54 protein-coding genes and 4 tRNA genes (2 of these 58 cut by a window edge) are annotated in these 55,765 nt (G+C 59.6%); 25 read left to right on the plus strand and 33 right to left on the minus strand.

All coding sequences use genetic code 11. The annotated features are described in order from the left end of the window. Both ACTG2G_RS08610 and ACTG2G_RS08615 read left to right on the plus strand, forming a co-directional pair. Positions 1-1,103 carry the 3' portion of a benzoate/H(+) symporter BenE family transporter gene (locus tag ACTG2G_RS08610; RefSeq protein ID WP_421388216.1) on the plus strand. It extends 73 nt beyond the left edge of the window, so only the last 1,103 of its 1,176 coding nucleotides appear in the window; its start codon lies off the left edge, out of view; its stop codon occupies positions 1,101-1,103. A 122-nt stretch (positions 1,104-1,225) separates the two neighbouring features. Then, positions 1,226-2,290, plus strand: a complete 1,065-nt coding sequence (locus tag ACTG2G_RS08615; RefSeq protein WP_120416018.1) for a DUF3103 family protein — start codon at positions 1,226-1,228, stop codon at positions 2,288-2,290. Between the two features lie 69 nt (positions 2,291-2,359). On the opposite strand, the gene metF is transcribed toward ACTG2G_RS08615, so the two are convergent. Next, positions 2,360-3,250, minus strand: a complete 891-nt coding sequence (gene metF, locus ACTG2G_RS08620; RefSeq protein WP_005340191.1) for a methylenetetrahydrofolate reductase — start codon at positions 3,248-3,250, stop codon at positions 2,360-2,362. Between the two features lie 329 nt (positions 3,251-3,579). Here metF and ACTG2G_RS08625 point away from each other — a divergent pair, with 329 nt between their 5' ends. Then, a complete protein-coding gene (locus ACTG2G_RS08625) occupies positions 3,580-4,380 on the plus strand; it encodes a GNAT family N-acetyltransferase (protein WP_421388215.1) in 801 nt (266 codons plus the stop codon). Between the two features lie 72 nt (positions 4,381-4,452). On the opposite strand, the gene ACTG2G_RS08630 is transcribed toward ACTG2G_RS08625, so the two are convergent. The 3 genes from ACTG2G_RS08630 to ACTG2G_RS08640 form a co-directional block, all read right to left on the minus strand. Continuing rightward, the gene (locus tag ACTG2G_RS08630; RefSeq protein WP_139732649.1) at positions 4,453-5,922 is read right to left on the minus strand and encodes an ABC transporter substrate-binding protein; all 1,470 of its coding nucleotides are present in this window, start codon (positions 5,920-5,922) and stop codon (positions 4,453-4,455) included. Positions 5,923-5,930: 8 nt separating this feature from the next. Continuing rightward, positions 5,931-7,910, minus strand: a complete 1,980-nt coding sequence (locus ACTG2G_RS08635) for a HAMP domain-containing methyl-accepting chemotaxis protein (RefSeq protein ID WP_005341553.1) — start codon at positions 7,908-7,910, stop codon at positions 5,931-5,933. Between the two features lie 223 nt (positions 7,911-8,133). Then, positions 8,134-8,727, minus strand: a complete 594-nt coding sequence (locus tag ACTG2G_RS08640; RefSeq protein ID WP_439985366.1) for an OmpW family outer membrane protein — start codon at positions 8,725-8,727, stop codon at positions 8,134-8,136. Between the two features lie 331 nt (positions 8,728-9,058). Here ACTG2G_RS08640 and ACTG2G_RS08645 point away from each other — a divergent pair, with 331 nt between their 5' ends. Further along, entirely contained in the window at positions 9,059-9,190 is a 132-nt protein-coding gene (locus ACTG2G_RS08645; protein ID WP_019445201.1) for a hypothetical protein, read from the plus strand. Here ACTG2G_RS08645 and ACTG2G_RS08650 read toward each other — a convergent pair. From ACTG2G_RS08650 to ACTG2G_RS08670, 5 genes are all read right to left on the minus strand, one after another. Continuing rightward, a complete protein-coding gene (locus tag ACTG2G_RS08650; RefSeq protein ID WP_421388211.1) occupies positions 9,187-10,860 on the minus strand; it encodes a diguanylate cyclase in 1,674 nt (557 codons plus the stop codon). The two genes, ACTG2G_RS08645 and ACTG2G_RS08650, sit on opposite strands and share 4 nt — an antisense overlap. A 121-nt stretch (positions 10,861-10,981) precedes the next feature. Beyond that, a complete protein-coding gene (gene uvrA / locus ACTG2G_RS08655) occupies positions 10,982-13,810 on the minus strand; it encodes an excinuclease ABC subunit UvrA (RefSeq protein WP_421388210.1) in 2,829 nt (942 codons plus the stop codon). Between the two features lie 89 nt (positions 13,811-13,899). After that, positions 13,900-14,202: a curli-like amyloid fiber formation chaperone CsgH gene (gene csgH / locus ACTG2G_RS08660; protein WP_421388208.1), complete on the minus strand. Its 303-nt coding sequence runs from the start codon at positions 14,200-14,202 to the stop codon at positions 13,900-13,902. Between the two features lie 98 nt (positions 14,203-14,300). Next, positions 14,301-15,578, minus strand: coding sequence for a curlin (locus tag ACTG2G_RS08665; RefSeq protein ID WP_421388207.1), 1,278 nt, complete (start codon positions 15,576-15,578; stop codon positions 14,301-14,303). A 34-nt stretch (positions 15,579-15,612) separates the two neighbouring features. After that, positions 15,613-16,134, minus strand: coding sequence for a curlin (locus ACTG2G_RS08670; protein ID WP_335831848.1), 522 nt, complete (start codon positions 16,132-16,134; stop codon positions 15,613-15,615). A gap of 216 nt (positions 16,135-16,350) precedes the next feature. Between ACTG2G_RS08670 and ACTG2G_RS08675 the strand changes: the two genes are divergently transcribed. Next, on the plus strand, positions 16,351-17,313 hold the full coding sequence (locus ACTG2G_RS08675; RefSeq protein WP_439985367.1) for an IS1595 family transposase: 963 nt from the start codon (positions 16,351-16,353) through the stop codon (positions 17,311-17,313). 48 nt (positions 17,314-17,361) lie between these two features. Here the strand turns inward: ACTG2G_RS08675 and ACTG2G_RS08680 are convergent, their stop codons facing one another. The 4 genes from ACTG2G_RS08680 to ACTG2G_RS08695 are packed head-to-tail and all read right to left on the minus strand — an operon-like array spanning position 17,362 to position 19,712. Then, the gene (locus ACTG2G_RS08680; protein ID WP_005355003.1) at positions 17,362-18,201 is read right to left on the minus strand and encodes a CsgG/HfaB family protein; all 840 of its coding nucleotides are present in this window, start codon (positions 18,199-18,201) and stop codon (positions 17,362-17,364) included. A 7-nt stretch (positions 18,202-18,208) separates the two neighbouring features. After that, a complete protein-coding gene (locus ACTG2G_RS08685) occupies positions 18,209-18,610 on the minus strand; it encodes a curli assembly protein CsgF (protein WP_019445195.1) in 402 nt (133 codons plus the stop codon). 11 nt (positions 18,611-18,621) lie between these two features. Continuing rightward, a complete protein-coding gene (locus ACTG2G_RS08690) occupies positions 18,622-19,065 on the minus strand; it encodes a curli production assembly/transport protein CsgE (RefSeq protein WP_100652617.1) in 444 nt (147 codons plus the stop codon). After that, entirely contained in the window at positions 19,065-19,712 is a 648-nt protein-coding gene (locus tag ACTG2G_RS08695) for a LuxR C-terminal-related transcriptional regulator (protein WP_042080923.1), read from the minus strand. The genes ACTG2G_RS08690 and ACTG2G_RS08695 overlap by 1 nt, the downstream gene beginning before the upstream one ends. A gap of 426 nt (positions 19,713-20,138) precedes the next feature. On the opposite strand from ACTG2G_RS08695, the gene ACTG2G_RS08700 reads away from it, so the two are divergent. Both ACTG2G_RS08700 and ACTG2G_RS08705 read left to right on the plus strand, forming a co-directional pair. Then, positions 20,139-20,726 (plus strand): single-stranded DNA-binding protein, encoded by a 588-nt coding sequence (locus tag ACTG2G_RS08700; RefSeq protein ID WP_421388036.1) that lies wholly within the window; start codon positions 20,139-20,141, stop codon positions 20,724-20,726. Between the two features lie 148 nt (positions 20,727-20,874). Continuing rightward, entirely contained in the window at positions 20,875-21,618 is a 744-nt protein-coding gene (locus ACTG2G_RS08705) for a substrate-binding periplasmic protein (RefSeq protein WP_421388041.1), read from the plus strand. A 72-nt stretch (positions 21,619-21,690) separates the two neighbouring features. Here the strand turns inward: ACTG2G_RS08705 and ACTG2G_RS08710 are convergent, their stop codons facing one another. Beyond that, on the minus strand, positions 21,691-21,816 hold the full coding sequence (locus ACTG2G_RS08710; protein WP_019445191.1) for a hypothetical protein: 126 nt from the start codon (positions 21,814-21,816) through the stop codon (positions 21,691-21,693). 461 nt (positions 21,817-22,277) lie between these two features. On the opposite strand from ACTG2G_RS08710, the gene ACTG2G_RS08715 reads away from it, so the two are divergent. The 8 genes from ACTG2G_RS08715 to ACTG2G_RS08750 all read left to right on the plus strand — a co-directional run bounded on the left by ACTG2G_RS08715 (position 22,278) and on the right by ACTG2G_RS08750 (position 29,971). Next, positions 22,278-23,180 (plus strand): cation diffusion facilitator family transporter, encoded by a 903-nt coding sequence (locus ACTG2G_RS08715; protein ID WP_439985368.1) that lies wholly within the window; start codon positions 22,278-22,280, stop codon positions 23,178-23,180. Between the two features lie 146 nt (positions 23,181-23,326). Further along, the gene (yjbD, locus tag ACTG2G_RS08720; protein WP_005340165.1) at positions 23,327-23,611 is read left to right on the plus strand and encodes a DUF3811 domain-containing protein; all 285 of its coding nucleotides are present in this window, start codon (positions 23,327-23,329) and stop codon (positions 23,609-23,611) included. Between the two features lie 597 nt (positions 23,612-24,208). After that, on the plus strand, positions 24,209-24,421 hold the full coding sequence (gene cspE / locus ACTG2G_RS08725) for a transcription antiterminator/RNA stability regulator CspE (RefSeq protein WP_005316548.1): 213 nt from the start codon (positions 24,209-24,211) through the stop codon (positions 24,419-24,421). Positions 24,422-24,726: 305 nt separating this feature from the next. Then, positions 24,727-26,085 (plus strand): NCS2 family permease, encoded by a 1,359-nt coding sequence (locus ACTG2G_RS08730; protein ID WP_042032197.1) that lies wholly within the window; start codon positions 24,727-24,729, stop codon positions 26,083-26,085. A gap of 238 nt (positions 26,086-26,323) precedes the next feature. Then, on the plus strand, positions 26,324-27,394 hold the full coding sequence (dhaK, locus tag ACTG2G_RS08735; RefSeq protein ID WP_005340163.1) for a dihydroxyacetone kinase subunit DhaK: 1,071 nt from the start codon (positions 26,324-26,326) through the stop codon (positions 27,392-27,394). Positions 27,395-27,409: 15 nt separating this feature from the next. Beyond that, complete coding sequence (gene dhaL / locus ACTG2G_RS08740; protein ID WP_128815089.1) at positions 27,410-28,039, plus strand: dihydroxyacetone kinase subunit DhaL; 630 nt, start codon at positions 27,410-27,412, stop codon at positions 28,037-28,039. Between the two features lies 1 nt (position 28,040). Next, positions 28,041-28,757, plus strand: a complete 717-nt coding sequence (gene dhaM, locus ACTG2G_RS08745) for a dihydroxyacetone kinase phosphoryl donor subunit DhaM (protein ID WP_439985369.1) — start codon at positions 28,041-28,043, stop codon at positions 28,755-28,757. Positions 28,758-28,888: 131 nt separating this feature from the next. Beyond that, a complete protein-coding gene (locus tag ACTG2G_RS08750) occupies positions 28,889-29,971 on the plus strand; it encodes a glycerol dehydrogenase (protein WP_439985370.1) in 1,083 nt (360 codons plus the stop codon). 89 nt (positions 29,972-30,060) lie between these two features. Here ACTG2G_RS08750 and dhaR read toward each other — a convergent pair whose 3' ends face one another. From dhaR to ACTG2G_RS08775, 5 genes are all read right to left on the minus strand, one after another. Continuing rightward, a complete protein-coding gene (dhaR, locus tag ACTG2G_RS08755) occupies positions 30,061-31,962 on the minus strand; it encodes a dihydroxyacetone kinase operon transcriptional regulator DhaR (protein ID WP_439985371.1) in 1,902 nt (633 codons plus the stop codon). Between the two features lie 110 nt (positions 31,963-32,072). Next, positions 32,073-32,933, minus strand: a complete 861-nt coding sequence (locus ACTG2G_RS08760; protein ID WP_216952179.1) for a patatin-like phospholipase family protein — start codon at positions 32,931-32,933, stop codon at positions 32,073-32,075. 277 nt (positions 32,934-33,210) lie between these two features. Further along, entirely contained in the window at positions 33,211-34,110 is a 900-nt protein-coding gene (locus tag ACTG2G_RS08765) for a hypothetical protein (RefSeq protein ID WP_227341848.1), read from the minus strand. A gap of 74 nt (positions 34,111-34,184) precedes the next feature. Further along, on the minus strand, positions 34,185-34,874 hold the full coding sequence (locus tag ACTG2G_RS08770) for an LrgB family protein (protein WP_005341581.1): 690 nt from the start codon (positions 34,872-34,874) through the stop codon (positions 34,185-34,187). Then, a complete protein-coding gene (locus ACTG2G_RS08775; protein ID WP_040069042.1) occupies positions 34,867-35,268 on the minus strand; it encodes a CidA/LrgA family protein in 402 nt (133 codons plus the stop codon). Before ACTG2G_RS08775 ends, ACTG2G_RS08770 begins: the two co-directional genes overlap by 8 nt. A gap of 134 nt (positions 35,269-35,402) precedes the next feature. Between ACTG2G_RS08775 and ACTG2G_RS08780 the strand changes: the two genes are divergently transcribed. Continuing rightward, entirely contained in the window at positions 35,403-36,287 is an 885-nt protein-coding gene (locus ACTG2G_RS08780) for a LysR family transcriptional regulator (protein ID WP_047434749.1), read from the plus strand. On the opposite strand, the gene ACTG2G_RS08785 is transcribed toward ACTG2G_RS08780, so the two are convergent. The 6 genes from ACTG2G_RS08785 to argE form a co-directional block, all read right to left on the minus strand. After that, positions 36,281-37,165 (minus strand): hypothetical protein, encoded by an 885-nt coding sequence (locus ACTG2G_RS08785; protein ID WP_439985372.1) that lies wholly within the window; start codon positions 37,163-37,165, stop codon positions 36,281-36,283. The genes ACTG2G_RS08780 and ACTG2G_RS08785 overlap by 7 nt on opposite strands. A gap of 111 nt (positions 37,166-37,276) precedes the next feature. Continuing rightward, positions 37,277-38,068: a substrate-binding periplasmic protein gene (locus tag ACTG2G_RS08790; RefSeq protein WP_439985373.1), complete on the minus strand. Its 792-nt coding sequence runs from the start codon at positions 38,066-38,068 to the stop codon at positions 37,277-37,279. Between the two features lie 68 nt (positions 38,069-38,136). After that, positions 38,137-39,030: a hypothetical protein gene (locus ACTG2G_RS08795; protein ID WP_439985374.1), complete on the minus strand. Its 894-nt coding sequence runs from the start codon at positions 39,028-39,030 to the stop codon at positions 38,137-38,139. Between the two features lie 147 nt (positions 39,031-39,177). Next, on the minus strand, positions 39,178-39,642 hold the full coding sequence (gene ybaK / locus ACTG2G_RS08800) for a Cys-tRNA(Pro) deacylase (protein WP_021231249.1): 465 nt from the start codon (positions 39,640-39,642) through the stop codon (positions 39,178-39,180). 351 nt (positions 39,643-39,993) lie between these two features. Next, complete coding sequence (gene ppc, locus ACTG2G_RS08805; RefSeq protein WP_005341594.1) at positions 39,994-42,627, minus strand: phosphoenolpyruvate carboxylase; 2,634 nt, start codon at positions 42,625-42,627, stop codon at positions 39,994-39,996. Positions 42,628-42,858: 231 nt separating this feature from the next. Next, a complete protein-coding gene (argE, locus tag ACTG2G_RS08810) occupies positions 42,859-44,004 on the minus strand; it encodes an acetylornithine deacetylase (protein WP_421223151.1) in 1,146 nt (381 codons plus the stop codon). 271 nt (positions 44,005-44,275) lie between these two features. On the opposite strand from argE, the gene argC reads away from it, so the two are divergent. From argC to argH, 5 genes are all read left to right on the plus strand, one after another. Beyond that, entirely contained in the window at positions 44,276-45,283 is a 1,008-nt protein-coding gene (gene argC / locus ACTG2G_RS08815) for an N-acetyl-gamma-glutamyl-phosphate reductase (protein WP_227341842.1), read from the plus strand. 23 nt (positions 45,284-45,306) lie between these two features. Then, positions 45,307-46,086 carry an acetylglutamate kinase gene (gene argB / locus ACTG2G_RS08820; protein ID WP_421388008.1) on the plus strand — a complete coding sequence of 260 codons (780 nt, stop codon included), beginning with the start codon at positions 45,307-45,309 and terminating at the stop codon, positions 46,084-46,086. Positions 46,087-46,111: 25 nt separating this feature from the next. Next, positions 46,112-47,023, plus strand: coding sequence for an ornithine carbamoyltransferase (locus ACTG2G_RS08825; RefSeq protein WP_421388006.1), 912 nt, complete (start codon positions 46,112-46,114; stop codon positions 47,021-47,023). Between the two features lie 68 nt (positions 47,024-47,091). After that, positions 47,092-48,327 (plus strand): argininosuccinate synthase, encoded by a 1,236-nt coding sequence (locus tag ACTG2G_RS08830; RefSeq protein ID WP_421388003.1) that lies wholly within the window; start codon positions 47,092-47,094, stop codon positions 48,325-48,327. 210 nt (positions 48,328-48,537) lie between these two features. Beyond that, entirely contained in the window at positions 48,538-49,923 is a 1,386-nt protein-coding gene (argH, locus tag ACTG2G_RS08835) for an argininosuccinate lyase (protein WP_421388001.1), read from the plus strand. A gap of 74 nt (positions 49,924-49,997) precedes the next feature. Here argH and ACTG2G_RS08840 read toward each other — a convergent pair whose 3' ends face one another. After that, positions 49,998-50,453, minus strand: coding sequence for a hypothetical protein (locus ACTG2G_RS08840; RefSeq protein WP_421387998.1), 456 nt, complete (start codon positions 50,451-50,453; stop codon positions 49,998-50,000). Between the two features lie 431 nt (positions 50,454-50,884). Between ACTG2G_RS08840 and ACTG2G_RS08845 the strand changes: the two genes are divergently transcribed. Further along, on the plus strand, positions 50,885-51,577 hold the full coding sequence (locus tag ACTG2G_RS08845; protein ID WP_421387996.1) for a B3/B4 domain-containing protein: 693 nt from the start codon (positions 50,885-50,887) through the stop codon (positions 51,575-51,577). Between the two features lie 63 nt (positions 51,578-51,640). Here ACTG2G_RS08845 and ACTG2G_RS08850 read toward each other — a convergent pair whose 3' ends face one another. The 6 genes from ACTG2G_RS08850 to plsY form a co-directional block, all read right to left on the minus strand. Then, complete coding sequence (locus ACTG2G_RS08850) at positions 51,641-52,813, minus strand: CD0519/CD1768 family membrane protein (RefSeq protein WP_005355060.1); 1,173 nt, start codon at positions 52,811-52,813, stop codon at positions 51,641-51,643. Between the two features lie 105 nt (positions 52,814-52,918). After that, positions 52,919-52,994 (minus strand) — tRNA-Asn (locus ACTG2G_RS08855). 8 nt (positions 52,995-53,002) lie between these two features. Beyond that, positions 53,003-53,078: transfer RNA gene (locus ACTG2G_RS08860), tRNA-Phe, on the minus strand. A gap of 3 nt (positions 53,079-53,081) precedes the next feature. Beyond that, a tRNA-Thr gene (locus ACTG2G_RS08865) sits at positions 53,082-53,157 on the minus strand. 52 nt (positions 53,158-53,209) lie between these two features. After that, positions 53,210-53,285: transfer RNA gene (locus ACTG2G_RS08870), tRNA-Phe, on the minus strand. Positions 53,286-53,332: 47 nt separating this feature from the next. Further along, entirely contained in the window at positions 53,333-53,995 is a 663-nt protein-coding gene (plsY, locus tag ACTG2G_RS08875; RefSeq protein ID WP_139405176.1) for a glycerol-3-phosphate 1-O-acyltransferase PlsY, read from the minus strand. Between the two features lie 157 nt (positions 53,996-54,152). Here plsY and folB point away from each other — a divergent pair, with 157 nt between their 5' ends. From folB to ACTG2G_RS08890, 3 genes are all read left to right on the plus strand, one after another. Further along, the gene (gene folB / locus ACTG2G_RS08880; protein ID WP_270905374.1) at positions 54,153-54,524 is read left to right on the plus strand and encodes a dihydroneopterin aldolase; all 372 of its coding nucleotides are present in this window, start codon (positions 54,153-54,155) and stop codon (positions 54,522-54,524) included. Next, the gene (folK, locus tag ACTG2G_RS08885; protein WP_439985375.1) at positions 54,524-55,033 is read left to right on the plus strand and encodes a 2-amino-4-hydroxy-6-hydroxymethyldihydropteridine diphosphokinase; all 510 of its coding nucleotides are present in this window, start codon (positions 54,524-54,526) and stop codon (positions 55,031-55,033) included. The genes folB and folK overlap by 1 nt, the downstream gene beginning before the upstream one ends. Positions 55,034-55,159: 126 nt before the next feature. Further along, a complete protein-coding gene (locus tag ACTG2G_RS08890) occupies positions 55,160-55,648 on the plus strand; it encodes a YbaK/EbsC family protein (protein WP_439985376.1) in 489 nt (162 codons plus the stop codon). On the opposite strand, the gene mdtD is transcribed toward ACTG2G_RS08890, so the two are convergent. After that, a protein-coding gene (gene mdtD / locus ACTG2G_RS08895) for a multidrug transporter subunit MdtD (RefSeq protein ID WP_439985377.1) crosses the window boundary here: on the minus strand, positions 55,620-55,765 show its end. Its footprint extends 1,258 nt past the window's final position; the window shows 146 of its 1,404 coding nt (coding positions 1,259-1,404); the start codon falls outside the window, past its right edge; it ends in the stop codon at positions 55,620-55,622. The genes ACTG2G_RS08890 and mdtD overlap by 29 nt on opposite strands.

Here is a 55,765-nt window from a genome sequence, read left to right on the forward strand (position 1 = left end):
TGATCATCCAGGCCGCCACAGCGGCGGGAGCAGATACAGCTCAAGTCGCCTCTTGGCTCTGGACGCTAGGGATCGGCATGGGGGTGAGCTGCATCGGCCTCTCTCTCTATTACCGCATACCCATACTAACCGCCTGGTCCACACCGGGCGCGGCACTGCTGATCACCACGCTGGGCAACTTCACTCTGGCGGAAGCCATCGGCGCCTTTGTGATCTCGTCCCTGCTGATCACTCTGTGTGGCATCAGCGGCTGGTTCGACCGTTTGATGAAACATATCCCGGCTCCACTGGCCGCCGCCATGCTGGCTGGCGTGCTGCTCAAATTCGGGTTGGATCTGTTCAAGGTCGCCCCGCAAGACCCCTTGTTGCTTGGCACCCTACTGCTGGCCTTCCTGCTGGGTCGTCATCTCTGGCCCCGCTATACCATGGTGCTGGTACTGGGAGTGGGGATGCTGATCTGCAGCGTGCGGGGGGATTTGCAAATGGGCACCCTTCACTGGCAACTCGCCAGCCCGCTCTGGACATGGCCAGCCTTCTCCCTTGATGCTCTGTTTGGTATCGCGCTGCCGCTGTTCATTGTCACCATGACATCGCAAAACATGCCGGGAATTGCCATCTTGCGGGCCCATGGCTATCAGCCTTCCACCTCCTCGCTGATCAGCTGGACTGGCCTGACTGGCCTGCTGCTCGCCCCTTTTGGCGGCTATGCCTTCAATCTGGCCGCCATCACTGCCGCCATCTGCATGGGCAAAGAGGTCGACTCGGATACCAAGCGCCGCTGGCCAGCTGCGGTATGGGCGGGTTGCTTTTATCTCCTGACCGGCTGCTTCGGTGCAACCGTCGCGGCCCTGTTTAGCGCCTTTCCGGCAGCCCTTGTCACCTGCGTCGCTGGTTTGGCCCTGTTAGCCACCATCGGCAGCAGCCTGCACTCTGCCTTGCAAGAGGATGAAGCACGAGAAGCTGCGCTGCTCACCTTTATCATTACCGCGTCCGGGATCAGCCTGCTCGGCATCGCGGCAGCCTGCTGGGGTCTGCTGATTGGTCTGGCTATCTATCAGTTCCAATCATATCGACAAAGGAATCAATTGAACCTCAAACCGTGAACCTCTGCACACTATCCAGATAAAATGATTCACAAGTGAAACTAATTTCCCTCTAGTGGTGCCAGGGCGCCAATCTTCCCGGACATGGTGCCCTGTCAGGTTCCATGCAACGGAGTATAAAAATGAAAAATCAGGCTGTCTTGTTACTACTGGCCATACTGGGTGCTACGAGCGTCCAGGCTGCCGATACGGATCGAGAGCTGGCTCGCCAGCTCGCACTTCAGCAGAAAAACCTGCTGCCCCTGCTGAGCAATCAGCAATACCAGAGCCCGCTTCCCAACCTGCTGCAGAAGGCCAGCCCACGGCTTAAACGGCAGGCGAGCGATGCCAACCAGGCGGCCATCAGCCGGCAAGGACTGGATGGCGAGGTCAAGCAACTGATGCAGTTGCGACTGGCCAACACCGATCAGGCCGCCGCACTGCAACAGGGCATCGAACCGCTGGTCGCCTATGTTCCTAGTGGGGATGAGAAGAGCTGGAGCGCCATTGAAGCGTTCGACAGCACTGGCAATCCCGTCTATCTGGATGTGGACAAGGCACCGGCCCGGCCGGTTCTGGTAGTCGAAGCCGATCCCGTCAAAGCCAAGAACGCAGGCTTGAAGGTGATGCGCAAGGCGCTGGCCGATGCGGATCTGCAAAGCGCTCCGCGAGTGGCGGCCAGCACGGCGCCACTCAAGACCAGTATCCTGAAAAAGATCAGACTGAAGGATGATCAGGAGCCCTGGCTGCTCGGCGCGGCCGAAGTGTATGCGGTGGTCGCAGGGGTCAATCCCAGTCGGGATGAGCCAGTAGTCGATATTGTCGACATGCCCTACCTCGACTATGACAACACAGACTACACCCCCAACCAGATCCTGGTTTACTGGGATCGCTATCGCTGGGGTGCCGTCGATGTGGTGATGATGGAGCAGGATGACAACGTCAACTACAAGGAGCTGAGCGCCCTGCTGATTGAAGCTCTCAAACTCGGCTTTACTGCGGGTGGCGTGCCGGAAGCCCTACCCTTCCTCGATCTCGGCGGTCGCATCGTCAAGGCACTGCCCGACTCCTGGATGACCAACAACGACGACTATCTGGATACCTTCTACACACTGGAGCAGGATCAGGTCTATCGCCAGTATCCGGGGGCTGCCGGTAATGCGGTTATCGATCTTGAGCCAAAAGAGATCGCCCCGACCAGACCTTGATAATCGGCCATAACGAAAAAGCCAATGAGCAACTCATTGGCTTTTTGCTTTTATCGCGGTGGCTACCGGTCAACCCTTGGGACGAACCCCCAGAGTATGGCAGATGGCATAGGTCAGCTCGGAGCGGTTCAGGGTATAGAAGTGGAAATCCTTCACCCCTTCCTGACTCAGCACGCGCACCTGATCGATGGCGATGCTCGCCCCCACCAGATTGCGGGTCATCTGATCGTTATCCAGCCCCTCGAAACGCTGATGCATCCAGCGCGGGATCTTCACGTTGGTAAAACCGGCAAACTTGGCCAGGGTCTGATAGTTGGAGACCGGCAGGATCCCCGGCACGATTTCGGCATCGATACCGATGGCAGCGCAGCGATCCCGAAATCGCAGATAGGTCTCCACATCGAAGAAGAACTGGGTGATGGCTCGGTTGGCACCGGCATCAATCTTGCGCTTGAGGTTGAGCAGGTCGGATTGCGCACTCTTGGCCTCCGGGTGCCCTTCCGGATAGGCAGCAACCGAGATATCGAAGTCCGCCTCTGACTTGAGCAGGGCAACCAGGTCGGTGGCATACATATCCGGCTTCTCCAACCCCTGCGGCAAGTCACCGCGCAGAGCCACAATATGGCGAATGCCGCTGTTCCAGTAATCGCGGGCGATGGTGCGTAATTCGTCGCGGCTGGCATCGATACAGGTCAGGTGAGGCGCCGCAATTAGGCCTGTCCGTTCCTTGATGTCCTTGATCACCTTGTGGGTGCGATCACGGGTGCCGGAGTTGGCGCCATAGGTGACGGAGACGAACTTGGGTTCCAGCACTTTCAGCCGTTCGATGGACTGCCAGAGGGTATTCTCCATCCCTTCACTGTTGGGCGGAAAAAACTCGAAACTGACCGATATATCGCCATTCAAATCTGCCAAGCTCTGGTTGAGCGCCTCAACCTGACGTGCACTGTGAAATCCCATATGCTCTTCTCCCTGTCCTGCAATCCATCTGCCTACGTCAAAACGGATGTTTGGACGTCTAAACGTCTTTATATTTATGAGCAAAACGACACAAAGTCAACAGGGATTTACCTCACATCCGATCTGACGAACTTCATATTTACAAAATTAACGGTACGTAACCGAAAAGTGCCCATCCCAAAATTGCCCCAGTCGAGTTATGATGGGGGCAGATCGTCCTGGACGTTCTGAATCTGCGTGTGATTGTTTGGCCGGAGGTTTCTCCGGCCCCTTTTCATCTATTTCCCACTCCTGCCGATAATAGAATGAGTCTTTGCAGGAGCACCATCATGGATACCCACCCCGGCTTTGCCACCGACTTGCTGTTCGATCGCTATCAGGGCGAGGTTGTTCAGCACGATCAGTTCTGGGCGGTTCGCACGCCGGATGCTCCCGATTACTACTTCGGCAACTACCTGCTGCTCCCCACCCCGCCCAGCGACCGTGACAAAGGCTGGCTGGAAGCCACATTTGATCAGCTGATCGGCCAGGATCCTCGAGTGCGCCACCGCACCTTCCAATGGCCACTGGCGGCCGGACAAAACAGCCGGATCGCCGGTTTTGTCGCAACGGGATACCAATATATGGAGTGCGTGGTGCTGGCGCTGGATGAGCAGAGCTGCCCACCCCCGCACGATGACATGAACAAGGTTGAGGCACGTACCTTCAGCACTGCTGATTGGCCTGAGTGGCTCGACTTCGAACTCCATGAACGGGATGAGGGACACTCGGAACAGAGCTATCTTCCCTATCTGCGATCCCGCCAGGCGCTCTATCAGGCCATGATTGCCGATGGTCTCGGGGACTGGTGGGGGATCTGGCAAGAGGGGCAATTGGTCGCCAGCTGTGGCCTCTTCTTCTGCGGCACACTTGGACGCTTCCAGTTGGTACGCACGCACCATGCGTGGCGCAACCAGGGGTTATGCCGCCAGTTGCTGAGTCAAGTGGCTCGCGCAGGATTGTCCCGCGCCAAACAGCTCATCATAGTGGCCGACGAGCATTACCATGCCCAGCGCATTTACCGCTCTCTGGGGTTTGCCCCGGTTGCCCGCATCGGCAGCCTCTGCCGCTGGCCCCACGAAGCACAATAAAGCGATACCTGCTGGCCGCGAGCCATAAAAAACGGGAGGCTGATGCCTCCCGCTCTTATTGATGCAGATGACCTATTGCTGTGGCTGCTGTGGCGCCTCCAGCTCGTTGGAGAGCGCCTGCTCCACCTCATCCGACGGCGCCGGTAATGGGGCAGCGGCCGCTGATGCGGGTTCTGCGGGAGTCACAGCAGGTGACACCACGGCCGATGTTTCACTGGTCGCGGGAGCTGCGGACACCTCAGTCGTCGGCGCTGAAACAGGAGCAGGGGCAACCGCATCACACTGACAATCCGCGCTCTTGGCCTTGTTGCCCTGATGAGGGGCATACCAGCCCTTCAAGCCACTTTCCAGTCGATCCGCGGCAGCCTTGGGCTCCATCTTGCCAAGCAGCACAGCCTGACTCACCTCGGCCAGTTCATCCCCCAACTTGGGCGTACCACGGGAGAGGATCTGGGTCGCCACCCGAATGGTCGAGTCACACTGATCGCGCCACTCCATCATCTCTTTGGCCGCCGGATTGGTGACATCGAAAAAGTGGTTGGAGAGGGAGAAGAATCCCGGCAGCGAGTTGGTATAGAGCTCGGCAAATTGCGGCGTCGTCAGCCATTGCAGGAAGGCCATTGCACCCTCTTTGTTCTTGCTGGCCGGATTCATCCCCATACCGATATCAGTGTGGTCGGTAAAGAAACAGCCATCACCCTGTTTGGCCACCGGCGGACGCATGACGCCAAAATCGACCTTGCCGGTGAAGGGGGCAATCTCCCAGGAGCCCGCCACGTAGAAGGCGGCCTTGCCCGAAGTGAACAGCTCGTTACTGGTCGCATAATCGCGGCTCTCGCCACCTTCACCGAGGTAGGAACGCCAGCGGGCCAGCTCGTCGAACACCTTCACATATTGCGGGTTGTCCAGCCGCTCCTGCCCGCCGATCAGTGCCAGACGGCCGTCCTCCCCCTTCCAGTAGTTGGGGCCAATGTTCTGGAACCCCAGTTCGGAGGCAACCCAGCTCTCGGAACCACTCATGGCCAGCGGCACATAGCGACCGTCGGCCTTGATCTTGTCCAGCACGGCGAAGAACTGATCGCGGGTTTGCGGCAAGGTGAGTCCCAACTCACTGAAGATCTTCTTGTTATAGAAGAAGCCATGGATCACCGAGGCCATGGGGACGCAGAAGGTCTGGGCTCCGGAGTCAGTCTGCCACGGTGACTGGGCAAAACTCGGGAAGTTCTCCATCCCTGCCATTTCGGTCAGCTCGGCCAGATGGCCCGCCTTGAACAGGGCGAGCGAGTCATCAAACGGACGACAGGTAATAAGATCCCCCGCCTTACCGCCTTTCAGGCTCTCCCACAGAGTGGGCATGTAGTTGACGTTTTGCACTGGATGAAAACTCACCTTGATGCCGGGATGAGCCGCTTCAAACGCCGGGATAATCTTCTGCTCCCACAACGCCTTGTCATCGGTTCGCCAGCTTTCAATCACCAGCTCGCTGGCCATCAGCTGGCCACACAACAGGAGACTCAGGGCTCCAATCCACTTTTTAGACATAAGCCCTCCTAGACCTTGAAATGTGCGATCAATTGCTGCTGTTTGGCGACCAGGTCGGCCAGCACTTCGCTGCTGCTGGCGGATTCGCGCGCCTCCCGCTCGGTCTCGTATGCCACATCGGCAATACCGGCGATATGACGAGCAACCCCCTGACTGACGGAGATCTGCTCCTGAGCAGCATGGGCCACCTGATCCGCCATCGACTTGATGGCCCCCATCCGATCGGCAATGGATTGCAGCGCCACATCCATCTCGCGGGTCTGCTCGACACAGCTCTGGGTCTGCTCCTGGCTACGCCCCATCACTTCAACCACATGCTTGCTGGAGCTTTGCAGGTTCTCAATCATCCCCTGGATCTCTTCGGTCGAAGTCTGGGTGCGATTTGCTAGCGCCCGTACCTCATCGGCCACCACCGCAAAACCGCGACCGGCATCGCCGGCACGGGCCGCTTCAATGGCGGCGTTCAACGCCAGCAGGTTGGTCTGCTCGGCGATGCTGCGGATCACATCGAGAATGCTGCCGATGTTGTTGCTGAATTCCCCAAGCTTGTAGGTGATCCCGACCGCCTCTTCCATGGCACCAGCCAACTGCTCGGTGATCCGGCGAGTGGTGGCCACTTTCTGGCGCCCATTGCGCGCCTCTTCATCGGCCAGATCCACTTCCCGCTTGGTACCATCGGTAGAGCGGGCCACCTCGGTGGCGCTCACTTCCAGCTCGGTAATGGCGGCGGCCACCTGATCGGTCTGGCTCTTCTGCTCCTGCACCCGGGACATGGCCCGTTCGCTGATCTCGGCGGCGCGGCTCGCTTCATCCACCAGATGGCGGGAGCCTGCATTGATTTGAGAGAGCAGCTCGCCGGTCTTGCCCGCCAGCGTATCGATGGAGCGAGAGAGGCTGCCAAATTCGCAACTGCTGCGGTAGTTGATGCGGCGGGTCATGTCACCGGCCGCCATGTAATCGAGCTCCTTGTTGATCATCTGCAACGGGCGCTGAATGCTGCGCGCCGTGGTATAGCCGATCACCAGTGCGGCAGCGGCCGACATCGCGGCAACCACCAGGATCCAGAAGCTGGCGCTACTGACCGCTGCATCGGCATTGATCCGGCTATCGCTGGCGATGGCTCCGGCAGACTTGCCCATCTCATCGAGCAAATTGAGGCTGTTGACCAGACTGGCATCCAGCTGCTGATTTTGCGTGGCCAGCGACAGCGCCAGTTGCTGAGCCTGACGCATGGTTGCCAGCAAGCCCTGAGCGCCAAGTGCCAGCTCCTGCATCCGATCCAGATTGGAGACAAAGCGCGCTTTCACATCATCGGGCACCAGCACCCGCTCCAACCGCTTGCGGGCCATCTCGATGTCCTTGCTCAACACCTTTTCCAGCTCGTTCAGGTCGGTTTTGGCATCGGCACGGCGGATATTCTTCAGGTCGCGGGCGATACCCGAGGTAATAAGCTCCGCCTTGTTGCGCATGGAGCGCTTGCTGGCGGTCTGTTGCAGCAGCAAATCCGCCGCCCACTGGTAGGTATCCTCAAGGCGGATAAATTCCATCTCCAGCTTGTGGCGCTGCTCCAGTGCACTGACCCACTGCCGATGCTGGGCCAACACCTGATCCGCCAAGCCATAAAATTGGGTGGTAGCACTCTCGACCTGCTGGAAGCGGGCACGAGCATCCGCTACATCGGTAAATTTACCCATCTCCTGACTCAGCTGGGCGAAGCGGTTCTGCTGCTCCTTGAACTGATTGGCCAGCTGCGGCAACTGGGCGGCATCTTCACTGGTGCGGTAGACCAGCACCCAGCGGTTGCTATCCTGCAGTGCCCCCTTGAGGCCTGCGACAGCCACGACCAGCGGGGTTGCCCGGTCAGATACGGCAGAGAGGCCGTCATTTATACCCTTGATTTTAAAGGTACTGATCACACCAAGCAGGATCAGCAACAGCAGCATCAACACGAATCCGGCGATGATCCGCTGCACGATAGATAAACCCATGGAGACATCCTCACTCATTGGGGGGAAGGTAAAGTGAACATAGTCACTATCGGCAGGGGTGGCGAATAACTGAAATATAGCGGCAGGTATTTAATTGATTTGTATCGGGTTGGATCACAGTCCAGACAAAATCAGCCAACCAAAAAAAGCCCGGCACAAGCCGGGCTGAAAGAGACGTACTTTGCTATCTTCCGCGGTCCGTTCAGAACCGCAGTCAGAATCATTAGAAGCGGTAGCCCGCACCAACCATGAAGACCATTGGGTCAATCTTGGTTTTGATTCCATCTCCACCGTTTACATGTACATCAGTGTCGATATCCATGATCCAGGCTGAGCCGTTGACAAACCAGCGGTCAGTGATCGCCATATCGATACCCACCTGACCAGCAACACCCCAAGAATCATCCAGGCTCACATCGCTGTTGGTCAGAGAACCACGACCTTTCTCGTCAAAGAAATTGGTGTAGTTCACACCAATACCGACGTACGGACGAACCTTGCTCTGGGCATCGCCAAAATAGTACTGAGCCATCAGGGTTGGCGGCAGATGCTTGACCTTGGCTACTTCGGTATCGCCAATCTTCACTGAATGGGAGAATGGGGTAGCAGCCAGCAGCTCAACACCGAAGTTATCTGTAGCCACATAGGTCAAAGTCAAACCCAGCTGGGCATTGTCATTGATTTCAAAGCTGTTACCACTGTCTTGTGGAGACACTACAGCCAAACCACCACGAACCAGAATATCACCAGCCTGATGGGCCATGGCGAAAGGAGAGGTCACTGCAGCGGCAATCATCAGAGGAAGTAATTTTTTCATCACGTAATCCCTTTTTTTTGTTTTCATTTGATGCTGTAAGCCCGCTGACTATATGCCCTTGTAAATGCAAAGTTATTGACTTGGAGCAAAGGTTGCACAGAAATAAATCGATTGGTGTGACATCTTTGCGCGCCATCCCAATCTCGTTGATCCCCCAGACAACAAGCCGAAATACCTGTTTCGACAGGTTGTAACTACCCGCATTCAGCGCCAAAAGGAGCAAACAAACCACATCTTATTGCACGGCAGTGCGGCGATTAATTGTTGTTTATATGGGTAAATCAGCGTATTTTTTGCGCCATGCAAGTTACTGGGAAGTAATGGTTTATTTATGAAAAATGAGTCGAAATGGCAAAAGGTGGGGGCCTTTCTCGCGGCCGTGTGGGGAATCGGATCCTTTCTCTTTATCCTGCTCGGTTTTATTGTCGCCCTGGCCTATCTGGTATTGGTACGGCAGGGTTAATCCGGATTGACAGAGTGCAGCAGGGTGATATGCCCCCCTTCGGCAAGCTGTTCCGGAGTCTTGCCCATTCCCTCCGCAGAGAGGCTACCAGCGTAGCCACACCACCGATTTCGCCCACCGACTTTGGCCTGATACAGCGCCATGTCCGCCAGTTTGAAGCTATGACTCCAGAATGAATCCGGGTACTCCGGGTGCAACGGATAGCGGCAGAACCCCAGCGACACCGTCAACCAGAGTGGCGCATCCTCTCTGCCAAAGCGGTGCCGAGCGACACGCTGGCGCAGATATTCGACCCGCAGCGCCAACTCTTGCTCGTCATCCACCTGCAACAGCAACAAGAACTCCTCCCCGCCCAGCCGGATGATAGGCTCGCGCTCTCCTGTCACCACCTTGCGCAGCAGATCCGCCAACTGTTTCAGCACCAGATCCCCGATGTCATGGCCAAGGCGGTCATTGATCCGCTTGAAATGATCCAGATCCAGCAGCAATAACAGACAAGGTTTGGCCCGGTTGGCCTGCAACCAGCCATCGAGATAGCGACGATTGAAACAACGGGTCAAGGGGTCGGTGAATGCCGCCATCTCCATCTGGCTGGATTTTTCCAACAAATCATCGTGTTGCTGACTGACCTTGCTGGCCATCTCCTTGAACTTGCCGCTCAGGGTCGCCATCTCGGCGCTGCTGTCGATATAGGGGATCAAGGTGGCATCTGGCCGATCGCCAAAGCGTTGCAGCGCCGACACCAGCTGCTGCAACGGGGTGAGCACAATGCTGTTGAGCCGGTACATGGCGATCATGACGCAGATAAAACTGATAAACAGCATGCCAATAAAGGTCCAGAGCGCCCCCTCCATGACGCCACTCAAGATCTTTCTCTCCTCCTCAATCACCAGGGTCAGTACCGGCTGGTTATCGCTGTTGAGCAGTCGCACCTCTCCCCTGAGCCGGGTCAGCCCAAGGTCGATCAGGCGATACGTTATTTGCGGTTTCAGTGGTTTGAAGGTAGCGGTGACATCCAGATTGGCGTGGGAGATCGCCAGTGGCAGCGCGGTACGCTCCGATACTTGCTCGAGGTAGGCCTTGTCGAGCCAACGAACAACCAGCAAGAAACCGTTGAACGGTGCCGACTCGTCACTGTTTCTGATCGGCTGCCACGAGTACATTAGCGGCCCCCACTGGGAAGCGCGGATCCCGTGCAGATTGATGCCCCCTTGTGCCACCGAGCGTTCTCTCAACTGCTTTTTCAGTTCATCAAGGAAGTAGGGAAACTGGTCCGGATTGATCCCCGGCGCATCGGGTAGCAGAGTGCGCGTCCAGATTTCGTAGCCGGTGAGATCCATGAAGCTCATCAGGTTGAGACTAAAATCCCGCATCGGCATATCACTGAACAGGTTGGATTCGATGTACCCCCTGCTTTTGTTGTCCATAAAACGGTGACTGTCATCCCAGATGCCCCAATCCCGACTGAATGCATCCAGAGCTGCCACATCCGCCTGCACCGCCTTGGTCACGCGCAGCAGATGCTCCTTCATTCGCTGCTCTTCAATCCGGCTGGCAGCCGGGATCTGGGCCCACGCCAGCAGGACCAGCAATAGCAAGATCGCCCCCAGCCAGATGGGGAACATGGAGTAAGCCAACTGATGATCAATCGTGCGCGGAGCCTGAGCCATAACCCGATATATCCATTACCATGATGCTGAGATGCCAAGCCTGCCCACACTTGACGAGCTTCCCCCTATGCTCCCGATTTTTATAACAAAAAGGGGCCAAAGGCCCCTCGATTATAACGGCTTATCGCGCCAATAGTGGCCGCAAAAAACGAGCTGTATGAGACTCTTTATTGGTGCAAATCTCTTCCGGCGTCCCCGTCACCAGAATGCGGCCCCCACCGGCACCTCCCTCCGGTCCCAAATCGACGATCCAGTCAGCGGTTTTGATGACGTCCAGGTTGTGCTCGATGATGACGATGGTATTGCCGCGATCCCGCAACTGGTGCAACACCTTGAGTAGCTGCTGGATATCGTGGAAGTGCAGGCCGGTGGTCGGCTCGTCCAGAATGTAGAGGGTCTGGCCGGTATCCCGCTTGGAGAGCTCCCGCGCCAGCTTGACCCGCTGCGCCTCGCCGCCCGACAGCGTGGTGGCCGACTGGCCGAGACGGATATAGGAGAGGCCCACATCCATCAGGGTCTGCAGCTTGCGCGCCACCGCCGGCACCGGATCGAAGAACTCGCGGGCATCTTCCACCGTCATCTCGAGGATTTCGTGGATGTTCTTGCCCTTGTACTTCACCTCCAGGGTCTCGCGGTTATAGCGCTTGCCCTTGCAGACATCGCACGGCACATAGACATCCGGCAGGAAGTGCATCTCCACCTTGATGACGCCATCCCCCTGACAGGCCTCGCAACGGCCCCCTTTAACGTTGAAGGAGAAGCGGCCCGGCTGGTAGCCGCGCGAACGCGCCTCCTGGGTGCCGGAGAGCAGCTCGCGGATCGGGGTAAACAGGCCGGTGTAGGTGGCCGGGTTGGAGCGTGGGGTACGGCCGATGGGGCTCTGGTCGATATCCACCACCTTGTCCAGATGCTCCAGCCCCTCGACGCTGCGATAGGGGGCCGGGGTGGACTCGGTGGCCTTGTTGAGCTCGCGATGAGCGATGCGGAACAGGGTGTCGTTGATCAGGGTCGACTTGCCGGAGCCGGAAACACCTGTAACGCAGGTCATCACTCCGATGGGCAGATCCAGGTTGACGTTGCGCAGGTTGTTACCGCTCGCCCCCTTGAGTTTCAGCCACTTGCCGGTAAGCGGGGTGCGCTCGGCCGGAATGGCGATCTGCTTGCGGCCGGAGAGGTAGTCACCGGTCAGCGACTCCGGATTATCGATGATCTGCTGGGGGGTGCCCTGCGCAACAATTTCGCCACCGTGCACGCCAGCTCCCGGGCCGATATCGAGCACGTGGTCGGCGAGTCGAATGGCATCCTCGTCGTGCTCCACCACGATCACCGTGTTGCCGAGATCGCGCAGATGGGTGAGGGTCTTGAGCAACCGCTCGTTGTCGCGCTGATGCAGACCGATGGAAGGCTCGTCCAGTACGTACATCACCCCCACCAGCCCGGCACCAATCTGGCTGGCCAGCCGGATCCGCTGCGCTTCACCACCGGAGAGGGTCTCGGCACTGCGGGACAGGCTCAGATAGTTGAGACCCACATTCACCAGGAAGCCAAGCCGCTCGACGATCTCTTTCAAGATCTTCTCAGCAATCTGGGCGCGCTGGCCGGTCAGGTTCAACCCTTCGAAGAAGGCGAGCGCATCACCGATGGACTGCTCGGCGATGGCCGGCAGGTTGCGGTTGTCGACGAAGACGTGACGCGCCTCTTCCCGCAGTCGGCTGCCACCGCAGCTGGTACAGGATTTGTTGGCGATGTATTTGGAGAGCTCTTCACGCACCGAGTTGGACTCGGTTTCGCGGTAGCGCCGCTCCATGTTGTGCAGGATCCCCTCGAACGGGTGCTTGCGCACCACCACATCGCCGCGATCGTTCATGTAACGGAACTCGATCTCGGTACGACCCGAGCCGCGCAGGATCACCTCCTGGGTCTTGACTGGCAGATCCTCCCACGGCGTCTCCAGATCGAACTTGTAGTTCTCGGAGAGGGATTTGAGCATCTGGAAGTAGTAGAAGCTGCGCTTGTCCCAGCCACGGATGGCGCCGTTGGCCAGGCTGATGGCCGGATCGCCGATCACCTTGGCCGGATCGAAATATTGCTGCACCCCGAGACCGTCACAAGTCGGGCAGGCTCCGGCCGGGTTGTTGAAAGAGAAGATGCGCGGCTCCAGCTCCGACATGGAGTAGCCGCACTCCGGGCAGGCGAAGTTGGCGGAGAAGGTCATGGGGGTGACGCCCTCCTCCCCGTCCATCGGCACTACCAGTACGATGCCGCCGGAGAGGGTCAGCGCCGTCTCGAACGACTCGGCCAAACGCAAGGCAAGGTCCTCGCGCACCTTGAAGCGATCCACCACCACCTCGATGGTATGCTTCTTGTGCAGCTCCAGCGTAGGAGGATCGGAGAGATCGCACACCTCGCCGTCGATACGGGCACGGATGTAGCCCTGGGCCGCCAGATTCTCCAGCAGCTTGGTGTGCTCCCCCTTGCGATCCCGCACCACCGGGGCCAGCAGCATCAGCTTGCTCCCCTCCGGTTGAGCCAGCACCTGATCCACCATCTGACTGATGGTCTGGGCGGCGAGCGGAATGGCGTGGGTCGGGCAGCGGGGCTCACCGACCCGGGCAAACAGCAGACGCAGGTAGTCGTATATCTCGGTGATGGTACCGACGGTCGAGCGCGGGTTGTGGGAAGTGGATTTCTGCTCGATGGAGATGGCGGGCGAGAGCCCCTCGATATGGTCGACGTCCGGCTTCTCCATCAAGGAGAGGAATTGGCGGGCATAGGCGGAGAGGGACTCCACATAGCGGCGCTGCCCCTCGGCATAGAGGGTATCGAACGCCAGAGAGGATTTGCCCGAACCGGAGAGGCCGGTGACCACGATCAGCTTGTCGCGGGGCAGGGTCAGATTGATGTTCTTGAGGTTGTGGGTGCGAGCACCCCGGACCACGATCTTTTCCATCTTGTTGCACGCTCGATACAGAAACCTGAGCGAGTCAGTATGGCATAGAGACTACTGGATGAATAGACAGTCATGAGATGAAATGCGCATCATCCGGCGCACGCCATCTGCTCTTTTTTCTCCACCAGCAGCCGCTCGTTTTGCCATATCCGGGCAGTGACCTCGACCCGATAGGGGCAACGCAAACCCAGCCCAATTTTGCCAGCCGCCATGACCACTCCAGCCTGCAGCGACAGATTGCGACTCTGGCGCTGAGTCGTGCTCCCGGCCGCCCCTTCGCTGCGCACCAGAAAACTGAAGCTCACCGTCACATCGTGATCGCTAAGCAGCGTCGGATCCAGTGAGAACCCCTGAGCGTGTTGAGTCACATTGAGGTTAAGTGCCATGTCCATTTGATGATCCTCGCAAACGGCATCTGAAGCTCCACACATCAGCCCAGCGACCCACAATAATGAAAAAAGGGCCCGCAGGCCCTTGTTTAACATCATGGTTACTGACCCTGAGTGACCAGGATCTGGTTACCTGTTCCGTTCGAGTAGGCAAACGCGTAGTTACCGCTGTCGCTCTGGGTCACTTCGACAGCGTTATTGGTGCCATAGCCCTGTGCCCACGCCTCATTGTCGAGCCCGGTCTGGGTCACGGTCACCTCGTTACCTTGACCATAAGCGTCCGCATACGCAATGTGGCCATCGCCGGTCTGGCTGACCGTAGCGGTGTTATTATCTCCACCAGAGGTAATGCCAACTGCATAGTTGCCATCGCCCTCCAGGGTCAGGGTCACCGAGGAGTTGCTACCATATTGACCAGCATAGGCATCGTTATCATCACCGTTCTGGGTCACATCGGTGGTGTTGCCGCTCCCGACTTGGTAAGTGTATGCGTAGTTGCTGTTACCGGTTTGGCTCACCGTGGCTGTCTCCCTGGTTCCTGCCTGATAACCAACAGCCTGGTTACCCTGATTATCGGCCGAACCTTGCTGGGTCAGGGTGTACTGCCCGTCCTCACCCACCTGCGTGACCTGCGCTACGTTATTTTGGTCGAACTGATCGACGGTAGCAGTATTGCGGGCACCGCGCTGCAGTAAGCTGGCACTGGTACCCTCGGCGGCGGCAAGTCCATAATTTTCGGTATTCTGATTAACGGTGGCTGTTTGGTTTCTGCCCTCCTGAGTTACCTCGGCATTGGCGCCATCCGAAGCGTCTTGGTTGACTATGGCGATATGCCCACCATCCCCCTGCTGGGTGACGGTTGCCTCGGCAAAGTCTGACCAATAGTTGTCAATGGTGGCCGTGTTATCATTTGAAAGCTGGTTAATCACCGAGCTGGCTTTATCGGCATTGTTCTGGTCGATGGTTGCCATGTTGTCGTTGGCATCGCTGCCAGCGGCCCCTTGGTTAATTGTGGCGATAGCGCTGCCATTGTTGATCTGCTGGGAAACACTTGCACTGTTCCCGCTTCCGTTGGTGTCAATGGTAGCGGTGGAGAGATTGGTATTTCCCGATTGCAGCACTTCGCCGCTGTTGCTATTGCCAACCTGGCTGGTATTGGCTTTCGAGCTGCCGGTGTTTTCCTGGGTGGTCAACGCAAAGTTATTGTCACCGCCTTGATAGATATCCGCCCGGTTATCCACACTAGACACCACTTGGTTAACGGTTGCCTTGTTGGTATCGCCGAACTGCGTGACATAAGCGTCGTTGCCAGTAGATGCCGCCCAAGCGGTGCTGGTCGCCAGAAGAACTGCCGAGGCAATGATGGTACGTTTAAACATGATTTCCCTCTCGTGCTAATGGTTGAGCCTAGGCTCAGTTGGTTTGAACGACATTTACTTGCTGATTGGCTCCCGTCTGAATAACGGTTGCCGCCAATCCGTTACCGTTTTGCTCGATGCTGGCCTGATTGCCATCACCCAGCTGGATCGCCCGGGCCTGATTGTCTGCCCCTTGCTGACTGATCCAGGCTTCATTGCCGCTGCCTTGTTGCAGCAGCCAAATCCGGTTATTGATGCCCGCCTGATAGAGCTCGGCGCTATTGCCCTCGCCCAGTTGCGCGCCATTGACCCAGTTCTCATCTCCCACCTGGGAGAGCGCCAACTCATTGGCCCAACCCTGTTGCAGCAGGCGCGCCTGATTCAGCTCCCCTTGCTGGGTGAGGTGCAGTTGCTGCTCGCGACCGAGTTGCCACAACAGCGCCTGATTCCCATCGTTCTGCAGACCGGAATCCAGCTCGCTTGCCATCGCCAGCTCGTCGAAGACGGCAGGCTCTGCGGCGAGTTGCGGGGCGCCCGATATCAGCAGAAAAAAAAGAGCACTCAACAGGTGTTTCATCGCGCCATCGCCTTGTTGGAAAACGCCCACAGTATCCCTGTCAGACCAGAGGCGGCCTATCAGGCACTCCGCTGATTCGAGGATGAAAAGCGCCGCCCTGTCGCTGAGCAGAAAGTCTTAATTCGTATTCGATGGAGGCCAAAAAAAATGGCTATGTCCCAATTACGTGTTGAAAGGATAATCTTGAAGTAGGCCATCACCTTGAGGTCTACCATCATGGATACCCCAGCCTTTCAACACCTGTTGTCCCTTTTTCCCCAGTTAACCCTGCGCCAGCGCCGTGTTGCTCAGCAGGAGCTTACTGCACCCCACACCATTACCTCGCTCAATACTCAGTTACCGGCATGCAGTGGCTGCCCCCATTGTCAGGCCGATGTTACCCAGCTGGCGCCTTGGGGATGGAGTCGGGGACTGCGCCGCTACCGTTGCAAACTGTGTCTGCGCACCAGCACCGTTCTGACCAAGACGCCCTTGGCCAGATTGCGTAAAGCACAGTGCTGGGAAGACTACGCGCAAGCTCTCATCGAAGGACTGACTGTCCGCCAGGCCGCGCGGCGCTGTGGGGTCAGCAAAAACACCGCGTTCCTCTGGCGTCACCGATTCTTGCGCGCGATGGCAACCCATCAGGCCACCCGGGAAGAGGACATCGTTGAGGTTGATGAGACCTTCTTCCTTGAATCGTTCAAGGGGCAGCGGGGACTGCCGCGTCCGGCACGTCATCGCGGTGGTAAAGGTCGAACTCGTGGAGCCGGGCCAGATTACATCCCGGTGATGGTGGTACAAGACCGTGCAGGCCACCATGCGGATTTCCAGTTGGAGAAAATAGATGCCGAGACGGTCATCGCGGTGTTGAAGCCGTTGGTGTCACCGGATGCGGTGCTGTGTAGCGATGGAGCGGGTGTGTATGCCTGTTTCAGCAAAGAACAGGGTGTAACCCATCAGGTGGTGCGCAATCGTCAAGGCGAACGGGTGGTCGGTGCGTATCACACCCAGCACGTAAACGGGTATCACCATCGGTTGAAAGAGTGGATGGAGCGGTTCCATGGCGTGGCAACGCACTACCTGAAGAACTACCTGGGTTGGCGCAGGATGCTGGAGCGTTACGGAAAAGGCGTAAATATCAAAGCATGTTTGCATGAGGCGCTGGGGCGCCCCATGCAACACTTAATTGGGACATAGCCAAAAAAATGCCCTCCACCAGGAAGGGCATTGCGCGAGCGGGGAAACTCAAAGCAGCGGGGCATTGTCTTGCAGATACTCCTGCAGGATCGGATTGTCGATATCCCGCTGGTCAGCCAGTTGCCACAGATTGTCTCGCACGCCATTGGCTATTAGCCGGATCACCCCGGACTCGATAGCCGACATGACACACATCTGTACCGGTTCATTGGTACTGAAACCGGCCTCGGCCTCCAGCAGGCGCTTGTACTCGACGAAACGGAATACCCCGGCCTGCACCTGTTGCGACAATACGGTCTTGGAGGTGGTGACACTGTTCAGGATCCGGCCTGAACGGATATCGACGGCGCGCAGATTGACCGTCACCTGATCGACCCGGTACTCCCCGCTGGCACCGATGCCAAAATACTTGGCCCCCGCCCCGCCGGTTCGCACATTGCTGTCATAGGCGACGATCCCCCCCTCGATCAGGATGTTGGCGGCGACCAGCGAGGGCAATTGATTGGCATTGTTGCCGGGAACATTAGGCTTGTTCTGGGCCGCCCGCACAATCTTGCGTTCAGTCAGCAGGTTCTGCAGCCCTTCCCGCTCCAGCGGCACAAACCATTGAGAGTCCCACAAGGCCGTGCTCAGCATGGCCACCCCACCCTGGGTGACCGCCGTGGAGAAGTTGGACGCCGGTGCAGGCAGGTACTGACCGGTCTGATCGCGAAAATCGTAGACGGCCGCGACAATTTTCCCTTTTGGCTTGGGCAGACTGATCAGCTCCTTGTAAGAGACGGATCGCGGCATCAGGGTTGCCTTCTCATCGGCAACGGGTGAGCCGATATGGGTCGCACAGCCAGCCAGCGCAAGCAGGGGCACTATCAATAACAGTTGTCGTTTCATCGCGCCCTCAGTCGGCAATCAGGCCATTCACTTCGATCATGGTGGTCTGGTTGGTCACCCGGTCGGTGATTGAAACCACCAGGGTGCCATCTTCATCCACCACATTGATGGCAAAATCATCGGTCACCAGACTGCCGCTCTGGCTGCCATCCTTGCCGATATCGGCCAACAGCTGGCTGATCAAGCGGGATTGCAGGTTGGAGGTCAGGCGATCCAGCGCCGAGGTGCCGCTGCTACCGCTGCCACTGGCGGGATCCTTGTAATCATTCTGCGCATTGGCGGTGCCAAGCAGATGACTGCTGTTGAGAGGGTTACCCCCAAAGCTGGGGTTGACGGGGCGATAGACAAGCTCCGACGCATGGAGCGTTGGCGCTATCAGTGCAGCAACTAGCCATAACCGGGCACGCATGAGAAATATCCTTATAGTTCATCATGTTCCAAATCGAAGGTATCCATGAACAGGGTCGCTATCTTCTGCTGTTCGAGGGTCTGCCTGACCTGTGACCAAGCCAGTTTGGCGCTCTGCTCCTGCTGATTGCGGCCGGGAGAGAGCGCGGTTTTAAAAATCACCTTCCGGTTATGGGTGATCCAGATCAGGCTGCCCCAGCGAGCTGTCGGGCGCTCATGAATCGTCAGATTCTCTCTGGCATCCGGGTCTTCATCACTGCGCAACCGGGTAAATTCGTTATAAAAGCCCTGACCGAAACGGGTAAAAGTGCGGTCCAGCACCAGACCATCCACATCCAGCCGATCACTCTCCTGCTCCGGCTGTACCGACTCCAGCGGTGCATCAGCCTCGCCCGCCACAACGCTCGTGCAGCCCCAGAGCAGCGCAAGGCAACACGCCACAGAGAGCGCTTTCATCAGTGAGAGTCCGGAGCATCGAGATACTCTTTGGCCCAGCTCACCGCCTGGATCCGGTTCTTCACATTCAGCTTTTTAAAGACGTTATAGAGGTGGGATTTGACGGTGTGCTCGCTGACAAACAGGCTGTCGGCGATCTCGACATTGGAGGCGCCCGTCATCAGATAACGGATGATCTCCTGCTCTCTGGCGGTCAGCAGAGTGTCGTTACGCAGCAGATAACTGTTGCCCTGGCGATAGTATTCGACCAGCTCGCACAGCAGGTGACGCGGCATCCAGTACTCGCCCAACAGGATTTTCTGCAACCCGGCAACCAGTCTGTCGAGCGGATCCTGACGGAAAAACAGACCGCAGATCTGCGGCCACATCAGCAGCAGGTCGCGATCCGTCGCAGTGGGAGCATTGAGCAGCACAGTGGTCGCCATGCCAAAGCGTTCGGAGATCGCCCGGTTCCAGCCCAGTGACTGGCCAGAGCGGATATAGTCGAGATCGATGAGAAACAGCGTGCCGTCACACTGGTTATCTAGCTGATTAATCTCGTGGATTAGCTGGACGGGGCGGCTCAAATGAGAGATGAGGTATGCAGCAAATGTGCTGGCCTGCACATTATTTTCAGTGACCAGTGCGATCGGGCATGCGGCTTTCATAGTGTGCTCTTCCTTGAACCTGTAAACCACCTAATCTGGCCGACTGAGTCTACCAAGGAGGTATGGGAGCACAATATTAAAAAAGTATGAGAATGGATCTCATAAATATCGTAACCATATGTTTTTAGTCGATTTAAAAACCTATTCCAATTCGCCAATCGGCCAGCATAACAGGAATATATGGCAGAAATGTGATGCCGGACGCGCCCAAAACAGCTGCAACCCGACCATCACTACAGCAGGAGCCAACAGTTGCCTTTGGCACATCAAGCCGGTTAAGGATGCTGCCAATCCGCTTCGCAACTGTTACTATGACCGTCACATGCGTCTGCGGGACATTGCGCCCCGCACACAGCAACTAATCAGGTATCTAGTCGTGTTGGACCAGGTTTCGACCTGGCCGGTAAATAAGGTGGAAGAGAGATTATGGCCAGTCGAGGCATCAATAAAGTCATTCTGATCGGTAACCTCGGGCAAGACCCGGAAGTACGCTACATGCCGAGTGGCGGTGCTGTGACCAACATTACTCTGGCTACCTCTGAAACCTGGCGAGACAAGCAGACCGGTGAGCAGAAAGAGCGTACCGAATGGCACCGCGTCGTCTTCATGGGCAAGCTGGCCGAAGTGGCTGGCGAGTACCTGAAGAAGGGCTCCCAGGTCTATGTGGAAGGCAAACTGCAAACCCGCAAATGGCAGGATCAGAGCGGCCAGGAGCGCTACACCACTGAAGTGCTGGTCGACAGCTTCACTGGCGTGATGCAGATGCTGGGTGGCCGTCCGCAAGGCGGTCAGGGTATGGGCCAGAACATGGGTGGCCAATCCCAGGGTAACTGGAGTCAGCCACAGCAGAGCATGACTGCCCAGCAGCCGATGAATCAGCAGCGCCCGGCACCGGCTCCGCAGCAGAATATGCAGCCGCAAGGCGGTTATGGCCGTCCTGCCCAGCAGCCGCAATCTGCGCCGCCGGTATATAACGAGCCGCCGATGGATTTCGACGACGATATCCCGTTCTAAGAACAGAATATTGAAAAGGCCCTGATAACTCAGGGTCTTTTTTATGCACTCAGGCTGAACCTCTCAGCCCGAAAGGGATATAACGCTTTATGGTTGCCTCCCCTACAGTGATAGATATCCTCCACAGGAGCGCTTTGTGAAAAGTGCAATGAAACTGCTCACCCCTTTATTGCTAATGCTGACCAGCATGCTGTCCGGCCAATTGCAGGCAATGCCACTCAAGGTCGGGGTCAGCTTTGCCATCCCCCCTTATGTCATCGAAAGTAATCAGCGTGGTATTGAGCTGGATCTGTTGAAAGAGGCGTTCGCTGGCAGCGGCTATGAGCCCAGCTTTGAATTTCTGCCACTGGAGCGCACCTTCCGCCTGTTCGAGTCAGGAAAGCTGGATGCCATCATCAACGTCAGACCCGGTATGGTTGATCCTCACGTGCTGACCCAGCCCGTTATCACCTTCCATAACCGGATCTTCACCCTGCGCAGCACCCACATCAGTACTCTGGACGACCTGCATTCAAAACGGGTCACCGCCTTTCAACGGGCAAGGATCATTCTGGGGGGCGCGTTCGCCACCATGGCCAACCAGAATCCCTACTATGAGGAGGTAGCCAAGCAGCAGGTGCAGGTACATCAGCTGATGCGCGGCCGGGTCGATGCAGTCGTACTGGAGGAGCGGGTGTTCTACTACTACCTCGACCAGCTGATTGCCACCGCCCAGGCAGGCGAGCACTACGAGCGCAATCAGGTCAGGCAAGCAGACCTCTTCCCGCCCACCGTCTATCACTTTGCCTTCCGAACGGCCGATGCCCGCAATCTGTTTGATAAACGCCTTGAGGCGATGCGTCAGGATGGTCGTTATCACCAGATTTTCGCGGCTTACGGCGCCACGCCATGAGCCACAAACATAAAAGCCAGCCGGTAAGGGCTGGCTTTGTACTGGCTCCGAAGGAACAGCAGTAGGGGAGCGTTACTTCATTGCGCTGCCGTTTTTCAGTTCTGCTTTCTGACGTTTGGCTTCGCGTTTCTCTTTCAGTGACATCTGCGGTTTTTTCTTGGCATCTTTGCCGTTGTGATGTTCTTTGTTACTCATCATCAAACTCCAAAAATGTTACCCAGACAGTTGGTTCCTCATGGGAGCCAACATGTCATCCGAATCATCAACTTCAGTACGCTTGGTGGGATGGTGCAAGACCATCACCAGACCCAGCATACCCTCCAGCGGCATCCGGATCCAGCCTCATTCTCGTCCAAAAAATGTCGCGCACAGCCCCCTGAGCGCAGAGGCCAAAGGACCTCGACAGGAAAGACCAAAAAAGAGTAATTCGCATTATTAAATGTTGTCACGCTTATATTAAGCCATCGTTACCTAGATATTTTCACGGATAAATATAAATCCCTCTCATTATTTATTGCCGCGCAAGATGTCACCATTTTAATAAGCTTTCGCGATATCATCGAAAACATCAGGTTACAACACCGAATAGGTTATTTCCGGTCAGCCGGATATAATGCGCGCCGCACCGAAATATCCGTTTTTATTCAGGAAGCTGTGACATGAACAGAAAAACCAGAGCCGCCATGGTGTCGGTCTGCTCCAATATCAGTCTGATCATCATGAAAATGGTGGCCGGGTTCGCCAGCGGCTCGGTCAGTATCATCTCGGAGGCGATCCACTCCGCCATGGATCTGGTGGCGGCCCTGATCGCCCTGTTCGCGGTGAAAAAGTCCGATCTCCCGCCCGATGAACGCCACCCCTATGGTCACGACAAGATTGAAAATGTCTCCGGCGTCATCGAAGCACTGCTTATCTTGCTGGCCGCGGGCTGGATCATCTTCGAAGCCGTCGACAAGCTGATCACCCCCAGCCCGATTGAAAGCATTGGCTGGGGCGTGCTGGTGATGGTGATCTCGGCGCTGGTCAACAGCGGCGTCTCGGCCTACCTCTACAAGGTGGCCCGGGAAGAAGAGTCAGTTGCATTGGCGGCCGATGCGCTCCATCTCAAGGCGGATGTGCTCACTTCAGCCGGTGTCGCCGTCGGTCTTGGCGGGATCTGGCTGGCCGGTCTGTTCGACCATTCACTCGCCATCCTCGACCCGCTGGTCGCCATTGCGGTCGCCATCTTTATTGTCAGAGAGGCGATCAGCATGCTCAACGAGGCCTTCCAGCCGCTGATCGACCAGAGCATGAGCCCGGAAGAGCTGGCGATGACCAGCCGCATCATCACCGAATGCTGTCCTGCCGCCAGCGGTTTCCACGATCTGCGCAGCCGTCGTGCCGGTCGTCGCCGCCATATTGACTTCCATCTCACACTGCCCCCGGAGATGAGCATCGGTGAAGCACACGATATCTGTGATCGCATCGAACACGCCATCATGGCGCAGTTGCCCCACGCCATCGTGCTGATCCACGTCGAGCCGGAGGAGCAAGATCTGCCCTCACCGCTCGCCATAAATTGAAATGTGGCAAACAGGCGGGAAAGTGGCAGCGAAATAACGGAAAGTTGGCACAAACCCGCATTTTTACTGCCGGAAAGCCGATTGCATAAGAAGTGATCGGCACAACTGTGTTAGGGTGTCTAACCACCCTGCCGCAGGAGCGCGCCGTGAAAAAGCTGGAAATGAAAGATCTGACCGAGGCCGAAAAAGCCGAGATAGCCTTGTTATTGCAAAAGGCACAAGCCAATGCAGACCACCAGCTGACCAACGGAGAGCGGAACAAGATCCGTGAAGAGGGTCGCCTGAAAATTGTGGCCGACCGCGCCGAAGCGGCCAAGGCAGCCTCCAAGCTGGCTCGCGAGAAAGCCAAAGAGCGCGCCAAGAATCAGGTACTGCCGGAAACCTTCAGCTGGATTGATTCGGTCAGCAACAAGTTTCGCAGCAAGCGCTGATCCCTTCTTGCAAAACGCCCGCTGGCACTTGGTGCCAGCGGGCGTTTGCATGTCTGGACGATGCTTGATGAGCAAGATTTGGCGCAGCCATTGATTTGCATCTCAGTCGCTAATCGCAGCAGCAAAGAAGTGATTTACATTGTGAGTTAGAGAGAACGCCAACTGACAATCCCCGGTCTATCGCCACCTTTTTCATTTTTTCTCATATTCTTTGCCAGAACTGGCTACATAGTCAGGACAAAAAAGCCGAATCTGGCTTGCCACAGGGTGATATGAGTCTGCACTGATTTTTCTATGCCGTTGAAATGCATCATGTTTACTATAAAAAATGATATTTTTGGCTGTTACAAAACATTAATATCGAGATAAAGTTTGCTTTAAAAATGAGAGCGTGTTTTAATCTTTCTCGATGGTTCGGCAGTTCAGACCTGATTATGTTAGGCAGTCATTTTAGTAAAGCAGTGATTAGCATAAGCGTTATCCTCGGATAATTCTTATCAAATAATTCTCCTTCTTTAGTGCTCCCCATACGTATTGCTGACGAAAAATCAAAAATTGCCATTTAGGTGGCATTCAACACTATTTAAGGAAATTATTATGTCTAACAAAATGACTGGTACCGTTAAGTTCTTCAACGCTGAGAAAGGTTTTGGTTTCATCTCCCCGGCTGACGGCAGCAAAGACGTGTTCGTACACTTCTCAGCTATCCAGTCCACCAGCTTCAAAACCCTGGACGAAGGTCAGCGCGTTGAGTTCACCATCGAGCAAGGCCAGAAAGGCCCGGCTGCTGCCAACGTAGTTGGTCTGTAATTCAAGCCGGAGCATGCTGCTGATGGCTTATGCCAACTGCTGACAGCTCTGCAAGAATTTAAAAAAACCCGCTTCGGCGGGTTTTTTGTTTTTCCCCGCTTTTTCCTCACTGATCTCCCCTCCCCCAACCGCTTGATCCCTGCCTTACACTCTCTCACCACTTGAGTCTTACAATGAGCTCCGAATGGACTCAGAATGTAAAATAGTGACGAAAAAGTCAGGTTATCCGCTGTATTTGCCGCGAATTCTTGCTATTTTGCGCGCCACCAACGCAAACGATTTCCTTCACACTTTCAGGATTAGTTATGGCAAAGCAAGATATGGCCGCCCAAACAGGGACAGGCGGCTTTCTGGACTCTTATTTTTCCATTTCTGCGCGCGGCAGCAGCGTGCGTCAGGAGCTGGTCGCGGGGCTGACCACCTTCCTGGCGATGGTCTACAGCATCATAGTGGTGCCGAACATGCTGGGCGCAGCCGGCTTTGAGCAGGGCCCGGTGTTTGTGGCCACCTGCTTGATCGCCGCCTTCGGCTCCCTGCTGATGGGCCTGTGGGCCAAGCTCCCGATGGCTATCGGTTGCGCCATCTCTCTCACCGCATTTACCGCATTCAGCTTGGTGCTGGGTCAGGGGCTGAGCATTCCGGTCGCGCTGGGCGCCATCTTCCTGATGGGTGTGCTGTTTACCCTGATCAGTGTCACCGGCGTGCGCCAGTGGATCCTGGATAACCTCCCCTCCGGCATCGCTCACGGCACCGGCATCGGTATCGGTCTGTTCCTGCTGCTGATCGCCACCAACGGCGTTGGCATGGTGATCAAGAACGAAGGGGCCGGTCTGCCGGTGCAACTGGGTGAAGTGACCGCCTTCCCGGTGATCATGACGGTGCTGGGTCTGGCCGCCATCTTCGGTCTGGAGCGTCGCAAGGTGCCGGGCGGCATCCTGATGGTGATTATCGCCATCTCCATCCTCGGCCTTATCTTCGACCCGAAAGTGACATGGCAGGGCTTCTTCGCCATGCCGAGCCTGACTGGCGAGAAAGGCTCGCTGGTAGGCAGCATGGATCTGCTGGGCGCCCTCAATCCGGTGGTCATTCCGACCGTACTGGCACTGGTGATGACCGCCGTGTTTGACGCCACCGGCACCATCCGTGCCGTGGCCGGTCAGGCGGGCCTTATCAACGAACGTGGCCATATCATCAGCGGCGGCAAGGCCCTGACTGCCGACTCCGTCAGCAGCATGGTGGCGGGTGCCGTCGGTGGTGCTCCGGCTGCCGTCTACATCGAATCTGCCGCAGGCACCGCGGCCGGTGGCAAGACCGGTCTGACCGCCGCGCTGGTCGGCGTGCTGTTCCTGCTGATGATCTTCCTCTCCCCGCTCAGCTATCTGGTACCGGCTTACGCCACCGCACCGGCCCTGATGTACGTCGGCCTGCTGATGCTGGGCAACGTCACCAAGCTGGACTTCAGCGACTCGGTCGATGCACTCTCCGGCATGCTGTGTGCCGTCTTTATCGTGCTCACCTGCAACATCGTGACCGGCATCATGCTGGGCTTCGTAGCGCTGGTCATCGGTCGCCTGTTTGCAGCCGAGTGGAAGAAGCTGAACGTCGGCACCGTTATCATCGCCGTGGCGCTGGTGGTCTTCTACGCCGGTGGCTGGGCCATCTAACCCATCCGCTGATCCCGGTTATAGTGAAGGGCCCTGCGGGGCCCTTTTTCATGGCTGTGAGTCAGCTAACAGTTTCCCGCCCGCCAGCCCTGCGCTGTTTCAGATTGAAACACCCATCCCCCTTCTGCTGTTTCAAATCCGAACCAAATCGGCCGTCATTTTTATCCCTTTTTCTGTCGTTAGACTGGCTCCATCAACCATTTGCCCACCCGTGCGGTGGCAAGCCAAGGAGTGAGCCATGAAGAAACTGATCAATGCCGTCGATGCCGTGGTCCGTGAACAACTGATGGGGATGGCGGCCGCCCACCCCGAGCTCAAGGTCCGTATCGAACCCCACTACATCACCCGCGCCGACTCCCCCGTGATGGGCAAGGTGGCGCTGGTCTCCGGCGGTGGTAGCGGCCACGAGCCGATGCACGGCGGTCTGGTGGGCAAAGGGATGCTGGATGGCGCCTGCCCCGGCGAGATTTTTACCTCCCCGACCCCGGATCAGATGTACGAGTGCGGTCAGGCCGTTGATGGCGGCGCGGGCGTGCTGTTTCTGGTGAAGAACTACACCGGCGACGTACTCAACTTCGAGACCGCGGTCGAACTGCTGCACGGCGACGGCGTAAAAGTGGGCTTCGCCCTGATCGATGACGACGTGGCGGTCAAAGACAGCCTCTACACCGCCGGCCGCCGTGGCGTTGCCACGACCGTGCTGTGCGAGAAGCTGGTCGGTGCCGCCGCCGAAGCGGGCTACGACCTTGCCCGCTGCGAGGCGCTGGCCCGTCGCATCAACAACCAGAGCCGCACCATAGGCGTGGCCATGCATGCCTGTACCGTGCCTGCTGCTGGCAAGCCCTCCTTCACCTTGGCTGACAACGAGCTGGAGTTCGGCGTCGGTATCCACGGCGAACCGGGCATCGAACGTCGCCCCTTCACCGACCTCAATACCCTGGTGGACGACATGTTCAGCGAGCTTGCTGACAACACCCCCTATGGCCGCACCCTGCGCCACTGGGATCGCACCAGCGGCAGCTGGCAGGAAGAGCACACCTTTATCGAACCGCTCAACAAGGGCGATCGGGTCATCGCGCTGGTCAACAGCCTCGGCGGCACCCCCATCTCCGAGCTCTACGGCGTCTATGGTCGCCTCGCCACCCTGTGCGAGGAGGCGGGCATCCATCTGGTGCGCAACCTGATTGGCCCCTACTGCACCTCCCTCGACATGACCGGCATATCCATCACATTGCTCAAGGTGGATGATGAGCTGATGACCCTGTGGGATGCCCCCGTTCACACCCCCGCCCTGCGTCGCGGCTGCTAAGGAGTGCCGATAGCCATGCTAAGCAAACACCAAATCGTCAACTGGCTGCTCGACTGCGAACACATCTTTACCGAGCAGCGTGATTACCTCACCGCGCTGGATACCGACATCGGCGACGGCGACCACGGCCTCAACATGCAACGCGGCTTCGCCAAGGTAGCCGAGAAGCTGCCGGCGGTGGCGGACAAGGATATCGGTCAGGTACTGAAAACCACCGGCATGACATTGCTCTCCTCGGTCGGCGGTGCCAGCGGCCCGCTCTACGGCACCTTCTTTATCCGGGCCGCGGCCAGCAGCGACGCCTGCCAGAGCCTCAGTCTCAGCCAGCTGTGCAAAATGCTGAGCGACGGGGTCGAGGGGATCGTCTCCCGCGGCCGCGCCGAGCCGGGCGACAAGACCATGTGCGATGCCTGGTGGCCGGCACTGGCCGCCCTGCAACAGGCGCAGCAGCAAGAGCTGCCCCTCAACGATGCGCTGGACAAGGCGGTGGCAGCCGCTGCGGCCGGTACCGAGGCGACCATCCAGATGCAGGCCCGCAAGGGGCGCGCCAGCTATCTTGGCGAGCGCAGCATCGGCCATCAGGATGCCGGGGCCACCTCGACCCTGCTGCTGCTGACAGCCCTGCGTGACAGAGCGAGGTTGTGACATGATCGGAATCGTAGTTGTCTCTCACAGCGCCATACTGGCGGCCGGCTTGAAAGCGCTGGCCGACCAGCTCGGCAGCCCGGCCCGATTGCTGCTGGCGGCCGGGGTCGATGACCCCGACCACCCCATCGGCACCGATGCCATCGCGGTGATGAGTGCGATTGAAGAGGCGGATGACGGCAGCGGCGTGCTGGTGCTGATGGACTTGGGCAGCGCCCTCTTGAGTGCCGAGACCGCCCTCGAACTGCTCCCCCCGGAGCTGAGCGCGAGGGTGCGGCTCTGCCCCGCCCCGCTGGTCGAGGGTACCCTGGCCGCCGTGGTGGCGGCCGGTTCCGGCCTGACGCTGGATGAGGTGGCCGCCGAGGCGCTCGGCGCGCTGGGCCCAAAACAGGCGATGCTGCCTGCCCGCCCGGCGCAGGCCGCCACCGAGACGGCCCCCGTTGCTGACGACGGCTGGCTGCGCTGCGAGGTGGTGGTGGATAACCCCCACGGCCTGCATGTGCGCCCCGCCGCCCGACTGGTGGCCGCCCTCAAGCCCTTTGCCGCCGAACTCAAGCTGCAAAAGGGGGATAAAGAGGCCAATCCCCGCAGCCTGACCCGGCTCGCCATGCTCAACGTGCGTCAGGGCGATGCGCTCACCCTGCTGGCGCGCGGCGAGGATGCCACCGCAGCATTGACCTGCTTCCAGCAGCTGGCCGACGAGCGTTTCGGCGACTGACGCCGCACGCCACTGTTTCAAGGGCTGCACTCGCTCGCTGAGCCTGTGCAGCTTCATTCAAGACGAAGGAGTCCCCGGCACAGCCGCCCCTTCGCCCCGATTCTTAATTCATAAAGAGAGAGGGATAAAATATGGACCGCATTATCATCAGCCCCAGCAAATACGTGCAAGGCAACGGGGCCCTCGCCAATATCGGCAACTACGTCAAGGCGCTCGGCAGCAAGCCGCTTATTCTGGCCGACGCCTTCGTCACCAAGCTGGTAGGCGATACCGTGGCCACCAGCTTCCACGGCGCCGGTATCAAGCCGGAGTTCGACTGCTTCAACGGCGAATGCTCCCGCCCCGAGATCGACCGCCTGCTGGCTCGCTGCCAGCAGACCCCGTTTGACGTCATCATCGGCATCGGCGGCGGCAAGACGCTGGATACCGCCAAGTCGGTCGCCTTCTACCAGAAAGTGCCGGTGGTCATAGTGCCGACCATCGCCTCCACCGATGCCCCCACCAGCGCGCTGGCGGTCATCTACACCCCGGAAGGGCAGTTCAGCGAATACCTGATGATCCCGACCAACCCCAATATGGTCATCATGGATACCGGCGTGGTCTCCCGCGCCCCGGTGCGGCTGTTGGTCTCCGGCATGGGGGATGCGCTCTCCACCTACTTCGAGGCGCGCGCCAACAAGGTCTCCGGTTGCCAGACCATGGCCGGTGGCGCCTCCACGCTGGCGGCGCAGGCCATTGCCGAGCTCTGCTACAAGACCCTGCTGGCCGACGGTTACAAGGCCAAGCTGGCGGTGGAGCAGGGGCTCTGCACCAAGGCGGTGGAGAGCATCATCGAGGCCAACACCTATCTGAGCGGTATCGGCTTCGAGAGCAGCGGGCTGGCCGCCGCCCACGCCATCCACAACGGCCTGACCCAGCTCGCCGAGTGCCACCACCTCTACCACGGTGAGAAGGTGGCGTTCGGTACCCTGGTGCAGCTGGTGCTGGAGAACGCACCGATGGCGGAGATCGAAACCGTGTTGGGCTTCTGCCGCTCGGTGGGCCTGCCGACCAACCTGCATATGATGGGGGTCAAGGAGCTGGATATGGCGCGCCTGATGGAGGTGGCCAAAGCCTCCACCGCCGAGGGCGAGACCATCCACAATATGCCGTTCAAGGTCACTGCCGAAGATGTGCTGGCGGCCATCGTCACCGCCCACCAGCTGGGGCTGTAACCACGCCACCACTGACCTGCCATATAAAAACGGCCCCGCATCTGCGGGGCCTTGTCGTTTTCTGCGGGCCAGTTGGCGACGGGGCGCCGTCAGCCGTGATAGTCGGCGGGATCGATCTCGAGCAGTTTCAGCCGCCGCCACAGGGTGGTGCGACTGATGCCAAGATGTTGGGCCATCTGGCTCACCTGCCCCTTGCAGGCGTGGGCGCAGCGCAGAATGGCTTGGCGCTCCAGCTCCGCCAGCGTGAGCAGCGGTTGCCCCACCACCTCGTCAGCCACCCGCTGATAACCGTGACGAATGGCAGCGGGCAGCGCCTCGGGCGGGATCGGCCCCTGACCGGAATGAAGCAGCGCATGCTCGACGGCGCTGCGCAGCTCCCCCAGATTGCCGGGCCAGGGATAGGCGAGCAGGCAGTCGAGGGCCGCCGGACTGAACTGGCGCACCGGCTCGCGCCCCTGCGCCGCCAGCTGCTGGCTGATCAGGCCCGGCAGATCGGCACTGCGCTCCCGCAGCCCCGGCAGCCAGAGCTCGCACGCCTGCAAGGCATAGAGCAGCTGGCGGCCAAACAGCCCCTCCTGCACCAGCTGCTCCAGCGGGGCGCTGCTGGTGGCGATGATCCGCACCTTGAGCGGCAGAATGCGGGCCGAATCGAAGCGCTGGATGCGGCCGGTCTTGAGCAGTTGCAGCAGCGCCGCCTGCATGGGGGCAGAGAGGCACTCCACCTGCTCCAGCACGAGCGTGCCGCCGTGGGCCAGCTCGAACTTGCCCGCCCGCTCCTGCCCCGCCTCGTCGGAGCCCATCAGCTCCAGCGACATCCGCTCGCTCGGTAGTGCCTTGCAGTTGAGGGTAATAAGCGGCCCGGCGGCCCGTTCGCTGCCAAAGTGGATCGCCTCCGCCAGCTGGGCCTTGCCCACCTCCTCCTCGCCGCGCAGCAGGATCGGCCCCTGACTCTGGGCCGCCTGCCGGGCGTAGCGCAGCAGCTTGCGCATGGCGCTCGACTCCCCCACCAGTGCAGATAACTCGGGCACCGTCTGGCGCAACTGGTGAATGGCCCGCAGCCGATCGATCGGGTGCAGCAGGGCGATAAAGCTGACCCCCTCCGGCCCCGGCAGCGGCTTGAGGCTCACCAGCGCATTGATAAACTCCCCCTCCTGCGCGCCGAGCCGCTCCAGCGTCACCTCCACATGGCTGAGCGGCGTCTGCCCCCTGATGGCCAGCTGCAACCGCTGGGGCAACAGCAGGTGCTGCTCCAGCGGCTGGCCGAGACAGAGCGCGGGATCAAGCCGCAGCCGATTGGCCGCCAGCGCGTTGAGGTAACGCAGCCTGCCCTGCGGGTCCCAGGCCAGCACGCCGTCATCCATGCCATCGAGCAGGGCGTAAAGCTCGCTCAGGTGGTGTTGGGACTCCTGCATCAGGGTCTCCATCTGCAGCAGATGGGCCAGCTCGCGCCCGGCGCTGACAGTAAGCGCCAGATCGCCCGCGCTCGCCTCCTCCACCTTGCAGATCAAGGCGATGATGGCGACCTGACGGCCATTGCTGTTGTAGACCGGACTGGCGCAGCTGTGCCAAGGGTGGAGGGTCAGATTGAAGTGCTGGGGGCCGCGGACGCAGAGCGGTACTCCCTCCAGCGCCGCCAGATTGATGGCATTGGTGCCGATGCGCCCCTCGCTGAAGAAGGCGCCGGGGCCAAACCCCAGCGCCGCCAACTCGCGCAGGGTGTCGGGGTGGCCGGTTTGGGCCAGCAGGCAGCCGCTCTCGTCGGTGAGCAGCAGGGCGCAGGGGCGCCCCTCCATAAATTCGTAGAGATCCTCAAGGGCCATCTCGCCGGTGGTGAGCAGGTCGCGCTTGCGCTGGCGCAGGCTCTGCAAGGTCTGCCCCTTGGCGCAGTGGGGCGGATGCCAGAGGGTGGCACTGGTCTGGTGGGCGCAGCGCAGCCAGGATGCCTGCAGATAGTCAGGCCAGGCGAGCAGCGGCTGAAGGTCAGATGGCATGGTCACAGCAGTATCCGGCAAGATGTGAGCCGACCATTTAACCACGCCAGCGCCCCCGATTCAGTGACCTGCCTCAGAGGGTGGCAACGTTTAAAGACACCAGGTTGCCGCTAAGCGGCACGTACAGTCCTGACTGCCCGCAGCACGCTCTGGCGCCCCTGCCAGTAACCCTGCAGATAGCCGGACTCCAGCTTGATCGGATCCTGGGTAAAACGGGAGACCATGAAATCGGTCGGTGGCGCGATCACCTCGATGTCGCAATCGGCAGGGGGATTGGCGATGAAATCGAGCGCCCGGTTGTAGGCGCGATCCCGCTCCAGCATAGCTTGCGCCAGTGCAGGCTGGGTTTTCAGCAAGGCTTTGACCATCCAGCAGAAACGGGCCGGCTTCTTGCGATAGCCCCGGGGTTCCGACAGCACCACTGTCATCCGCCGTGCACCGCGCCGATAGGCCTCGATCACCGGAATGGAGTCGCTGATGCCGCCATCGGCCATGGGGCGACCATCGACACAGGGGGTATCATGCTGCACCACCGGCAGGGCGCAGGTGGCGGTCAGCACCTCATCCATGTTGTCGGGCCGCACCGGCAGATAGATGGCCTTGCCGCTCGCCACATCGGTCGCCACCGCATAGAAGGGAATGTCGCGGGCGCAGAAAGTCTCGAGATCGAGCGGGAAGCGATGGCGACTGGCTTGCCACAGCCAGCCGATGTCCACCAGATCGCCCCCTTTGACAAAGCGCAGGGGATCGAGAAACCGGGAGCTGCAAGCCAGCTCGGTGATGATGTGGTGGCTGCGGCGCGGCTGCTCGCTCAGATAAGAGACCAGATTGGTGGCACCGGCCGAGACGCCCATGACGAAATCGAACGGGTAGTGGTGACTTTCGACAAACGCATCGAGCACGCCGCTGGCAAAGATGCCGCGCATCGCGCCCCCTTCGACAATCAGGGCGCAAGAGTGGGGATTAAACATAACAAGGCTCCGTCAGCTGTAATACCTGCCGGGATCGATCCCGGCCCAGTGATGGACGCCTTCATGCAGAACATCAAGACGCCGCAGCAGGACGATTCAGGCTCACTCGCGCAAGCCAGAAGCGGACAGGAGCAAACCTGAACCGTGAAGCGACCCCCAGTATATGCAGCGCAACAACCATCAAAAAATGAATTTAAATAATAAAAAACATGCCTTTTTGGCATGATTTAGCACATCAGCAGAGACGGCCCTTTATCCGCTAACAACACCATCAGGTTCAAGGCAGCCCGGGCCCGAACGTCCCGTCAACGGGGTTGTAGTGGTAGGCCCTATAATCAAAGTCCACCTTATCAAGGCGCGGATTGGCCAACTCGAACAACAGGCGTCTGGGGAGCTGCGCCTGCTCGAGGGAAGGTTTGAAGTGGCACAGCCAGAGCTGTTGCAGCGAGCCATCCCGCCACGCCAGCTTGAGGCCGACCGAGAGGCGGCGGATGGCGGCCTGATTATCCTTGTGGGTGTAGAAGAGATGGAGGAAGGGATAGTGCAGCGCCACTCGCCGATCCACGGTGAGGCCGGGCAGATCACTGTGCTGCTCCTGCTCGATAAAGAGCTCGTTGGCACCGCGGCAGAAGAGATCGATGCGGCCACGGGCCACCAGCTTGAACAGCCGCTCGTAACCGTCGACCTCCTGCACCTTGAATCCCCCATGACGCAGGATCTCCGCATCCTGCCAGCCACGCCCCTGCCCGTGCAGAAATTGCTGCAGCTCGGTCAGGGTATTGACCCTTGCCACTGCGTCGGCCTGCTGCGGACTGACAAAGCAGATGCGATAACCGAGGATGCCCAGCTCCACCGGAAAGCGGACGTAATCCAGCGCTCCGCTCTCTGCGGCCGGACGCAGACTGTCGGCCACAAACAGATTGGGGTATTGCTGAGTCTGCACAATCTGTCGCATCCGGATACGGTTCATCGGCGGCGCGGTTCGCAGCTCGTAGTCACCGAAGCTGTCGCGGGTCTTCTCCAGCGCCAGCTGCAACAGATCGCGAAAATAGAGGGTACGCAAGTCCCGATCGCTCTCGGGGCTGATATGAGTGATGACGTCGCTCGCCCGTAGGGGAGTGGCAAGGAGGGAAAGGCTGCACAGCAGCAAGCAGGAAGCGAGGCGATGAAAGGTCATACTGCTCATCCCGGAAATACAGGCTCACTAGAGTGTAGCGCCGGGACGAGCCGCCTTCTAAAGGGAAGCCAGGCCTACCAGAACATCCGGCCCAGCAGGGGTGCCAGCAGCACGGTCACCATACCTGCGATCATCATCACCATGCTGGAGACCACCCCTTCTTCGTTGCCCATCTGATAGGCCCTGGCGGTACCGGCACCGTGGGCCGAGGCACCAAACCCCGCCCCCTTGCCGAGACGGCTGCGAATGGCCAGCACGGTGAGCACGCTCTCACCCACCGCCATGCCGATGACGCCGGTGAGCACCACAAACAGCGCGGTGAGGTCGCTCTGACCGCCGATGGCGCGGGTCGCCTCCACCGCAAACGGTGTAGTGATGGAACGCATCGCCAGACTGCGTTGCAACATGTCGGAGAGATCCAGCCAGCGAGCCAGCAGCACGGTACTCCCCACCGCCATGATGACGGAAGCGACCACCCCTACCGACAACGACAACCAGTGGCGACGAATGAGCTGGCGGTTCTCGTAGACCGGCACCGCGAAGGCGACGGTGGCGGGGCCCAGCAGCCAGAGCAGCCAGTGGGATTCCGCCATGTAATCCTGATAGGGGATGTGGAACAGCAGCACCACGGCCACCAGCAGGGTCGGCGCCAGTAGCAGCGGCATCAGCGGCAGAATGCGCTTCTTGCCATAGAGCCATTTGCTGGCGTAGTAGAAGAGCAGGGTGAGGGCGAAACAGATCAGCCCGAGCAGGGTATCAGACATGACGGCGACTCCGGCGGGCCAGTTTCAGTTCGAGGCGGTAAACCCGATCCACCACCAGCGCCGTGGTGCCGAGCACTAGCGTAGTGCTCACCAGCAGCACCACCATGATGCGCCACCCCTCCTGCAACAGCAGATCCTGATAGTTGACCACCGCCACCACGGCGGGCACGAAGAAGAGCAGCATCTCGGCCAGCAGCCAGCGAGCACCCGCGCTGAACCACTCGGCCTTAACCACCCCGAGCAGGATGCAGGCCAGCAGCAACAACATGCCGGTGAGGTTGGCGGGCAGCGGCAGATGGAGGGTACGCACCGCGGTATCGGCCAGCAGCCAGATGGCTGCCAGCAACACAATCTGGAAGGGAGTCTGTAACCAGCGCAAGCAGAGGGCTTTCATGATCATCGTCTTTCTGTGAACCGGCTCACAGTATAGAGTTGAGCAAAACCTGCCAGAAATGAATTAAAATTATCGAATTCATGCCCCATAGGCATACTTCATCCTGCACCCGCCAACAAGAGTCGAGAGAGTCCATGGATATTCGCGCCCTGCGCTATTTTGTCGAACTGGTGCGGGAAAAAAGCTTCACCCGCGCCTCTGAAAAGCTGTTCGTCACCCAGCCCACCATCAGCAAGATGATCCGCAATATCGAGGAGGAGCTGGGTCAACCCCTGCTAAACCGGGAAGGGCGCCGCTTCACCCTGACCGACAGCGGCCAGGTGCTGTTCAACCGGGCCCAGACCATCTTGGCAGAGATGCAGCAGCTGGAGGCCGAACTGGCGGATCTGCAGAGCCTGCAACATGGTCGCCTCACCCTCGGCATTCCCCCCATGGTGGGTCACGTCTATGCGGATCTGATCCGCGCCTACCGCAGCCGCTATCCCAAGGTGGAGCTGACCCTGGTGGAGTACGGCGGTCGCCGCATTGAACAGGCGGTGCTGGAGGGGGAGCTGGATCTCGCCATCACCATGCTGCCGACCAAAGAGGGAGGCGCCCTCAGCGCGCTGGAGCTGGATCAATACCCGATCCGGGTAGTGCTGCCTGATCAACCCCGCTGGCATGGCGAGGCGCCGCTGCGGCTGGAGTCCCTGCAGGAGGAGCCCTTCCTGCTCTATACCCAGGCGTTTACCCTGAGCGAGCGGCTGGAGCAGGCATGTCAGGAGGCGGGCTTTGTGCCGCAGGTGGCGGCGCGCAGCAGCCAGTGGGATTTTCTCACCGCCATGGTACGCAGCGGCATGGGGGTCGCCTTCTTGCCGGAGCCGGTCTGCCACCGGCTGACCCCGGATGGTCTGGTGCTGCGGCCGCTGGAGCCCGAATTGAGCTGGCGACTCGGGGTGATCTGGCCGAGCGAGCGCTATCTGTCGCGCACCGCCGAGGCTTGGTTGGCCCTCTGCCGCCAGCGGCAGGCACCTCAGTAATCGCCGAAGCGATCGGTCTGCGGATTGTAGAAGTAGGGGCGGTAATCGAAGCTGATCCCGTCGAGGAAGGGATTATCCAGTCGCAACATTCGGCGCTGGGAGAACTTGGCAAAGGCGATGGCCGGGCCAAAGCTCTTGCGCCACAGCGCCTGTAGCGAGCCATCCTGCCACGCCAGCTGCAACCCCCGTTCGACCCGCTGCAGCGCCTCGCGATTGTTGGGATTGGTGTAGAAGACCCGAGGCAGCGGGTAGTAGATCAACAGCGCATCGTCCACCAACAGATCCGTCATCTCCTTGTGGGTCAGCTGCTCGCTGCGCAGCTCGCTCACCCCGCGGCAGAAGAGATCGAAGCGGCCCCGCGCCACCATTTTGAACAGCTTTTCGTACCCCTCCACCTCCACCACCTCCATCCCGGCGTAGCGCAGGATATCCACATCCAGCCACCCCTTGCCCTGACCGAAGGTGAACTGGCGCAGCCCCTTGAGGTCGGTCACTTTGCTCACCGCCGCCTTTTGCTGCGGGCTGACAAAACAGATGCGGTAGCTGACGATGCCCAGATGGATGGGAAAACGGACATAGGCGAGCCCCAGATCCTCGCGGGTGCTGCTGTAGCTGTCCATTACAAAGAGGTTGGGATAGTTGTCGAGCTGCATGCTGACCCGCTCGCGCGCCTTGGTCATGGGCGGCGCAGGCTCCAACAGATAGTCGCCAAACTGGTCGCGGGTCTTGTCGAGGGCGAGCCTCAGCAGCTCCCGATCATAGGTGGTACGCGGATCCCGCTCGCTCTCCGGGCTGATATAGGTAAACCGGGTGGCCGCCTGTCCGGTCAGCGACAACATGCAGAGCAGAGCGGCAGCCAGCAGATGCAGGGGTGACATAAACCGCGCCTTGGCTGAAGGGGTTCTTTCAGTGTAGCCCCTAGCTTGGCCGCTCGGCCCTGCCACCACCCCACGCTCTCCTCCACTTTTCGGCCAGTCGCATCCATCAGCCTACTCCCCCACCGGAGGTGTGCTTCTGAGCGATGTGGCATAACGCTGATAGGCAGCAGAGTCGCGCACCTGCTCGATGGCATCCCACGCCTGCCGGCTTTGTCGGGGATGGGCCTGATAGAAGCGGTGAGAGAAGACCAGATAGTAGGGCTTCTCCACCAGTACCGGCGACAGCCGCTCGATACGGGCCTGCAACGCGGGATGGGCCGCCAGAATGCTGTCGGCCACCTCGGTCTGGATGGCGGCCGCCTGCGCCCGATCCATCACCAGCTTTTTCAACATGATCAGCGGGTCACGGCTGGAGTCATCCACCTCGGCTCCCGCAGCCTGCAACCAGTCGACGATGGAGAATCCCGACTGGGCCACCACCATGCCCTTGATCCTGAGGGTGGTGCCATCCCACTGGCTCTTGCCCCCCTTTAGCTGGTAGAGGCTGTAGCTCTCGGTCAGCAGCCGCTTGGCAGGGTCGGGTTTGCCCTCACGCATGGGATAGACCCCCACTGTGGTCGCCCGCTCGACGCTATAGCTCATCTTGATGGCCGCATCCATCTGGCCACTGCTCACCTGAGAGAGGCAGCGTTTCCACGGTAGCGGCGTCAGCACGATCTCGGCATCAAGAGCGGTAGCAACCGCCTTGAGGTGATATTGCACAACCCCCTCCCCCGATTGCAGCAGCCAGGGGTAGGAATCACTGTTTTCAAAGCAGGTACGCAGCGTAAAGGCAGGGGCCGCACCGCCGGTCGCGGGCAGCAGCAACGCAATAAAGAGCAGATAGCGGGCAGATGCGCGCATGGGCCATATCCTTGGCGGCAATGATCTCTCCCTTACTCTATCAGAGCCTGCGCACCTGATAACTCGGCTCAGGGCAGTGAACCGAAATCATCCGCCAGCGGGTTGTAAAGGTAGGAACGATAGTCAAAACCGCCCTTGGGTAACTGCGGATTGCCGAGCCGGACAATCTGGCGAGCCCCCAGATTGGCAAACACCAGCGAGGGTTGGAAGTGATGGCGCCAGAGCCGTTTGAGCGAACCATCCTGCCAGGCCAGTTGCAGACCGCGCTCAAGGCGCTCGCGCTCCTGAACGTAGCGGGCATTGCTGTAGAACACGTGGATCAGCGGATAGAAAAGGGCCAGATGGCGATCGACCGTCAAACCGGCCACCTTGCCCTGATGAGATTGCCACTCCGACAGGATCTCGTTGGCCCCACGACAGAAGAGATCGATGCGCCCTCGTGCCACCATACGAAACAGCGACTCGTAGTTATCCACCTCATGCACAGTCAGCCCGCCGTTGCGCAGGATCACCGCATCCTGCCAGCCGGTGCCCACCCCTTGAGTGAAGTGGCGCAACTGATCCAGGGTGTTCACCCGCGCCAGCTCGGCAGCACGATCCGAGCCGACGAAACAGACCCGATAGCCAAGGATCCCCATATCGATCGGGAACGGGATCGATGCCACCTGATCCGCCACTGCCTCCCCCTGATAAGGCCAGCTGTCGACAATAAACAGCGCACTCTTGCCCTGCTCCTGCACCTCGATCCGCATCCGCGCCTTGTTCATCGGCAGGGAATCCAGCAACTCGTAGTCACCATATTCGGGACGAGTTTTCTCCAGCGCCAGCTGCATCACCTCACGGTAATAACGCATCCGCATATCCTGACTGTTTTCAGGACTGAGCAGGGTAAAGCGGGTGGCAGCCAGCAAGGCAGAGGGGAAGGATAAACAGAGGCAAAGCAACAGAAGTCGGTACATCATGGCTGAACTCATACAACGGGGTTCACCCAGTATAGACTGGCACACTCCCCGTTGAGCACGGGGCAATCACGGCTTGCGCGTCCGATCACAGGTAGGACAATCCGGGCCACCACAGGCCCGGATAGCAGGTTCACACCTTGCCCGGCACTACTCTTCGCCGATGGGAGCGGCGATCCACTTCATCAGCGTCAGCATATCCTGCGGCGCCACCCCGACCGAGAGGCCACGCTTGCCGCCGCTCACCAGGATCTCGTCAAACTGCAGCGCCGACTCATCGAGCACAGTGGGCAGCAGTTTCTTCTGGCCCAGCGGGCTGATGCCACCCACCTTGTAACCGGTCAGCTTCTCCGCTTCCGCCGGTTTCATCATCTCCACCTTCTTGAGACCGGTCGCCTTGGCCAGCTGCTTCAGGCTGCACATGCCGGATGAGGGAACGATGGCCACCACCGCCTGCTTGTCGTGATGGGCGACCAGAGTCTTGAACACCTGCGCTTCCGGCAGCCCGAGCTGGGTCGCGGCATGCTTGCCGAAATCGTCGTGGGCTTCGCACTCGTAGGGGTAGAGCTTGTGGGGAATCTTGAGCTTCTTCAGCAGGTTGATGGCTGGAGTCATGATGGTTGCCTTGAATCGAATCGCATAAAAACAAGGCCAAACAGTCTGCGCCTGCATGGCGAGGGATGCAAGCCGGAGGGGAAATCTGTACCCATCACCGGTAATGAGTAGAGAGCAATGAACAAGGTGAATTGTGCTGCTTGCCGAATTAAAGACAGGACGAGTCAGGGCTAAAATCATTTCCGAGCCGTACAATGCGCTGCGCTTGCTGCACCCTACAAAATACAGTCCAAAACATGGGTGGGGTTCCCATCGAGCCGAATTCTGCTGGGCAACAAAAAACAAAGGGCACCTTGTCGGCGCCCTTTGGCTGGATGGATATCGCTGAAGCCTGCAGGCTTGGACTGGCTATCAGCCCGTATTGCGCATACCTGCAGCAATACCGGCGATGGTGACCATCAGCGCCTTGTCCAGCTCGGGGTGCAGGGTCTCCGGGTGGTTGCGGGAGCGGTTGAGCAGCTCGGCCTGCAGCACGTTGAGCGGGTCTGTGTAGGGGTTGCGCAGCTTGATGGACTCCTTGATCCAGGGCTGATCCTCCAGCAGATCCCCGCGCGGGCTCAGTTTCAGCACCACCTCGATGGATTCGGCGAGCTCCTGACGCAGCTGTTTGCCAAGACCCCACAGCTCCTGCGGCACCAGACGGGTGTCGTAGTACTCGGCGAGCCAGACGTCCGCTTTGAGGAACACCATCTCCAGCATCTCAAGACGAGTGCGGAAGAAGGGCCACTGGGCGCTCATCTCTTCCAGCACGGCCAGCTTGCCGCCGTCGATGGCCTGTTGCAGCGCCTTGTGGGCACCGAGCCAGGCCGGCAGCATCAGGCGGTTCTGGGTCCAGGCGAAGATCCACGGAATGGCGCGCAGGCTCTCGACGCCGCCGTTGGGCTTGCGCTTGGAAGGACGGGAGCCGAGCGGCAGCTTGCCGAGCTCCATCTCCGGGGTGGCGGCACGGAAGTAAGGGACGAAGTCCGGATGACCACGCACGATACTGCGGTAGTGATCGCAGGAGTCGGCGGCCAGCTGTTCCATCACCTCGCGCCAGCACTCTTTCGGCTTGGGCGGCGGCAGCAGGTTCCCTTCCAGCACGGCGCTGGTGTAGAGCTCCAGACTCTTGATCGCCACTTTCGGCAGACCGAACTTGAAGCGGATCATCTCCCCCTGTTCGGTGGTACGCAGACCGCCGCGCAGGGATCCCGGCGGCTGGGAGAGGATCGCCTGATGGGCAGGCGCACCACCACGACCGACGGTACCGCCACGGCCATGGAACAGGGTGAGGCGAATATTGTTGGCTTCGGCCAGCCCCACCAGGGATTCCATGGCGGCGTACTGGGCCCAGCCTGCGGCCATCATGCCCGCATCCTTGGCAGAGTCGGAGTAACCGATCATCACGTACTGACGGCCCTGAATGTAGCCGCGATACCAGTCCACCGAGAGCAGGCGCTCCATCACGGCGGTGCCTGCCATCAGGTCATCCTGGGTTTCAAACAGCGGGGCAACCGGCATGCGGAACTTGCAGCCAGCCTCTTTGAGCAGCAGTTGCACCGACAGCACGTCGGACGGCGCACCGGCCATGGAGATGATGTAGATACCGAACGCATCGGGGTCGTGCTGGGCGATGACCTGACAGGTATCCAGCGTCTCGCGCACCTCGGCGCTCGGCTCCCAGTCGTGGGGAATGAGCGGGCGGCGAGAGTTCAGTTCGTTGAGCAGGAAGGCCTGCTTGTCATCTTCGCTCCACTCGGCGTAGTCACCCAGACCCAGATAGCGGGTCAGCTCGGAGAAGACCAGCCCGTGACGCTCGCCATCCTGACGGATATCCAGCTTGACCAGATGAATGCCGAAACAGGCGACCTTGCGCAGCACGTCCAGCAGCATGCCGTCGGCGATGTTGCCCATGCCGCAGGCGTGCAATGAGTGGTAGCAGAGCTCCAGCGGCTCGCGCAGCTGGGCGGTAGTCTTGACCAGATCCTGGCTCTCGCTAGCCTGGCCCTGCACCTTGGCGGTGAGGTGCTCCTTGGTTTCGCGCAGCGCTTCACGCAGCTCGCGCACCAGTGCACGGTAGGGCTCGGGGTGATCGCCAACGCGAGCGCGCACGGCGTCGGTACAGTCGGACATGGAGAGCTCGGAGGTAAGCTCCTTGATGTCTTTGTAGAACAGGCTCACCGCCATCCAGCGACCCAGCTCCAGCACTTCGGCAGTCACCTTGGCGGTGACGAAGGGGTTGCCGTCACGGTCACCGCCCATCCAGGAGGTGAACTTGACCGGCGCGGCATCCAGCGGTAGCCGCACACCCAGATGGTGTTGCAGACGCTCGTCCAGATTGCGCATGAATTCGGGGATGGCAGGCCACAGGCTGTTCTCCACCACGGCAAAGCCCCACTTGGCCTCGTCGACCGGAGTCGGGCGCTGTTCGCGGATCTCGTTGGTGTGCCACGCCTGATTGATGAGCTGTTCGATGCGATTGAGGATCTTGTCCCGCTCGCGGGGCAGCAGGTCGGAGAGCTCCAGCGCCTCGAGGCAGTCGTTGAGCTGCACGTGCTTGTGGATCAGGGTGCGACGGGTCACCTCGGTGGGGTGGGCGGTCAGCACCAGATCGATATCCAGCTCACGCACGGCCTGAATGATGGCCTCTTGCGACAGGTTGGAGGCTTTCAGCTTGTCGAACATCTGCTCCAGCGGGTCCGGGGTGCAGACCTGCTCTTCGCAGCGACGGGAGATGGTGTGGAACTGTTCCGCCACGTTGGCCAGATTGAGGAACTGGCTGAAGGCGCGAGCCACCGGCAGCAGTTCGTCATCGCTCAGGGTGCGCAGGGTATCGAGCAGACGTTCCCGGTCTGATTCATTGCCCTTGCGGGAGGACTTGGCCAATTGGCGAATGGTTTCGATCTTGTCGAGAAAGGCCTGACCCTGATGATCCTTGATGGATTTACCCAGCAGCTGACCCAGCATACCTACGTTGGCGCGTAGTGCGGCGTACTTTTCGTTCATTCCACATCCTTATCTTGTTGGTGCCTGACACCCATCCGGGGTGCTAGACGACCTCACTTATTGTTGTGCGATTACAACATATGCTCCGTCATCTTAGGGTGACAATCTACCCAGATTGTCTGCGCAAGGTCAAATAACAGGCCGATTCAGAACATGTATTTCCATCACCACTCCACAACCGGCTTGTTATGTAACTTACTTACAGTTTTTACGCCCCTTTCACCGCCGCCGCTACAGGCAAAAACGTCTGATCAGGTGTTGCAACACCGAGATGGTCGGCTTGACGAAGGAGAGGTCGAGATACTCATCCGGCTGGTGCGCCTGGGTGATATGGCCGGGGCCCATGACGATGGTCTGGCAGCCAAGCTGCTGGATAAACGGCGCCTCGGTGCAGTAGTTGACCGACTCGGCGGCGCGACCGCTCGCCTTCTCTGCTTCGCGCACCAGCACAGAGTCGTCGGCGCAGGCGTAGGCGGGAATGGGCTCGTGCAGATGTTGCAGATGCAGGCAGCCCGGCTGGTGGATCTCGATGGGCGACAGTGCCTCTTTGAGCATCCCCATCAGCTCATCCGGCCCCACCTGCGGGGTGGGTCGCAGGTCGATATGCAGCTCGCAACAGCCGCAGATGCGGTTCGGGCTGTCGCCCCCCTGAATGTAACCCAGGTTCAGGGTCGGCTGCGGCACGGCAAAGCGGTGGTCGGCGTAGCGATCTTTCAGATCCTGCTGCAAGCGCAGCACCTGCCCCATCGCCTTGTGCATGATCTCCATGGCGTTGACGCCGTTGGCGGGATCCGAGCTGTGACCGCTCTTGCCGGTAATGCGGATCGCCTCCGACATGTGCCCTTTGTGGGCCACCACCGGCACCAGTCCGGTCGGCTCGCCAATCACGGCGTAGTCGGGTTTGAGCTCGGCCGCCGCGGCGATGGCGCGGGCCCCCGCCATGGTGGTCTCTTCGTCGGCAGTGGCGAGAATGCGCAGCGGCTTGGTCAGCTTGGTGAGGTCAATATCTTTGAGCGCCTCCACGATAAAGGCGAAGAAGCCCTTCATGTCGATGGTGCCGAGGCCATAGAGACGATTGCCCTCTTCGGTCACCTTGAAGGGATCCTTGCTCCAACCCCCCTCATCGAACGGCACCGTATCGGTGTGACCCGCCAGCAGCAGACCGCCCTCCCCCTGACCCATCGTCGCCACCAGATTGAATTTGCCCGGCAGATCGGGGAGCGCCGTCACCTCGCACTGAAAACCGAGCTGACCGAACCAGTCGGCCAGCAGCCGGATCACAGCCTCATTGCTCTGATCCCACTTGGGATCCGTGCTGCTGATAGAGGGAATCGCGATAATATTCTTATAAAGTGAAAAAAAATCCAGATTGGCCATCAGCTCCTCCTTGCGTCCCCGGAATGTTTCTGTTAGAAAATACAAATGCAAAGTGAGTGCATGAATATTCTGTAATTTTACCTGAATATCTGGCTCATCAACAAAGGCTTCTAGTTGTAAGGGAAAGTTAATGTTCTGTCACCTGATCTATAACCGACGACACACACCCGCCTGAATTGCCCCTCCGCACTTGTGCAAAGGGGCGATCGAACACCCTTGTGCACTGCAGCACCATGCTGTGAATCTCGAACTCTGACTTGGAATATTCAACATGCTTAACACCGTTATCGTCGGTGCCAGTGGCTACGCGGGAGCCGAACTGGCCGCACTGGTACAGAACCACCCACAACTCAAACTGTTCGGCCTCTATGTCTCCGCCGGCAGTCAGGATGCCCACAAGCGCTTCTCTTCCCTGCATCCCCAGTGGGTCGGCGCCCTCGATCAGCCGCTGCTGCCGCTGGACGACGACGGCATGACCCGGATCCTGACCCAGGCCGATCTGGTGCTGCTGGCCACCGCCCACGAGGTGAGCGCCACGCTTGCCCCCAAGTTTCTCGCCAAGGGGCTGCCGGTGTTCGATCTCTCCGGCGCCTTCCGGGTCAAGGATCAGGGCTTTTACGACAGCTTCTACGGATTCACCCACGACAGCGAACAGTGGCTGGATCAGGCCGCCTACGGTCTGGCCGAGTGGAATGCCGATGCCATCGCCAGCGCCCAGCTGGTAGCCGTACCCGGTTGCTACCCGACAGCATCGCTGTGCGCCCTCAAGCCGCTGCAGCAGGATGGCCTGATTGCCAAGGGGTGGCAGCCCATCATCAACGCCGTCTCCGGGGTTTCCGGCGCCGGTCGCAAAGCGGCCATCAACACCAGCTTCTGCGAAGTGAGCCTCAACCCTTACGGCACCTTCAACCACAGACACCAGCCGGAGATCAGCCACCACCTCGGCAAGGAGGTGCTGTTCCAGCCCCACCTTGGCAACTATGTGCGCGGCATTCTGGCCACCATCTATGTGCAGCTGGCGGACGGCGTGACGCCGACCCAGGTGGATCAGGCCTTCCTCAAGGCTTACGAAGGCAAGCCGCTGGTGCGCCTCACCGGCCAGATGCCCTCTATTCGCGGTGTGGCAAACACCCCTTACTGCGATATCGCCTGGCAACAGCAGGGCAACATGCTGGTGGTGGTATCCGCCATCGACAACCTGCTCAAGGGCGCCGCCTCCCAGGCCATGCAGTGCATAAATATCAAATTCGGATTTGAACCGGCCACCGGCCTGATTTAAGGACTCAAGGAAGGATTGCAACGATGAACAAGCAGACTCTGGTAATCAAGCTGGGCGGTGCCCTTATCGAGAACGACGAGGCGCTGACCGCCCTGTTCGCCACCCTCAAAACCTTTCTCGACGATCAGCACCGTCCGCTGGTGCTGGTGCACGGCGGTGGCTGTCTGGTGGATGACCTGCTCAAGGGGCTGGGTCTCACCTCCACCAAGAAGAATGGCTTGCGGGTGACCCCGTTCGAGCAGATCCCCTTTATTGCCGGGGCGCTGGCGGGCACAGCCAACAAGCAGATGATGGCCAAGGCGATCGCCACCGGCATTCCGGCGGTGGGGCTCTGTCTGGCAGATGGCGGCCTGTGTCAGGTGACCCAGCTCGACCCGGATCTCGGCGCGGTCGGCGAGTGCAAACCGGGCAACCCGGCACTGGTAGCAGGCATCCTCGGTCAGGGCTTCTTGCCGGTGGTGAGCTCCATCGGCATCACAGCCGAGGGGCAGCTGATGAACGTCAACGCAGATCAGGCGGCCACCGCCATTGCCGAGGCGCTCGGTGCCGATCTGGTGATGCTCTCCGATGTAAGCGGCATCCTGGATGGCAAGGGCAAGCTGGTGCCCCAGCTCGACAAGCTGACCGCGCTGGATCTGATGGAGAAAGGGGTGATCACGGACGGCATGGCGGTCAAGGTAGAAGCGGCCCTGCACGCCGCCGAGACCCTCGGCAAGCCGGTCTGTGTCGCCAGCTGGCGTTACCCGGATCAGCTGCTCAAGCTGCTGGCTGGCGGCGCGGTCGGCACCCAGGTAGCCATTTGATCTCCACCGGAACAAGGAATATCCGATGCAACATCTTCTGAAAGACAGTGATCTGAACAAAGCCCAGATTGAAGCGCTGATTGCGCTGGGCAAAGCAGTGAAAGCCGACCCGAAGAAGTACAGCCAGGCGCTGGCCGGCAAGAGCGTGGTCACCCTGTTCGAGAAACCCTCCCTGCGTACCCGGGTCACCTTCGACATCGGCATCGCCAAACTGGGCGGCCACAGCGTCTATCTGGATCAACAAAACGGCGCGCTGGGCAAGCGGGAGTCGGTGAAAGATTTCGCCGCCAACCTGTCGCGCTGGTGTGATGCCATCGTCGCTCGGGTGTTCGATCACCAGACTCTGGTCGAGCTGGCGGGGCACGGCACAGTGCCGGTGGTGAACAGCCTGTGCAACCTCTACCACCCCTGTCAGGGGCTGGCCGACTTTATGACCATTGCCGAGCACTACGACGACCTGTCGAAGGTGAAGCTTGCCTACCTCGGTGATGGCAACAACGTCAGCCACTCTCTGCTGCTGCTGGGGGCGACTCTAGGCACCGACGTGACCCTGATCTGCCCGAAAGGCCACGGCCCGGATACCCAGATCTTCCTGCAGGCGCAGGCACTGGCTGCCAAGTCGGGGGCAACCATCCACATCAGCGATGACGTGGCGGATATCGAAGGGTTCGACGTTGCCTACACAGATACCTGGGTCTCCATGGGTGACAACACCCCGATGGAGCAGGTCAAAGACCTCTTTATGCCTTACCAGATCAATCAGGCCCTGCTCGACCGCACCGGCATTCAGCATGTGCTGCATTGCCAGCCGGCGCACCGGGAGCTGGAGATCACCTCGCAGGTGATGGATGGCCCCGCCTCCCTCATCATGGACGAGGCCGAAAACCGGATGCATATCCAGAACGCCGTGTTGCTGACCCTTCTCGGCGGCAAGTAACGCGGCACTCAACCTGAATCACGACACTTTTATTGAATCATCATCGAATCATCACGGAGAGAAGTAACATGAGCGGAATCAACAAGATCGTACTGGCTTACTCGGGTGGACTGGATACCTCGGCCATCATTCCCTGGCTGAAAGAGCACTATGACGCCGAAATCATCGCCTTTGTGGCCGACGTCGGTCAGGAGCGCGACGATCTGGAAGGGATCGAGCAGAAGGCCATCGCCTCAGGTGCCACCAAGTGCATCATCAAGGATCTGCGGGAAGAGTTCGTCAAAGAGTACGTCTATCCGACCCTGAAGACCGGCGCCGTCTATGAGGGCACCTATCTGCTGGGCACCTCCATGGCCCGTCCGGTGATCGCCAAGGCGATGGTCGAAGCGGCACTGGCGGAAGGGGCTGATGCCATCTCCCACGGCTGCACCGGCAAGGGCAACGATCAGGTGCGTTTCGAAGGCGCGGTCGCTGCGCTGGCCCCCCAGCTGAAAGTGATCGCCCCGTGGCGGATCTGGGACATGCGCTCCCGGGAAGATCTGCTCTCCTATCTGGAGACCCGCAACATCCCCTGCAAGGCGACCCTGAAGAAGATCTACAGCCGCGACGCCAACGCCTGGCACATCTCCACCGAGGGTGGCGAGCTGGAGAGCACCTGGAACGAGCCGTCCGAAGCGGTCTGGCAGTGGACCGTACCGGCCGAGCAGGCTCCGGATCAGCCGGAGTACGTCAAGCTGACCGTGGCGCTGGGTGAAGTGGTGGCCGTTGACGACCAGCCGCTCAGCCCGCACCAGATCCTGATGACCCTGAACGAGCGTGCTGGCAAGCACGGCGTGGGCCGCATCGACATCACCGAAAACCGGATGGTGGGGATGAAGTCCCGTGGCTGCTACGAGACCCCGGGCGGTACCGTGATGGTCGCCGCGCTGCGCGCCGTGGAAGAGCTGGTACTGGATCGCCCGACCCGCGCCTGGCGGGAAAAGCTGGGTGCCGAGTTCTCCCATCTGGTCTATGACGGTCGCTGGTTCACTCCGCTGTGCAAGGCGATCCTCGCCTCGGCCAACGCCATCGCCGAAGATCTCGACGGTGAAGTAGTGCTGAAGATGTACAAGGGTCAGGTCACTGCGGTGCAGAAGAAGTCGCCGAACAGCCTCTACTCCGAAGACTTCGCCACCTTCGGTGCCGACGAAGTGTACGACCAGAGCCATGCCGAAGGCTTTATCCGTCTCTACACCCTGGCCAGCCGGATCCGCGCCATGAAGGAGCAGCATCAAGCCATCGGTGGCGACCATACCCACGGCTAAGCAAGCGCGATAACCCGTTGATTCCGTTGAGGGGGCATGGCCCCCTCTTCTACAGACAGAGGGCATAGCCCCTGACCCATCATCAGCGGGTGTGACAAGAGCGGCAGCGCCCCGGCCGCTTCTGTGAGATAACAGGCTCGCAGAAAAACAGGGCACGATTTCAAGCTCGGTGGCCAGGGCGCCGCCGACAACGCATTCAAGGAGAGCAGTATGGCACTTTGGGGTGGACGCTTCAGTCAGGGAGCCGATAGCCGGTTCAAGCAGTTCAACGATTCGCTGCGGTTCGATTACCGACTGGCGGAGCAGGATATTCAAGGCTCCATGGCCTGGGCCAAAGCGCTGGTCAAGGTGGGCGTATTGACCGCCGATGAGCAGGGCAAGTTACAGCAGGCGATGGAGGTGCTGCTCGCCTCGGTGCAGCAGGATCCCCAGCAGATCCTGAGCTCGGATGCCGAAGACATTCACTCCTGGGTCGAGAGCCAGCTCATCGCCGCCGTCGGCGATCTCGGCAAGAAGCTACACACCGGCCGCTCGCGCAACGATCAGGTCGCCACCGACCTGAAACTCTGGTGCAAGGCGCAGGGCGAGCTGCTGCTCGGCTCCATCACCGCCCTGCAGCAGGGGCTGGTCGCCTCCGCTCGCGCCAATCAGGCTGCGGTGCTGCCCGGTTACACCCACCTACAGCGGGCACAGCCGGTCACCTTCGCCCACTGGGCGCTGGCCTATGTGGAGATGCTGGAGCGGGATTACTCACGGCTGCAGGATGCCCTCAAACGTCTCGACACCAGCCCGCTCGGCTGCGGTGCGCTGGCGGGCACTGCCTACGCCATCGACCGCGAAGCGCTGGCGCTCGACATGGGCTTTGCCGGCGCCACCCGCAACAGTCTGGATTCGGTCTCCGATCGGGATCACGTAGTGGAACTGATGCACGTGGCGTCCCTCTCCATGACCCACCTGTCGCGCTTTGCTGAAGATCTCATCTTCTACAACACCGGCGAGGCGGGCTTTGTCGAGCTCTCCGATGCGGTCACTTCCGGCTCCTCCCTGATGCCGCAGAAGAAGAACCCGGATGCGCTGGAGCTGATCCGTAGCAAGACCGGCCGGGTGGTCGGCGCCCAGATGGGCATGCTGATGAGCCTCAAGGCGCTGCCGCTGGCCTACAACAAGGACATGCAGGAAGACAAGGAGGGGCTGTTCGATGCCCTCGACACCTGGCACGACTGCCTCGACATGGCGGCGCTGGTGCTGATCGATCTGAAAGTGAATGGCGAGCGCACCATGGCGGCGGCCCAGGGCGGTTACGCCAACGCCACCGAGCTGGCGGACTATCTGGTGTCCAAGGGGATCCCGTTCCGTGAGGCGCACCATATCGTCGGTGAAACCGTGGTATTCGCCATCAGCGTGGGCAAACCGCTGGAGGAGCTCTCCATCGGCGAGTTCCAGCGCTTCAGCCCGGTAATCGAGTTCGACGTCTACCCCAATCTGGAACTGGAAGCGACCCTGGCCAAACGGGTTGCCAAAGGCGGTGTCGCCCGCGAACAGGTAGAAGCAGCCCTTACTGCCGCCGAAACCTGGCTGGCCAAACGGGTGGGTTAATCCACGGTAATAGTCATCCGAAATAGAAATAAAAACGGCAACCTCGGTTGCCGTTTTTTATTGCTCACCGCGGTTCAGGCACTGGCATTGAGCAGTTTGCCAACCCCTTCCCCCTTGCCATTGGGCAAGGTCTGTTTAAAGGCGTCGAGCAGCTGATCGAGGTTGAGATGGCTGGCACCGAGGGAATCCTTGAGAGTATCAAGCTCGCTTTGCAGCGCATCGAGGCGGGTACTCTGGGTGCCGCTAGCCAGCTGGTTGCGGACGCTATCGATGGCAGCCGGGAGGGATTGGCCGCCATTCTCCTGCCCCAGAGTCTGCATCAGCTCCCCCATAAAGTGGTTGATGGCTGCGCGGTTCTGCTCGCTATTGGCATCCTTGACTCCCAGCCGCTGGAACAGGCTCTGGACGGTCGGGGCGAGGCGCTCTTCCTGCACGGTTTGCTGCACAGGCTCAGGTTTGCTACTGCTGCCAAGCAGCTGACTGCCCAGCTTGAGGGCGATAGAGGCAAGGGGGAGCAGGTTGCTGATCATGATATCTCTCCGCGACAACGACCCTGAATGGTGTTGCCAAGAGATGTGCATAAGCGGGGCCAGAACGATGAAAAAAACGCCAACCATTGCCAACTCATTGAGCCACCGAACGATTTGCATGGCCGCCTCGTGCTTGGGCATGACCACTGCGGATATCAGGAGGGAGCCGGACGGCCAGCGGCTGCCGCGGCGGGTCAGGGCGGCAAAGGGCATTGCCGGAGCAAACCGGAAGCGACGGGATTGCTTTCCCTCCACGCCCGCCACCCCCTCGATCACGCCATTTTTCATTCATGAAACTTATGGCCATTAAGATAATGTAAATTTTCTTATATAAAATGTTCGCGCATGATGGCTCTCAAACCGGATTTGCCGTCGCCGTTATGCTGGCCGGCAGCCGCCTTCTCCCCGCCTTTTTCGTTTATGGAGTCGCTATGTCCCTGATCACCCCCCATATCTCCCCCGAAGTCAGCCAGTTGGCTCCCGGCTTTCGCGCTTTGAGCATCACGGTGCAGGCCGCCGCCGTGGTCGACCCGAACGTGGGGGCGCGAGCCCTTGATGAGGCCTGCACCGCCATGCTGACCGCCGATGTACCGTGGGCAGAGGCGCATCTCGCCGCCTGGGGCGATCTGTTCAGAAAGTTCGGCGCCAAGCCGCAGCGGACTCCCTGTTCCGCCGAGGCCCTGAGAAAGCGGGTCGCCCGCGACGGCAACCTGCCGGCCATCGATCCCGTGGTCGATCTCTACAACGCCATCAGCATCCGCTACGCCATTCCGGTGGGGGGCGAAAACCTGCTCGCCTATGAGGGGTTGCCGCGACTGGTGGTTGCCGATGGCAGCGAGCAGTTCGATACCATGAAGGGGGGCGAGCCGACCCACGAAGCGGTAGAGCCCGGCGAGGTGGTCTGGCGGGATGACAGGGGGGTGACCTGTCGGCGCTGGAACTGGCGGCAGGGTGTGCGTACCCGACTCAGTGTCGATTCGGGCCAGATGTGGTTCATTCTGGAGAGCCTGACCGAGATGCCGCTGGCTGCGCTGCATGAGGCGGGGGAAAAACTGATCGCCGGGCTGCGGGAGATGATGCCGGAAGCGGTGATCGCGCAGAACCTGATCGGCCATAACGAATAGGCGATTTTCGTCAGCAGGATACAGAGAGGGGCGCCGCAGCGCCCCTCTCTCTTTTCACTCTGCTCAGCCCAGCAGCAGATAGAGCTGGTGAGCGGCCACACCGGCACACAGGCCGCCGATGGTGTGGGCAACGATGGCGCGGGAGGTGAGGTGGCGATAGCCGAGGGCATCCAGCATGGCGGTGTGGGTGCTCAGGAAGCCACTCCAGCACATCCCCATGGCGGTAAACACCGCGACCTCGTTACCGGTAATCCACCCTTTGGCGATAAAGGGGGGCACCAGCGACATAGCGGCGCCGACAGCACCGAGGGAGGTAGCCGGGAAGGCGACCAGCTCCGGCTGCTGGAAGCCAAACAGCAGGTCAAACAGCCAGCTCACCTTGGCGGCCAGCACCGGCAGCAGGGCTACCCCCTGAAACGCTTCGCCGGTATAGCCCTTGTCGCCGGGTCCGAAGGTGAGCAGCATCACGAAGGTACTGATGATCAGCACGCCGGGGATCACCGCCATCCCCAGCTCCACACCGGATTTGCCGCCATCGAGTAGAGAGTTGAGGATCCGCAGCCAGCCGGGAGCCGCCTCTTTGGTCACCCCTACCTTGCGGCCATCGGACGATACAGCGTCATCGTTCAGCACTTCCCCCACCAAGGGGCGGATCATCCGTTGCATCAGTCGGGTAGAGACCACCGAGCCCACCAGAGCCCCCAGCAACCCGATCAGCGCCGCGCTGGCGGTGGATTCACCGCTCGGCAGCTGCAAGGTGGCCATAAAGGTCACCACGATCAGTCCCATGCCAAAGGCGGTGCCGAAGTTGGTGAGCGACACCAGCTGCCAGGGGGTGAAACCTTTGCGAAAGCGGCTGTCCTTGGCGAGGCTGATCACCGCCGGGTTGTCGGAGAAGAAGGTCATCAGCGCAGCCAGGGCGGTGCGACCGGGCAGACGAAACACCGGCTTCATCAGGGGGGCCAGCAGCACCTCCAGCAGGCGGATCACCCCGAACTCGCTCAACAGCTGGCTCAGGGCACCGGAGAGCACCGTGATCCCCATGATAAAGAGCACAGTATTGAGCAGCAGCTGGTGGGCGGTATTGAACAGGGTGTTGACCATGGCAGAGAGGCCCATCTGGCTGCCGAGGTAACCGAACAGGCTGCCGAGAATAAGCAGCACCAGCACGGGTTCCATCCAGTTCCGAATGGCGGCAAGTCGCCCCTTTGACTCTATAACTACATGATTTTCCATATCTATCCTGCGGTTCATCTGTGCGTGTGTGGTTGTTTTTATGGTTAAAAAATGGCTGCGCCAAATAGAAAAAAGCCCTTGTCTTGCGACAAGGGCTTTTTGAATTGGCTCCTCCTACTGGACTTGAACCAGTGACATACGGATTAACAGTCCGCCGTTCTACCGACTGAACTAAGGAGGAATTGTAATTGGTGCCCAGAGACGGAATCGAACCGCCGACACGGGGATTTTCAATCCCCTGCTCTACCGACTGAGCTATCTGGGCAAATGGTGCCGGCTACCGGAATCGAACTGGTGACCTACTGATTACAAGTCAGTTGCTCTACCTACTGAGCTAAGCCGGCACACTTTAAACCATTGTGCATGAACAAATTTTTTATTTCATGGCACCAAAATTGGTGCCCAGAGACGGAATCGAACCGCCGACACGGGGATTTTCAATCCCCTGCTCTACCGACTGAGCTATCTGGGCGTGGGCGCTATTAAACGGATTTTAAGGCAGATGGTCAACGGGAAATTTCACTTTTTGTCTCGTTCGTCTCTTTTTTGCGCAACATCGTCCATTTCTGCCACTTCTTCGGCACAGGCCGCGCCTTTTCGCCCCCAGACTCTGGGTTCCTCCCCCTTGAGCAGGCGGGAGATGTTCTCGTGATGGCGGATCAGAATGAGGCAGGAGAGCAGGGAGACTGGCAGGGTATATTCGGGTTTGAGCAGGTAGGTAAAGAGCGGCGTCAGCAGCACGGTAATGATGGAGGCCAGCGAGGAGTAGCCGCTCACCAGCAGCACCAGCAGCCAGGTACCTATCACGGCGCCCCCCATGGTGAAACCGATGGGCATCATGGTCCCCAGTGCCGTGGCGACTCCTTTGCCACCACGAAAATGAAAGAAGATGGGGTACATATGGCCGAGACAGGCGGCGACCCCGATAAAGCCGAGGTAAACGGGTTTGATCTGCAGATACCAGGCGAGATAGACAGGCACAGTGCCCTTGAGCACATCAAGCAGCAGCACCACCAGCGCCGCCATCCGGCCACCGAGGCGCAGCACATTGGTTGCCCCCGGATTGTGGGAGCCATGATCCCGCGGGTCGGGCAGACCGGAGCAACGGGAGACCAGCACAGCACTGGATAGTGAACCACCCAGGTAGGCCAGAATAATCATCAAAATCGTCAGGGCCGTCATCTTGGTCGTTTTTACCACGATATGAATGGGGTATGATGCGGGCCACATACGCTGGCATGGGCCCATGCCCACCCAGAGCGCCTCGGCAAGCCTGTTGCCCGGCCAGCATCCCTGCGCTGTCATCACAGCCCATCAAGAGTAAAGAAGAAGTACAGTCATGGACAAGGTGTTTATTCGCGGACTCGAAGTTTTGACCACCATAGGTGTATATGAGTGGGAGAAGGGCATTCGCCAAAAGCTCCGTTTTGACCTCGAGATGGGGTTCGACAACCGCCCCGCGGCAGCAACCGACGACATTAATCTGGCACTGGATTATGCCGACCTCTCCAACAAGATTTGCGAACATGTCAGCGGCAAGGTGGTCGAGCTGGTCGAGACCATGGCCGAGCAGGTCGCCATGCTGGTTCTGACCGACGCGCGGGTGCAGTGGGTCAAGGTGACCCTCACCAAGCCGGGCGCCGTGCCCAATGCCGCCGGGGTCGGCGTCGAGATCCTGCGCCATCGCACGCCGGCCGCGAGCAGCAACTGATGACCACCATCTATATCAGCCTGGGCTCCAACATCGAGCGGGAGCGCCATATCCGTGCCGGGCTCGATGCCCTGCACGCCGAATTTGGCGAACTGCGGGTCTCCCGGGTATTCGAGAGCGAAGCGGTCGGCTTCAACGGCCGCCCCTTCTACAACCTGGTGGTGGCTGCCGAGACCGATCTGCCGCTGACCACCGTCTGCCAGCGACTGCGGGCCATGGAGTTCGCCCACGGCCGCGAGCCGGATGCCAAGAAGTTCGCCCCGCGCACCCTGGATCTCGATCTGCTGCTCTATGGCGATCTGGTCTGCGACACCCCGCTGGTGCTGCCGCGCGGCGAGATCCTCACCAACGCCTTCGTGCTGTGGCCGCTGGCCGAGCTGGCTCCCAAACTGCGCCACCCCGTCGATGGCCGCACCATGGACGAGCTGTGGCAAGCCTATGACAAGGCTTCCCAGCAGCTGTGCCCCATTCCCTTTCACTGGGAAGCGTGCGAATTGCAACATCACTGATCCGCAAGGGCGCCTCACGGCGCCCTTGTTGTTTTCACGGACAGGGTTGCTTATCACGGATAAGAAAGTGTCATTGGGCCTGACCCTGCGAGGCTGGCAGGATAGCGCCCACTACAGGAGAACCCCATGCCACTCGATACCATTCACCACTTCAACTGCCAGCTGCTGGCCGAACTGCCCCACCAGCGCTATGAGCATGAACCCATCCTCGACTACGCCACCGACGAAAAGGTCAAAGCCCACCTCGGCTGGCAGGCGGAGTTCAGCAAGACCCTGTTTCTCAAGTTCAAGGATGGCCGCTTCGCCCTGCTGCTGACCCACAGGGACGGCAGGCTCGACAACAAGGCGGTCAAGGCCGCACTCGGTGCCAAGCCCTCCATCTGCACCGCCGAAGAGATGCAGGCGGAGATTGGCTGCCTGCCGGGGGCGGTCTGCCCCTTCCTGCCCCGCGCCGATATTCCGCTACTGGTGGATCCGCAACTGCTCAACCACACCGCCTTCACCTGGACTCCGGGCCACCCGGAGCAGACCTTTCTGTTGGCGACCGAGCATCTGGCCGAAGTGTTGGCGCAGCTCCCCTGCGAGGTCAGCTATCTGCCCGCGCCGACGGCGTAGCCCCATCGCGCGCCAGCTGGGCGAAGATCAGCGCCGCCAGCATGGAGAGCAACCCGACACAGAGGTAGGTAAGATGGAACCCGGCCAGCCACTGGCCGTTGGCCGCTGAGGTGCCCG

This window comes from Aeromonas sp. 55A (assembly GCF_051919665.1).
Taxonomy (GTDB): domain Bacteria; phylum Pseudomonadota; class Gammaproteobacteria; order Enterobacterales; family Aeromonadaceae; genus Aeromonas; species Aeromonas veronii.

What these genes read in the sequence shown, in the direction of transcription:
- ACTG2G_RS08615 (WP_120416018.1), top strand. Translation starts at nt 1,226, where the DNA reads ATGAAAAATCAGGCTGTCTTGTTACTACTGGCCATACTGGGTGCTACG.
- metF (WP_005340191.1), bottom strand. Translation starts at nt 3,250, where the DNA reads ATGGGATTTCACAGTGCACGTCAGGTTGAGGCGCTCAACCAGAGCTTG.
- ACTG2G_RS08625 (WP_421388215.1), top strand. Translation starts at nt 3,580, where the DNA reads ATGGATACCCACCCCGGCTTTGCCACCGACTTGCTGTTCGATCGCTAT.
- ACTG2G_RS08630 (WP_139732649.1), bottom strand. Translation starts at nt 5,922, where the DNA reads ATGTCTAAAAAGTGGATTGGAGCCCTGAGTCTCCTGTTGTGTGGCCAG.
- ACTG2G_RS08635 (WP_005341553.1), bottom strand. Translation starts at nt 7,910, where the DNA reads ATGGGTTTATCTATCGTGCAGCGGATCATCGCCGGATTCGTGTTGATG.
- ACTG2G_RS08640 (WP_439985366.1), bottom strand. Translation starts at nt 8,727, where the DNA reads ATGAAAAAATTACTTCCTCTGATGATTGCCGCTGCAGTGACCTCTCCT.
- ACTG2G_RS08645 (WP_019445201.1), top strand. Translation starts at nt 9,059, where the DNA reads ATGAAAAATGAGTCGAAATGGCAAAAGGTGGGGGCCTTTCTCGCGGCC.
- ACTG2G_RS08650 (WP_421388211.1), bottom strand. Translation starts at nt 10,860, where the DNA reads ATGGCTCAGGCTCCGCGCACGATTGATCATCAGTTGGCTTACTCCATG.
- uvrA (WP_421388210.1), bottom strand. Translation starts at nt 13,810, where the DNA reads ATGGAAAAGATCGTGGTCCGGGGTGCTCGCACCCACAACCTCAAGAAC.
- csgH (WP_421388208.1), bottom strand. Translation starts at nt 14,202, where the DNA reads ATGGACATGGCACTTAACCTCAATGTGACTCAACACGCTCAGGGGTTC.
- ACTG2G_RS08665 (WP_421388207.1), bottom strand. Translation starts at nt 15,578, where the DNA reads ATGTTTAAACGTACCATCATTGCCTCGGCAGTTCTTCTGGCGACCAGC.
- ACTG2G_RS08670 (WP_335831848.1), bottom strand. Translation starts at nt 16,134, where the DNA reads ATGAAACACCTGTTGAGTGCTCTTTTTTTTCTGCTGATATCGGGCGCC.
- ACTG2G_RS08675 (WP_439985367.1), top strand. Translation starts at nt 16,351, where the DNA reads ATGGATACCCCAGCCTTTCAACACCTGTTGTCCCTTTTTCCCCAGTTA.
- ACTG2G_RS08680 (WP_005355003.1), bottom strand. Translation starts at nt 18,201, where the DNA reads ATGAAACGACAACTGTTATTGATAGTGCCCCTGCTTGCGCTGGCTGGC.
- ACTG2G_RS08685 (WP_019445195.1), bottom strand. Translation starts at nt 18,610, where the DNA reads ATGCGTGCCCGGTTATGGCTAGTTGCTGCACTGATAGCGCCAACGCTC.
- ACTG2G_RS08690 (WP_100652617.1), bottom strand. Translation starts at nt 19,065, where the DNA reads ATGAAAGCGCTCTCTGTGGCGTGTTGCCTTGCGCTGCTCTGGGGCTGC.
- ACTG2G_RS08695 (WP_042080923.1), bottom strand. Translation starts at nt 19,712, where the DNA reads ATGAAAGCCGCATGCCCGATCGCACTGGTCACTGAAAATAATGTGCAG.
- ACTG2G_RS08700 (WP_421388036.1), top strand. Translation starts at nt 20,139, where the DNA reads ATGGCCAGTCGAGGCATCAATAAAGTCATTCTGATCGGTAACCTCGGG.
- ACTG2G_RS08705 (WP_421388041.1), top strand. Translation starts at nt 20,875, where the DNA reads ATGAAACTGCTCACCCCTTTATTGCTAATGCTGACCAGCATGCTGTCC.
- ACTG2G_RS08710 (WP_019445191.1), bottom strand. Translation starts at nt 21,816, where the DNA reads ATGATGAGTAACAAAGAACATCACAACGGCAAAGATGCCAAGAAAAAA.
- ACTG2G_RS08715 (WP_439985368.1), top strand. Translation starts at nt 22,278, where the DNA reads ATGAACAGAAAAACCAGAGCCGCCATGGTGTCGGTCTGCTCCAATATC.
- cspE (WP_005316548.1), top strand. Translation starts at nt 24,209, where the DNA reads ATGTCTAACAAAATGACTGGTACCGTTAAGTTCTTCAACGCTGAGAAA.
- ACTG2G_RS08730 (WP_042032197.1), top strand. Translation starts at nt 24,727, where the DNA reads ATGGCAAAGCAAGATATGGCCGCCCAAACAGGGACAGGCGGCTTTCTG.
- dhaK (WP_005340163.1), top strand. Translation starts at nt 26,324, where the DNA reads ATGAAGAAACTGATCAATGCCGTCGATGCCGTGGTCCGTGAACAACTG.
- dhaL (WP_128815089.1), top strand. Translation starts at nt 27,410, where the DNA reads ATGCTAAGCAAACACCAAATCGTCAACTGGCTGCTCGACTGCGAACAC.
- dhaM (WP_439985369.1), top strand. Translation starts at nt 28,041, where the DNA reads ATGATCGGAATCGTAGTTGTCTCTCACAGCGCCATACTGGCGGCCGGC.
- ACTG2G_RS08750 (WP_439985370.1), top strand. Translation starts at nt 28,889, where the DNA reads ATGGACCGCATTATCATCAGCCCCAGCAAATACGTGCAAGGCAACGGG.
- dhaR (WP_439985371.1), bottom strand. Translation starts at nt 31,962, where the DNA reads ATGCCATCTGACCTTCAGCCGCTGCTCGCCTGGCCTGACTATCTGCAG.
- ACTG2G_RS08760 (WP_216952179.1), bottom strand. Translation starts at nt 32,933, where the DNA reads ATGTTTAATCCCCACTCTTGCGCCCTGATTGTCGAAGGGGGCGCGATG.
- ACTG2G_RS08765 (WP_227341848.1), bottom strand. Translation starts at nt 34,110, where the DNA reads ATGACCTTTCATCGCCTCGCTTCCTGCTTGCTGCTGTGCAGCCTTTCC.
- ACTG2G_RS08770 (WP_005341581.1), bottom strand. Translation starts at nt 34,874, where the DNA reads ATGTCTGATACCCTGCTCGGGCTGATCTGTTTCGCCCTCACCCTGCTC.
- ACTG2G_RS08775 (WP_040069042.1), bottom strand. Translation starts at nt 35,268, where the DNA reads ATGAAAGCCCTCTGCTTGCGCTGGTTACAGACTCCCTTCCAGATTGTG.
- ACTG2G_RS08780 (WP_047434749.1), top strand. Translation starts at nt 35,403, where the DNA reads ATGGATATTCGCGCCCTGCGCTATTTTGTCGAACTGGTGCGGGAAAAA.
- ACTG2G_RS08785 (WP_439985372.1), bottom strand. Translation starts at nt 37,165, where the DNA reads ATGTCACCCCTGCATCTGCTGGCTGCCGCTCTGCTCTGCATGTTGTCG.
- ACTG2G_RS08790 (WP_439985373.1), bottom strand. Translation starts at nt 38,068, where the DNA reads ATGCGCGCATCTGCCCGCTATCTGCTCTTTATTGCGTTGCTGCTGCCC.
- ACTG2G_RS08795 (WP_439985374.1), bottom strand. Translation starts at nt 39,030, where the DNA reads ATGATGTACCGACTTCTGTTGCTTTGCCTCTGTTTATCCTTCCCCTCT.
- ybaK (WP_021231249.1), bottom strand. Translation starts at nt 39,642, where the DNA reads ATGACTCCAGCCATCAACCTGCTGAAGAAGCTCAAGATTCCCCACAAG.
- ppc (WP_005341594.1), bottom strand. Translation starts at nt 42,627, where the DNA reads ATGAACGAAAAGTACGCCGCACTACGCGCCAACGTAGGTATGCTGGGT.
- argE (WP_421223151.1), bottom strand. Translation starts at nt 44,004, where the DNA reads ATGGCCAATCTGGATTTTTTTTCACTTTATAAGAATATTATCGCGATT.
- argC (WP_227341842.1), top strand. Translation starts at nt 44,276, where the DNA reads ATGCTTAACACCGTTATCGTCGGTGCCAGTGGCTACGCGGGAGCCGAA.
- argB (WP_421388008.1), top strand. Translation starts at nt 45,307, where the DNA reads ATGAACAAGCAGACTCTGGTAATCAAGCTGGGCGGTGCCCTTATCGAG.
- ACTG2G_RS08825 (WP_421388006.1), top strand. Translation starts at nt 46,112, where the DNA reads ATGCAACATCTTCTGAAAGACAGTGATCTGAACAAAGCCCAGATTGAA.
- ACTG2G_RS08830 (WP_421388003.1), top strand. Translation starts at nt 47,092, where the DNA reads ATGAGCGGAATCAACAAGATCGTACTGGCTTACTCGGGTGGACTGGAT.
- argH (WP_421388001.1), top strand. Translation starts at nt 48,538, where the DNA reads ATGGCACTTTGGGGTGGACGCTTCAGTCAGGGAGCCGATAGCCGGTTC.
- ACTG2G_RS08840 (WP_421387998.1), bottom strand. Translation starts at nt 50,453, where the DNA reads ATGATCAGCAACCTGCTCCCCCTTGCCTCTATCGCCCTCAAGCTGGGC.
- ACTG2G_RS08845 (WP_421387996.1), top strand. Translation starts at nt 50,885, where the DNA reads ATGTCCCTGATCACCCCCCATATCTCCCCCGAAGTCAGCCAGTTGGCT.
- ACTG2G_RS08850 (WP_005355060.1), bottom strand. Translation starts at nt 52,813, where the DNA reads ATGGAAAATCATGTAGTTATAGAGTCAAAGGGGCGACTTGCCGCCATT.
- plsY (WP_139405176.1), bottom strand. Translation starts at nt 53,995, where the DNA reads ATGACGGCCCTGACGATTTTGATGATTATTCTGGCCTACCTGGGTGGT.
- folB (WP_270905374.1), top strand. Translation starts at nt 54,153, where the DNA reads ATGGACAAGGTGTTTATTCGCGGACTCGAAGTTTTGACCACCATAGGT.
- folK (WP_439985375.1), top strand. Translation starts at nt 54,524, where the DNA reads ATGACCACCATCTATATCAGCCTGGGCTCCAACATCGAGCGGGAGCGC.
- ACTG2G_RS08890 (WP_439985376.1), top strand. Translation starts at nt 55,160, where the DNA reads ATGCCACTCGATACCATTCACCACTTCAACTGCCAGCTGCTGGCCGAA.